Origin of the sequence: Streptomyces rugosispiralis (assembly GCF_024505145.1) — a bacterium.
Classification (GTDB): Bacteria; Actinomycetota; Actinomycetes; order Streptomycetales; family Streptomycetaceae; genus Streptomyces; species Streptomyces rugosispiralis.
Window position 1 is genome coordinate 57,672 of sequence record NZ_JANIAA010000016.1, and the last position, 57,671, is coordinate 115,342.

The 57,671-nt window shown below is 72.2% G+C and carries 35 protein-coding genes (2 of these 35 cut by a window edge); 17 read left to right on the forward strand and 18 right to left on the reverse strand.

What is annotated here, in order from left to right; genetic code table 11:
- The 9 genes from NP777_RS23480 to NP777_RS23520 form a co-directional block, all read left to right on the forward strand.
- Positions 1-3,813, forward strand: partial view of a type I polyketide synthase gene (locus NP777_RS23480; protein WP_256652157.1) — the end only. 5,805 nt of this gene lie to the left of the window's left edge; 3,813 of the gene's 9,618 nt are visible here — the last part of the coding sequence; its start codon lies off the left edge, out of view; its stop codon occupies positions 3,811-3,813.
- 51 nt (positions 3,814-3,864) lie between these two features.
- Entirely contained in the window at positions 3,865-14,193 is a 10,329-nt protein-coding gene (locus tag NP777_RS23485; protein ID WP_449343551.1) for a type I polyketide synthase, read from the forward strand.
- Between the two features lie 51 nt (positions 14,194-14,244).
- Positions 14,245-20,541, forward strand: coding sequence for a type I polyketide synthase (locus tag NP777_RS23490; RefSeq protein WP_256652158.1), 6,297 nt, complete (start codon positions 14,245-14,247; stop codon positions 20,539-20,541).
- A 112-nt stretch (positions 20,542-20,653) separates the two neighbouring features.
- Complete coding sequence (locus tag NP777_RS23495) at positions 20,654-27,550, forward strand: SDR family NAD(P)-dependent oxidoreductase (RefSeq protein ID WP_391858560.1); 6,897 nt, start codon at positions 20,654-20,656, stop codon at positions 27,548-27,550.
- 130 nt (positions 27,551-27,680) lie between these two features.
- Entirely contained in the window at positions 27,681-29,117 is a 1,437-nt protein-coding gene (locus NP777_RS23500; RefSeq protein ID WP_256652159.1) for a class I adenylate-forming enzyme family protein, read from the forward strand.
- On the forward strand, positions 29,114-30,154 hold the full coding sequence (locus NP777_RS23505; protein ID WP_256652160.1) for an ACP S-malonyltransferase: 1,041 nt from the start codon (positions 29,114-29,116) through the stop codon (positions 30,152-30,154). The genes NP777_RS23500 and NP777_RS23505 overlap by 4 nt, the downstream gene beginning before the upstream one ends.
- Before the next feature lie 71 nt (positions 30,155-30,225).
- On the forward strand, positions 30,226-30,834 hold the full coding sequence (locus NP777_RS23510) for a TetR/AcrR family transcriptional regulator (protein ID WP_256652161.1): 609 nt from the start codon (positions 30,226-30,228) through the stop codon (positions 30,832-30,834).
- Positions 30,835-30,952: 118 nt separating this feature from the next.
- On the forward strand, positions 30,953-31,837 hold the full coding sequence (locus tag NP777_RS23515) for an alpha/beta fold hydrolase (RefSeq protein ID WP_256652162.1): 885 nt from the start codon (positions 30,953-30,955) through the stop codon (positions 31,835-31,837).
- Between the two features lie 65 nt (positions 31,838-31,902).
- The gene (locus NP777_RS23520) at positions 31,903-32,283 is read left to right on the forward strand and encodes a winged helix-turn-helix transcriptional regulator (RefSeq protein WP_256652163.1); all 381 of its coding nucleotides are present in this window, start codon (positions 31,903-31,905) and stop codon (positions 32,281-32,283) included.
- A 66-nt stretch (positions 32,284-32,349) separates the two neighbouring features.
- Here NP777_RS23520 and NP777_RS23525 read toward each other — a convergent pair whose 3' ends face one another.
- Positions 32,350-32,757, reverse strand: coding sequence for a RidA family protein (locus NP777_RS23525; protein ID WP_256652164.1), 408 nt, complete (start codon positions 32,755-32,757; stop codon positions 32,350-32,352).
- 273 nt (positions 32,758-33,030) lie between these two features.
- On the opposite strand from NP777_RS23525, the gene NP777_RS23530 reads away from it, so the two are divergent.
- Positions 33,031-33,819: a hydrolase gene (locus tag NP777_RS23530; protein WP_308405201.1), complete on the forward strand. Its 789-nt coding sequence runs from the start codon at positions 33,031-33,033 to the stop codon at positions 33,817-33,819.
- Between the two features lie 37 nt (positions 33,820-33,856).
- Here NP777_RS23530 and NP777_RS23535 read toward each other — a convergent pair whose 3' ends face one another.
- The 3 genes from NP777_RS23535 to NP777_RS23545 form a co-directional block, all read right to left on the reverse strand.
- Positions 33,857-35,287, reverse strand: coding sequence for a DUF3616 domain-containing protein (locus NP777_RS23535; RefSeq protein WP_256652165.1), 1,431 nt, complete (start codon positions 35,285-35,287; stop codon positions 33,857-33,859).
- 195 nt (positions 35,288-35,482) lie between these two features.
- Complete coding sequence (locus tag NP777_RS23540; RefSeq protein WP_256652166.1) at positions 35,483-36,763, reverse strand: YeeE/YedE family protein; 1,281 nt, start codon at positions 36,761-36,763, stop codon at positions 35,483-35,485.
- Between the two features lie 288 nt (positions 36,764-37,051).
- Entirely contained in the window at positions 37,052-37,813 is a 762-nt protein-coding gene (locus NP777_RS23545; RefSeq protein WP_256652167.1) for a FadR/GntR family transcriptional regulator, read from the reverse strand.
- Positions 37,814-37,970: 157 nt separating this feature from the next.
- Here NP777_RS23545 and NP777_RS23550 point away from each other — a divergent pair, with 157 nt between their 5' ends.
- Together NP777_RS23550 and NP777_RS23555 are read left to right on the forward strand one after the other, a co-directional pair.
- Positions 37,971-38,774: a carbon-nitrogen hydrolase family protein gene (locus NP777_RS23550; protein WP_256652168.1), complete on the forward strand. Its 804-nt coding sequence runs from the start codon at positions 37,971-37,973 to the stop codon at positions 38,772-38,774.
- Positions 38,768-40,204, forward strand: a complete 1,437-nt coding sequence (locus tag NP777_RS23555; protein WP_256652169.1) for an APC family permease — start codon at positions 38,768-38,770, stop codon at positions 40,202-40,204. The genes NP777_RS23550 and NP777_RS23555 overlap by 7 nt, the downstream gene beginning before the upstream one ends.
- 64 nt (positions 40,205-40,268) lie before the next feature.
- Here NP777_RS23555 and NP777_RS23560 read toward each other — a convergent pair whose 3' ends face one another.
- A complete protein-coding gene (locus NP777_RS23560; protein WP_256652170.1) occupies positions 40,269-41,135 on the reverse strand; it encodes an AraC family transcriptional regulator in 867 nt (288 codons plus the stop codon).
- A gap of 255 nt (positions 41,136-41,390) precedes the next feature.
- On the opposite strand from NP777_RS23560, the gene NP777_RS23565 reads away from it, so the two are divergent.
- The gene (locus tag NP777_RS23565) at positions 41,391-41,735 is read left to right on the forward strand and encodes a hypothetical protein (RefSeq protein ID WP_256652171.1); all 345 of its coding nucleotides are present in this window, start codon (positions 41,391-41,393) and stop codon (positions 41,733-41,735) included.
- On the opposite strand, the gene NP777_RS23570 is transcribed toward NP777_RS23565, so the two are convergent.
- From NP777_RS23570 to NP777_RS23590, 5 genes are all read right to left on the reverse strand, one after another.
- Positions 41,693-42,400 (reverse strand): pentapeptide repeat-containing protein, encoded by a 708-nt coding sequence (locus NP777_RS23570; RefSeq protein WP_256652172.1) that lies wholly within the window; start codon positions 42,398-42,400, stop codon positions 41,693-41,695. The two genes, NP777_RS23565 and NP777_RS23570, sit on opposite strands and share 43 nt — an antisense overlap.
- A gap of 20 nt (positions 42,401-42,420) precedes the next feature.
- Positions 42,421-42,954 (reverse strand): ferritin-like domain-containing protein, encoded by a 534-nt coding sequence (locus NP777_RS23575; protein WP_256652173.1) that lies wholly within the window; start codon positions 42,952-42,954, stop codon positions 42,421-42,423.
- A gap of 349 nt (positions 42,955-43,303) precedes the next feature.
- Positions 43,304-45,454, reverse strand: coding sequence for a xanthine dehydrogenase family protein molybdopterin-binding subunit (locus NP777_RS23580; protein ID WP_256652174.1), 2,151 nt, complete (start codon positions 45,452-45,454; stop codon positions 43,304-43,306).
- On the reverse strand, positions 45,451-46,443 hold the full coding sequence (locus NP777_RS23585) for an FAD binding domain-containing protein (protein WP_256652175.1): 993 nt from the start codon (positions 46,441-46,443) through the stop codon (positions 45,451-45,453). The genes NP777_RS23580 and NP777_RS23585 overlap by 4 nt, the downstream gene beginning before the upstream one ends.
- Positions 46,440-46,997 carry a (2Fe-2S)-binding protein gene (locus NP777_RS23590; protein WP_256652176.1) on the reverse strand — a complete coding sequence of 186 codons (558 nt, stop codon included), beginning with the start codon at positions 46,995-46,997 and terminating at the stop codon, positions 46,440-46,442. Before NP777_RS23590 ends, NP777_RS23585 begins: the two co-directional genes overlap by 4 nt.
- 252 nt (positions 46,998-47,249) lie before the next feature.
- On the opposite strand from NP777_RS23590, the gene NP777_RS23595 reads away from it, so the two are divergent.
- Positions 47,250-47,861: a TetR/AcrR family transcriptional regulator gene (locus NP777_RS23595; RefSeq protein ID WP_256652177.1), complete on the forward strand. Its 612-nt coding sequence runs from the start codon at positions 47,250-47,252 to the stop codon at positions 47,859-47,861.
- A 100-nt stretch (positions 47,862-47,961) separates the two neighbouring features.
- Here the strand turns inward: NP777_RS23595 and NP777_RS23600 are convergent, their stop codons facing one another.
- The 3 genes from NP777_RS23600 to NP777_RS23610 form a co-directional block, all read right to left on the reverse strand.
- On the reverse strand, positions 47,962-48,810 hold the full coding sequence (locus NP777_RS23600) for a Gfo/Idh/MocA family oxidoreductase (RefSeq protein ID WP_256652178.1): 849 nt from the start codon (positions 48,808-48,810) through the stop codon (positions 47,962-47,964).
- 141 nt (positions 48,811-48,951) lie between these two features.
- Complete coding sequence (locus NP777_RS23605) at positions 48,952-49,770, reverse strand: SDR family oxidoreductase (RefSeq protein WP_256652179.1); 819 nt, start codon at positions 49,768-49,770, stop codon at positions 48,952-48,954.
- Between the two features lie 16 nt (positions 49,771-49,786).
- Positions 49,787-50,965, reverse strand: a complete 1,179-nt coding sequence (locus NP777_RS23610) for a phytanoyl-CoA dioxygenase family protein (protein ID WP_256652180.1) — start codon at positions 50,963-50,965, stop codon at positions 49,787-49,789.
- Between the two features lie 109 nt (positions 50,966-51,074).
- Here NP777_RS23610 and NP777_RS23615 point away from each other — a divergent pair, with 109 nt between their 5' ends.
- The 3 genes from NP777_RS23615 (at position 51,075) to NP777_RS23625 (ending at position 53,356) form a co-directional block, all read left to right on the forward strand.
- Positions 51,075-52,115: a LacI family DNA-binding transcriptional regulator gene (locus tag NP777_RS23615; RefSeq protein WP_256652181.1), complete on the forward strand. Its 1,041-nt coding sequence runs from the start codon at positions 51,075-51,077 to the stop codon at positions 52,113-52,115.
- 159 nt (positions 52,116-52,274) lie between these two features.
- The gene (locus NP777_RS23620; RefSeq protein WP_256652182.1) at positions 52,275-52,970 is read left to right on the forward strand and encodes a DJ-1/PfpI family protein; all 696 of its coding nucleotides are present in this window, start codon (positions 52,275-52,277) and stop codon (positions 52,968-52,970) included.
- Between the two features lie 53 nt (positions 52,971-53,023).
- Positions 53,024-53,356 (forward strand): hypothetical protein, encoded by a 333-nt coding sequence (locus NP777_RS23625; RefSeq protein WP_256652183.1) that lies wholly within the window; start codon positions 53,024-53,026, stop codon positions 53,354-53,356.
- Positions 53,357-53,514: 158 nt separating this feature from the next.
- On the opposite strand, the gene NP777_RS23630 is transcribed toward NP777_RS23625, so the two are convergent.
- The 5 genes in view from NP777_RS23630 to NP777_RS23650 are tightly spaced (at most 14 nt apart) and all read right to left on the reverse strand, a layout consistent with a single transcriptional unit that may run on beyond the window.
- Positions 53,515-54,231: a sulfite exporter TauE/SafE family protein gene (locus NP777_RS23630; protein WP_256652184.1), complete on the reverse strand. Its 717-nt coding sequence runs from the start codon at positions 54,229-54,231 to the stop codon at positions 53,515-53,517.
- Entirely contained in the window at positions 54,228-55,289 is a 1,062-nt protein-coding gene (locus NP777_RS23635; protein WP_256652185.1) for an ABC transporter ATP-binding protein, read from the reverse strand. The genes NP777_RS23630 and NP777_RS23635 overlap by 4 nt, the downstream gene beginning before the upstream one ends.
- Positions 55,282-56,295, reverse strand: coding sequence for an ABC transporter ATP-binding protein (locus tag NP777_RS23640; protein WP_256652186.1), 1,014 nt, complete (start codon positions 56,293-56,295; stop codon positions 55,282-55,284). The genes NP777_RS23635 and NP777_RS23640 overlap by 8 nt, the downstream gene beginning before the upstream one ends.
- Positions 56,292-57,251: an ABC transporter permease gene (locus tag NP777_RS23645; protein WP_256652187.1), complete on the reverse strand. Its 960-nt coding sequence runs from the start codon at positions 57,249-57,251 to the stop codon at positions 56,292-56,294. The genes NP777_RS23640 and NP777_RS23645 overlap by 4 nt, the downstream gene beginning before the upstream one ends.
- Positions 57,252-57,265: 14 nt before the next feature.
- Positions 57,266-57,671 carry the final stretch of an ABC transporter permease gene (locus NP777_RS23650; protein WP_256652188.1) on the reverse strand. Its footprint extends 524 nt past the window's final position, so the window shows 406 of its 930 coding nt (coding positions 525-930); its start codon lies off the right edge, out of view — the gene reads right to left on this strand; the stop codon is at positions 57,266-57,268.

Here is a 57,671-nt window from a genome sequence, read left to right on the forward strand (position 1 = left end):
CTCGCCGGTGTCATCAAAATGGTGATGGCGATGCGGCACGGTGTGCTGCCGAAGATGCTGCACGTGGACGAGCCCTCGCCGCAGGTGGACTGGTCGGCGGGCGAGGTGCGGCTGCTGACCGAGGCCACCGAGTGGCCGGAGACGGGTCAGCCGCGCCGGGCCGGTGTCTCCGCGTTCGGCGTCAGCGGCACCAACGCACACGCCATCATCGAGCAGGCACCGTCGGACGACCAGGACACGCGACCGGCCGAGGTGACCGCTCCCGACGACCGCGGCGCGGCTCCCTGGACGCTCTCCGCCCGGAGCGCGGACGGGCTGCGCGCCCAGGCGCGGCGGCTGCGGGCACATCTGACCGCGCAGCCCGGACTGAGCCTGAAGGACGTGGGCTACTCCCTGGTCGCCACCCGGTCGGTGTTCGAACACCGTGCCGTGCTGACGGGCGCGGACCGTGCGGAGCTGCTGCGCGGGCTCGAGGCCGTCGCCACCGGCGAGGAGACCCCCGGGGTCGTGCGCTCGGTCGCCACTCCGACGGGAATCACCGCCTTCCTGTTCTCGGGTCAGGGTGCGCAGCGCCTTGGTATGGGGCGGGAGTTGTACGAGGCGTTCCCGGTGTTCGCCCGTGCGCTGGACGAGGTGTGCGCGCATCTGGATGTGCTGCTGGACCGTCCGCTGAAGGACGTGATGTTCGCGGCGGAGGGCAGTGCGGATGCCGGGCTGCTGGATCAGACGGCGTTCACCCAGCCCGCGCTGTTCGCGGTCGAGGTGGCGCTGTTCCGGCTGCTGTCGGCGTGGGGCGTGTCCCCGGATGTGGTGATCGGTCACTCCATCGGTGAGATCGCCGCCGCGCATGTGGCGGGGGTGTTCTCGCTGGAGGACGCGTGCGCACTGGTGGCCGCTCGTGGCCGGCTGATGCAGGCGCTGCCCGAGGGCGGCGCCATGATCGCCATCGAGGCGTCTGAGGAGGAGATCGCGCCGTCGCTGGCCGGTCGTGCGGCCGAGGTGAGCATCGCCGCCGTCAACAGCCACACCTCCGTGGTCATCGCCGGTGACGAGGGAGCGGCGCTGGAGATCGCCGGGCAGTGGGCGGAGCAGGGGCGTAAGACCCGTCGCCTGCGGGTCAGCCACGCGTTCCACTCGCCCCGCATGGACGCCATGCTGGACGACTTCCGCAAGGTCGTCGAGGGGCTGTCCTTCGCACCGCCCTCGATCGCGCTGGTGTCCAATGTGACGGGCAAGTCGGCGGGCGCCGACGAGGTGTGCTCGCCGGAGTACTGGGTGCGCCACGTCCGCGAGGCGGTGCGCTTCGCGGACGGGATGCGCTCCCTGGAGAACGCGGGCGCGACCCGGTTCTTCGAGGTGGGCCCCGACGGTGTGCTCTCGGCGATGGCACGCGAGTGCCTGACGGTGGAGGAGACTTCGCCCCCCGTCGTGGTGCCCGCGCTGCGCAAGGACCGCCCGGAGGCCCAGGCGCTGACGACGGCTTTGGCCGAACTCCACGTCCACGGCGTCACCGTGGACTGGGCGGCTCTGTTCGCCGGTCAGGACGTCCGGCGGGTCGAGCTGCCGACGTACGCGTTCCAGCGGCAGCGCTACTGGCTGGACGTCCCCGAGGGCGATGCCACCGCCGACGCCGTATCCGTGGACTCGGCCGACGCCCGGTTCTGGGACGCCGTCGAGCGTGCGGACCTGGAGGCGCTGACCACCGCGCTGCACGTGGACGGAGACGCCTCGCTCACCGAGTTGCTGCCCGCCCTGTCGTCCTACCGCAAGGGCCACCGTGAGCGCTCGACGGTGGACGGCTGGCGCTACCAGATCGCGTGGACCCCGGTGTCCGAGCTGTCGGAGCGGGCGCTGACCGGAACGTGGCTGGTCGTGGTTCCCCAGTCGCACGCCGACGACGAGCTGGTCACCGCCGCGGTGACCATGCTGGAGCGGCAGGGCGTGGACGTGGCGCGGATCGTGCTCGACGGCGGACCGGACAGCGACCGCGCGGCGGTCGCCGAGCGGCTGCGCACGGCGGCCGAGGGCGCGCCGGACGGGGCCGTCGGCGGGGTCCTCTCCCTGCTGGCCCTGGACGAGAGCGCCAGCCCCGGGCACGCGGTCGTGCCGCAGGGGCTCGCGCTGAACCTCGTCGCGTTGCAGGCACTCGTGGACGCCGGTGTCGAGGCCCCGCTGTGGGTGGCGACGCGAGGCGCCGTGTCGGTGACCGGGTCCGACACCCTGCGCAGCGCCGCCCAGGCGCAGATGTGGGGCCTCGGCCGGGTCGCCGGTCTGGAGCATCCCCGGTTGTGGGGTGGTCTGGTCGACCTCCCGGAGACGTTGGACGAGCGGGCCGCGAACCGGCTGTCCGGTGTGCTGGGCGGTGGCGCGGGCGAGTTCGAGGACCAGGTGGCGGTGCGCACGTCCGGCGTGTTCACCCGGCGCCTGGTGCGAGCGAACGCGCCGCAGACCACGGCCCGGCCGTGGAGCGCGCGGGGCTCGGTGCTGGTGACCGGCGGCACCGGGGGAGTGGGCAGCCAGGTGGCCCGGTGGCTGGCGAACGCCGGCGCCGAGCACCTGGTGCTGACCAGCCGCCGTGGCCCGGAGGCCGACGGGGCCGCCGAACTGCGTGACGAACTCACCGCGTTGGGCACCGAGGTGACCATCGCGGCATGTGACGCCGCCGACCGCGACGCCCTGGCCGCCGTACTGGCCGCCATCCCGGAGCGGTATCCGCTGAGCGCCGTCGTGCACGCGGCGGGTGTTCTGGACGACGGTGTCCTGGACTCGATGTCGGTGGAGCGGGTCGCGGGTGTGCTGCGTCCCAAGGTGGACGGGGCCCGCAATCTGCACGAGCTGACCGAGGGCCTCGACCTGTCCGCGTTCGTGCTGTTCTCCTCGCTCGCCGGAGCCATCGGCGGTGCCGGGCAGGGCAGTTACGCGGCGGCCAACGCCTATCTCGACGCCCTGGCGCAGCAGCGCCGGGCCCAGGGCCTGGCGGCCACCTCGGTCGCCTGGGGCCCGTGGGCCGAGGGCGGCATGGCGGTCGACGGGGCGCTGGAGGAGCGGCTGCGGCGTGGTGGCATGGCCGCGATGACCCCGGAGCTGGCGGTCAAGGCCCTCCAGCAGGCCCTCGACCTGCAGGAGACCCATCTGGCCATCGCCGACCTCGACTGGGAGCGATTCGTACCCTCCTACGTCGCCGTCCGGGCCAGCCGGCTGCTGGACGAGGTGCCCGAGGCGCGCCGGATCCTGGAAGCCGCGATCGGCGGTGGCACCGCGGCACAGTTCGAGACCGGTGGCTCCGAACTGCGTGAGCGGCTCGCCGGAATGTCGGAGGCGGAGCAGGAACGAGCACTGCTCGACCTCGTCACCACGCAGGTGGCGATGGTGCTGGGCTTCCCGTCGGTGGAGTCGGTCGAGTCCCAGCGGGCGTTCCGGGAACTCGGCTTCGACTCGCTGACCGCCGTCGAACTGCGCAACCGGCTTGACGCGGCGACGGGCCTGCGGCTGCCCGCGACGATCGTCTTCGACCACCCGACGCCCGTGGCGCTCGCCCGCCGGCTGCGTACCGACGTCGTCCAGGACGGGGTCTCGGCGGCCGCACCGATCCTCGGTGAGCTGGACCGGATCGAAGCGGCGATGGCCGCGATCTCCGCCGACGACGTGGACCGGCCGAGGATCACGACGCGCTTGCAGACGCTCCTTCTGAAGTGGGGAGAGGCGGAACAGGATTCGCGCACCCCGGGCAAGAAGGCGGTTCCGGACAAGATTCAGTCGGCGACGTCGGACGAGATCTTCGACTTCATCGACAAGGAGCTCGGGATCTCCTGAGCTGGCGCGGTCGGTTCCCGAGGGTCGTTCCTTACTACTTCCATGGGTGACATAACAATGAACGAAGAGAAGCTTCTCGACTATCTCAAGCGGGTGACCGCGGATCTCCAGCAGACTCGCCAGCGCCTGCTCGAGGCCGAGTCAGCGGACCAGGAACCGATCGCGATCGTCGCCATGAGCTGCCGGTTCCCCGGAGGGGTGAACTCTCCCGAAGACCTGTGGCGCCTGGTGGCGGAGGGCACCGACGCGATCTCGGAATTCCCCATGGACCGAGGTTGGGACATCGACGCCCTCTACGACGAGGACCCGGACCGCCCCGGCACCAGCTATACGACCCAGGGCGGTTTCCTGGAGAACGCCGACCAGTTCGATCCGGGTTTCTTCAGGATCTCGCCGCGTGAGGCGCTGTCGATGGACCCGCAGCAGCGGCTGCTGCTGGAGACGTCGTGGGAGGCGGTCGAGCGGGCGGGCATCGATCCGATGTCCCTGCGGGGCAGCAGGACCGGTGTGTTCGTGGGAACCAACGGCCAGGACTACTCCATGCTCATGCTCGGGGTGGACGAGACCGCGGAGGATGTGGAGGGCCACTCGGGCACCGGCAACGCGGCGAGCATCGTCTCGGGCCGGATCTCCTACACCATGGGCCTCGAGGGCCCCGCGCTCTCCGTGGACACGGCGTGCTCGTCGTCCCTCGTGGCCCTGCACCTCGCCGTTCAGGCGCTGCGCCAGCGCGAGTGCACGCTCGCGCTGGCCGGTGGTATCACCGTGATGTCCACCCCGACGGCGTTCGTCCAGTTCAGCAGGCAGCGCGGGCTGGCGGCGGACGGCCGGTGCAAGCCGTTCGGCGCCGCGGCCGACGGCACCGGCTGGGGCGAGGGCGTCGGCATGCTGCTCGTGGAGCGGCTGTCCGACGCCCAGCGCAACGGCCACCAGGTGCTGGCCATCGTCAAGGGTTCGGCGATCAACCAGGACGGCGCCTCCAACGGTCTGACGGCGCCCAACGGCATATCGCAGCAGCGGGTCATCCGGCAGGCGCTGACCAGCGCCCGGCTCTCGGCCGCCGAGGTGGACGTGGTGGAGGCGCACGGTACGGGCACCACACTGGGTGACCCGATCGAGGCGCAGGCGCTGATGGCGACGTACGGGCAGGACCGGCCCGCGGACCAGCCGCTGTGGCTGGGCGGCATCAAGTCGAACATCGGGCACACCCAGGCCGCCGCCGGTGTCGCCGGGGTCATCAAGATGGTGATGGCCATGCGGGCGGGCGTGCTGCCGAAGACGCTCCACGCGGACGAGCCCTCGCCGCACATCGACTGGACCGGCGGCGCCGTCTCCCTGCTGCACGACTCGGCCCCGTGGCCGGACCGGGACCACCCGCGGCGCGCCGCCGTGTCGTCGTTCGGTATGAGCGGCACCAACGCGCACACCATCCTGGAGCAGGCTCCGGAGTCCGAGGAGCCCGAGGAGCGTGCGGAGGCCGGTGGCGGTGCGGCCGGTCCGGTGTCGTGGGTGGTGTCCGGCCGCAGCGCACGGGGGCTGCGGGCGCAGGCCGAGCGGCTGCGGGAGTTCGTCGCGGAGCGCCCGGAGTTGAGCGACGCGGACGTGGCGCTCTCGCTGGCGACGACCAGGTCCGCGTTCGAGCACCGGGCCGTGGTGACCGGCGCCGGCCGTGCGGAACTCCTCCAGCGCCTGGAGTCGGTCGCCGAGGACACCACCGGGGCGACCGGAGTGGTGCGGGGCCGGACGACCGACCCTGGCCGTTCGGTTTTCGTGTTCCCGGGGCAGGGGGCGCAGTGGGCGGGTATGGCGGTGGGGCTGTTGGAGTCCTCGCCGGTGTTCGCCGAGTCGGTGGCCGAGTGTGAGAAGGCTCTGTCGGCCCATGTGGACTGGTCGCTGACCGATGTGCTGCGCGGTGTCGAGGGCGCGCCCGGCTATGACCGGGTGGATGTGGTGCAGCCCGCGCTGTTCGCGGTGATGGTGTCGCTGGCGAAGCTGTGGCGTTCGGTGGGTGTCGAGCCGGGCGCGGTGATGGGCCACAGCCAGGGCGAGATCGCGGCCGCGTGTGTGGCGGGCGCGCTGTCGCTTGAGGACGCCGCGAAGGTGGTGGCCCTGCGGTCGCAGGCGATCGCGGCGGGTCTCGCCGGCCGTGGTGGCATGGTGTCGGTCGGGCTGCCGGTCGACCAGGTGCGGGAGCGCATCGCCCAGTGGGATGGCGCGATCTCGGTCGCCGCGGTCAACGGCCCGGGTTCCGTCGTGGTCTCCGGTGACCCGGGTGCGCTGGACGAGATGGTCGCCCAGCTGGAGGGCGAGGAGATCCGCGTTCGCCGGGTTCCGGTGGACTACGCCTCGCACTCCGCACACGTCGAGGAAATCCATCAGGAGCTGTTGCGGGTCCTGGCCGGCATCGAGCCGCGTTCGTCGCAGGTGCCGTTCTACTCCACGGTGTCCGGCGAACTGATCGACACGGCCGGTCTGGACGCCGAGTACTGGTACCGCAACCTGCGGCAGACCGTCGAGCTGGAGGCCACCACCCGCACCCTGCTCGCCGACGGGCACGGCGTGTTCATCGAGGCGAGCCCGCATCCCGTACTGGCACTTCCCGTTCAGCAGACGGTGGAGTCCACCGAGGCGCGGGCGGTGGTCGTCGGCACGCTGCGGCGTGACGAGGGCGGCCTGGAGCGCTTCCTGACCTCCGTCGCCGAGGTGTTCGTGCCCGGCGCCACGGTGGACTGGGCCGCCACGCTGGAGGGTCGTGGCGCCCGCCGCGTCGAGCTGCCGACCTACGCCTTCCAGCGCCGCCGCTACTGGCCCGACCTGACCGCCGTCCCGGAGGCGGGACCCGCGACGGGTGCCGCCGACGCCCCGTTCTGGCAGGCCGTCGAGAGCGGCGACGTCGACACGCTCACCTCCGCCCTGCACCTGGACGCCGACACCCTCGGCACACTGCTGCCCGCCCTGTCGGACTACCGCAGGCGCAACGTCGCCGGGGCCACCATCGACAACTGGCGCTACCGCGTCGTGTGGAAGCCGGTGACCGCCGGCACCACCGCGTCGCTCACCGGCACCTGGCCCATCCTCGTCGCCGAGGAGCACACCGGCAGCGAGCTGGTGACCGGGGTGCGCGACGCCCTCGCCCGCGCCGGGGCGCACACCGTGCTGGTGCCGGTCGACCCCGAAGCCGACCGCACTGTCTTCGCCGGGGCGATCGGCGACGCGCTCGCCGCCGCGGCCGAGGAGACCGGGCGCGAGGGTGCCCACCGGGTCTTGTCGCTGCTCGGTATCGATGAGGAGCCCCACTCCTCCCACCCGAGCCTGCCGCGCGGGTACGCGGGCACCATCACGCTCATCCAGGCCCTGGAGGATCTGGGCCTCACCATCCCGGTGTGGTTCGCCACCCGGGGCGCCGTATGGACCGAGCCCTCCCGCCGGACGCCGGTGGACGCGCCCAAGCAGTCCCTGGTGTGGGGCTTCGGACGTGTCGTGTCCGTGGAGCAGCCGGCGCGCTGGGGCGGCCTCGTCGACCTGCCGGGCGTGCTGGACACCGCCGCGGCCAGGCGGCTTGTCGCCGTGCTCGCCGGGATCGGCTACGAGGACCAGGTGGCGATCAGGCCGAACGGCATTGTCGGCCGCCGCTTCGTGCGCGCCGCCACCGGTGCCCTCGATCCCGGACGCCCCTGGAAGCCCTCGGGCACCGTCCTGGTCACCGGCGGAACGGGTGCCCTCGGCGGGCACGTCGGCCGCTGGCTCGCCAAGAGCGGCGCCGACCACCTGCTTCTCGTCAGCCGCAAGGGTAAGGACGCGTCCGGGGCGGCCGAGCTGGAGGCCGAACTGACCGGACTCGGCGCGCGGGTGGAGACCGCCGCCTGCGACATCGCCGACCGGGACGCGCTCGCCGCCCTCCTCGACTCCATCCCCGCGGAGCGCCCGCTCACCGCCGTCGTCCACACGGCGGCCGTCCTCGACGACGGCGTCATCACGTCGATGACCCCCGAACGCCTCGCCAGGGTGCTCGACGTCAAGGTGGAGGGCGCCCGCAACCTCGACGCGCTGACCGCCGGCCGCGACCTGTCCGCGTTCGTCCTCTTCTCCTCCACCTCCGGCACCCTCGGTGGCCCCGGCCACGCCAACTACGCCCCGGGCAACGCCTTCCTGGACGCCATCGCCCAGGACCGCAGGTCCCGCGGGCTGCCCGCCACCTCGGTCGCCTGGGGCGGCTGGGCCCACGGAGGCATGGCCGAGGGCACCGTGGGGGAGCGGCTGCACAGGCACGGTGTCCGCCTCATGGACCCCGAACTCGCCACCGCCGCCCTGCAGCAGGCGCTCGACCACGACGACGCCACCGTGGCCATCAGCGACATCGACTGGGAGGTGTTCGGCGCCGGTCTCGTCGCGGGACGCCCGCGCCCCGTCTTCGACGACCTGGCCGATGTGCAGACCCTCCTCGCGCGGGCGCGTGCCACCACCGAGACCGGTACGACGGCCGACAGCGCCGAGGCCGGCATCGCCGAGCAGATCGCCGCCCTCCCCGCGGACGAGCGGAGCAAGGCGTGCCTCGAATTGGTGCGTGCGCACATCGCCCATGTGCTCAACCACCCGAGCCCGGACGACGTCGAGCCGGGACAGGCGTTCCGCGAGCTGGGCTTCGACTCGCTCACCGCCGTCGAGCTGCGCAACCAGCTCAGTGCCACCACCGGCAAGCGTCTCCCGGCCACCCTGGTCTTCGACTACCCCACGCCGGCCGCCCTCGCCGACTACCTCGACACCGAATTCGCCCCGCGCGACGGCACGGTCACGGCACCGGCCGCTCCCGCACCGGGGCCGGCCGGCGACGACGACCCGGTGGCCATCGTGGCGATGAGCTGCCGGTTCCCCGCGGGCGTCGACACGCCCGAGGCGTTCTGGAAGCTGCTCTCCGAGGGCCGCGACGCCATCGTCCCCTGGCCGACCGACCGCGGCTGGGACACCGACGGCCTCTACGACCCCGAGCCCGGACTGTCCGGCAAGAGCTACACCCGCCACGGTGGATTCGTGGACCGCCTCGCCGACTTCGACCCGGCGTTCTTCGGCATCTCGCCCCGCGAGGCCCTGGCCATGGACCCGCAGCAGCGGATGCTCCTGGAGACCTCGTGGGAGGCGTTCGAACGCGCCGGGATCGCCCCGGAGACGCTGCGCGGCAGCCGCACCGGCGTCTTCGCCGGCACCAACCAGCAGGACTACGCCGGCCGCCCGCTCGCCGTCAGGGACGGTGCCGAGGCCCACCTCGGCACCGGCAACAACGCCAGCGTGATGTCCGGCCGTGTCTCGTACACCTTCGGACTCGAAGGACCCGCGGTGACGGTCGACACCGCGTGCTCGTCATCGCTCGTCGCCCTGCACCTGGCCGCCCAGGCGCTGCGCGCGGGGGAGTGCGACCTGGCGCTGGCCGGCGGCGTCACCCTGATGTCGACGCCGGGGCTCTTCCTCGACTTCAGCCGCCAGCGCGGCCTCGCCCCGGACGGCAGGTGCAAGGCGTTCGCCGACGGCACCGACGGCACCGGATTCGGCGAGGGCGCGGGCATGCTCCTGGTGGAGCGGCTGTCCGACGCCCGGCGCAACGGGCACCCGGTCCTCGCGGTCCTGCGCGGCTCCGCGATCAACCAGGACGGCGCGTCCAACGGGCTCACCGCCCCCAACGGCCCCTCGCAGCAGCGGGTCATCCGGCAGGCGCTGGCCAGCGGCGGGCTCACAGCGGCCGAGGTCGACGCGGTCGAGGCGCACGGCACCGGCACCACCCTCGGTGACCCCATCGAGGCGCAGGCCCTGCTCGCCACCTACGGACAGGACCGCCCGGAGGACCGGCCGCTGTGGCTGGGCGCCGTCAAGTCCAACATCGGGCACACCCAGGCCGCCGCCGGTGTCGCCGGGGTCATGAAGATGGTGCTCGCCCTTCAGCACGAGGCGCTGCCCAAGACGCTGCACGTCGACCAGCCCTCCACCCATGTGGACTGGACGGAGGGCAACGTCCGGCTGCTGACCGAGGCGCGCGAGTGGCCCGCCACCGGGAAGCGGGTCCGCCGCGCCGGTGTCTCCTCCTTCGGCATCAGCGGCACCAACGCGCACGCCATCCTCGAAGAGCCCCCGGCCGCCCCCGAGCAGGAGCGGCCCCGGGCGTCCGGGGAGATCCCGGTGGTGCCGTGGGTGCTCAGCGGCAAGACCGCCGACGCCGTACAGGGCCAGGCGCGGCGCCTGCTCGGCCACCTCGACGCCGGGACCGACCCCGACGTCCGCGATCTCGGCTACTCCCTCGCCACCACCCGGTCACTGTTCGAGCACCGCGCGGTCGTCCTCGGCGCGGACCTGGAGGAGCTGGCCGCCGGCCTCACCGCCGTCGCCGCGGGCGAGACCTCCCCGGCAGCCGTCACCGGCGCCACCCGCAGGGGAGGCGGGCTCGCCGCCCTGTTCACCGGGCAGGGCGCCCAGCGGCTCGGCATGGGGCGGGAGCTGTACGACGCGTTCGAGACGTACGCCGAGGCGTTCGACGAGGTGTGTGCGCACCTCGACCCGCTGCTGGAGCGTCCGCTGCGGGAGGTGGTGTTCGCGACGGAGGGGAGCGCGGACGCCGAGTTGCTGGATCAGACTGCGTTCACCCAGCCCGCGCTGTTCGCGGTCGAGGTGGCGCTGTTCCGGTTGCTGGAGCACTGGGGTGTCACTCCGGATGTGCTGATCGGGCATTCGATCGGTGAGGTCGCCGCCGCGCATGTGGCGGGGGTGTTCTCGCTGGAGGACGCGTGCTCGCTGGTGGCGGCCCGTGGCCGGCTGATGCAGGCGCTGCCCGAGGGCGGCGCCATGGTGGCCGTCCAGGCGACCGAGGAGGAGATCGCCACCTCACTCGCCGGGCGCGAGGCCGAGGTGAGCATCGCGGCGGTCAACGGCCCGGCCTCCGTGGTCATCGCCGGTGACGAGGGAGCGGCGCTGGAGATCGCCGCCCAGTGGGCGGAGCAGGGTCGTAAGACCCGTCGGCTGAAGGTCAGCCACGCGTTCCACTCGCCCCGCATGGACGCCATGCTGGACGACTTCCGCAAGGTCGTCGAAGGGGTGTCGTTCGCCCCGCCGGCCATCGCCCTGGTCTCCAACGTCACGGGCGAGGCCACGGGCGCGGAGGAAGTGTGCTCGCCGGAGTACTGGGTGCGGCACGTGCGAGAGGCGGTCCGGTTCGCGGACGGCGTACGGACGCTCGAGGCGCGGGGCGTGACCAGGTTCCTCGAGGTCGGCCCCGACGGCGTGCTCACCGCGATGGCGCGGGACTGTGTGGAGGACCGCCCCGAAGGCACCGCCACGCCGGTCATGGTGCCGGTGCTGCGCAAGGACCGCCCCGAGACGCGGACGCTGACGACGGCGCTGGCCGAACTCCACGTCAGCGGCGCGCGGGTGGACTGGGAGCGGGCCTTCGCCGGAGGCGGCGCCCGCAAGGTCGGACTGCCCACCTACGCCTTCCAGCGGGAGCGCTACTGGCTGGAGGCCCTCGCGTTCGCCAGCGATGTCACCGCCGTGGGGCTCACCCCGCCGGTGCACCCGCTGCTGGGCGCCGCCGTCGAACTGCCCGACGCGGACGGCTTCCTGTTCACCGGCCGCCTTTCGCCGCAGACGCATCCGTGGCTCGTCGACCACGCGGTCCAGGACACCATCATCCTGCCCGGCACCGGCTTCCTCGAGCTGGCGTTGCACGCCGCCGACCAGGTGGGATGTGACCGGGTCGAGGAACTGACCCTCATGGCGCCCATGGTGCTGCCCGAACGGGGCGCGGTACACCTCCAGCTCGCGGTGGGCAGGCCGGACGAGAACGGTACGCGTTCGCTGAACGTGTACTCCCGGCCGGAGGACGAGACCCTGGAACAGCCGTGGACACAGCACGCCTCCGGTCTGCTGTCCCCGAGCGGCGCATGGGACGACTCCGGACCGGCCGACCTCACCGTATGGCCCCCGGAGGGCGCGGAGCCGATCGGCACCGAGGACGTCTACGACCGGATGGCCGCGGGCGGCGTCGTCCACGGCCCGGTCTTCCAGGGGCTGCGCTCGGTGTGGATCCGTGGTGACGAGGTCTTCGCCGAGGTGCGTCTGCCCGAGGAGAACGCCTCGGACGCCGAGGAGTTCGGTCTGCACCCGGCCCTGCTGGACGCGGCGGTCCAGGCCGTCATGTTCGTGCCGCAGGAGGAGTCCGGTCTTGCCCGGCTTCCGTTCTCCTGGACCGGCGCCTCGCTGCGGGCCTCGGGCGCCTCGGAGCTGAGGGTGCGCCTCAGCTCGGTCGGGCCCGACTCCATCGGCCTGTGGATGGCCGACGGAAGCGGCCGTCCGGTGGCTTCGATCGACTCCCTGATGATGCGGGCCGTCGCGGAGGGGCAGATCCAGTCGGCCGGTTCCCAAGCGGCCGGACACGACTCGCTCTTCCGGCTGGACTGGACCCCCGTTCTCCACGACACACCGCGGCCGGCCTCCGAGGGGACCTGGGCCGTACTGGGCACGGACGGCCTGGGGGTGCGCTCCGGTCTGGAGGCGGCGGGTGCCGACGTCGCGTCGTACGCGGATCTGGCCGCGCTGTACGAAGCGCTCGGTTCGGGCGCCACGCCACCGGACGTCGTCATGGTGGCGGGCACCGCGGAGGCGGTCGGCCTCGACGACGGCGCGGACCTCGCCGGGCAGGTGCGCGGTGCCACCCACCGCGCACTGGACCTGGTGCGGTCCTGGGTCACCGACGAGCGGCTCGCCGACTCCTTCCTGGTGTTCGTGACGCGCGGCGCGATGGGTGCCCGGTCCTCCGACGAGGTGCGCACCCCGGCCGAAGCCGCCGTGTGGGGTCTGCTGCGCTCCGCGCAGTCCGAGCACCCCGGCAAGTTCCTCCTGGTGGACCTGGACCCGGGGCAGCACGGCGACACGGCCTCGGAACTCCGGGCGGCGCTGGCCGCCGAGGAGCCGCAGGTGGCCGTGCGGGACGGACAGGTGCTCGCGGCCCGGCTCGCCCGGGTGGCCCTGGTGGAGGACCGGCCCGAACCGGAGACCAAGCCGTTCGACGGCCGTGGCACGGTGCTGATCACGGGTGGTACGGGTGGTCTGGGCGCGTTGCTGGCCCGTCATCTGGTGGTGGAGCACAAGGTCGAGCGTCTGGTGCTGACGAGCCGTCGTGGCGTGGAGGCGCCGGGTGCGGCGGAGTTGGTGGCGGAGCTGGCCGGGCTGGGCGCCGAGGCGCGGGTGGCGGCGTGTGATGTCGCCGACCGGGCCGCGGTGGCGGAGCTGCTGGCGGGGATCGGGTCGGAGCATCCGCTGTCGGCCGTGGTGCATGCGGCGGGTGTGCTGGATGACGGTGTGGTGGAGTCGCTGACGCCGGAGCGGGTGGACAAGGTGCTGCGTCCGAAGGTGGACGCCGCGCTGCACCTGCACGAGCTGACCCGCGACCTCGACCTCTCCGCCTTCGTGGTGTTCTCCTCGGCCGCCGCGAACTTCGGTGGCGGCGGCCAGGCCAACTACGCGGCGGCCAATGCCTTCCTGGACGCCCTGGCCCACCAGCGCCGCGGGCTCGGCCTCCCCGCGGTCTCCCTGGCGTGGGGCATGTGGGAGCAGCGGAGCGCGATGACCGGGGATCTGGGCGAGGCCGATCTCCAGCGCATGGCACGGGCCGGGTTGACCGCGCTCAGCTCGGAGGAGGGCCTCGCGCTGTTCGACGAGGCGCTCGGCGCCGACCAGGCCGTGCTGGTGCCGACCCATCTGGACCTCGCCGCCCTGCGCGTCCAGGCCCGCACCGGCGAGGTGCCCGCTCTCCTGCGCGGCCTGGTGCGCGTCCCCCGGCGCCGGACCGTGGCGTCGGGCAGCGCGGGGTCGGGCGCCGGATCGCTGCGGGACCGCCTGGCCGGCCTCTCCGGGGCCGATCAGTACCGGGCCCTGCTGGACCTGGTGCGGGTGCAGGTGGCGACGGTCCTCGGCCATGGTTCGCCGGATGCGGTGGATCCCGACATGGCCTTCAAGGACATGGGCTTCGACTCCCTGACCACGGTGGAACTGCGGAACCGGCTCAACGCGGAGACCGGGCTGCGGCTGTCGGCCGTGCTGGTCTTCGACCACCCGACCCCCACGGCGCTGGTCGAGCACCTGCGGGAGGGACTGCTGCCGGACGGCGGTGCGGGGGAGCCCGTGGTCTTCGCCGAGCTGGCCAAGCTGGAGCCGCTGCTCTCCCACGTGATGGACGACGGCGAGGCCCGCACGAAGGTGGCCGGGCGGCTGAAGGAGCTCCTGGAGAAGCTGGGCGAGGGTTCCGATGACGCCGACTCCACCGTCGAGGTGGCCGAACGGATCGGATCGTCCTCCAACGACGAGCTGTTCGACTTCATCGACAACGAGCTCGGACTGTCCTGAACCGTCGATCGGCGCCCTCCGACCCTGACTGTAAAGAAAGAGACGACAACCGTGAGCGAGACGAAGCTCCGCGACTACCTCAACAAGGTGACGACCGATCTGCACCGCACCCGTCTGCGCCTTCGGGAGGTGGAGGAGAAGAACCGGGAGCCGATCGCGATCGTCGCGATGAGCTGTCGCTTTCCTGGCGGCGTCACCTCCCCGGAGGAGCTGTGGCGTATCGTCGCCGATGGCGTCGACGGGCTCTCACCGTTCCCGAAGGACCGGGGCTGGCACCAGGAGCTGTACAACCCCGACCCCGACAGCCACGGCACGAGCTCGGTGAACGAGGGCGGGTTCGTCCACGACGCCGCGATGTTCGACCCCGTGTTCTTCGGGATCTCCCCGCGCGAGGCCCTGGCGATGGACCCCCAGCAGCGGCTGCTGCTGGAGGCGTCCTGGGAGGTCCTGGAGCGGGCGGGCATCGACCCGCTGTCCGTCAAGGGCACCACCGGCGGCGTGTTCATGGGCGCTGCCTTCCAGGGATACGGCACGGTCGGCCCGATCGAGGCGGAAGAGGTCGAGGGCTATCTGGTGACGGGCGGGAACACCGCCGTCACCTCCGGCCGGGTCGCCTACGTCCTCGGCCTCGAGGGTCCCGCGGTGACGGTGGACACGGCGTGCTCGTCGTCCCTGGTGACGCTGCACCTGGCCGCGCAGGCGCTGCGCCAGGGCGAATGCGACTTCGCCCTGGCCGGCGGCATCACCGTGATGGCCAGCCCCGGAGCGTTCACCGAGTTCAGCCGTCAGGGCGGACTCGCGTCCGACGGCCGCTGCAAGCCCTTCGCGGCGGCCGCGGACGGCACCAACTGGTCCGAGGGCGTCGGTGTGCTGCTCGTGGAGCGGCTGTCCGACGCCCGCCGCAACGGCCACCAGGTGCTGGCGGTGGTGCGCGGTTCCGCGGTGAACCAGGACGGTGCCAGCAACGGCCTCACCGCCCCCAACGGCACCTCGCAGCGCAGGGTGATCCGTCAGGCGCTCGACAACGCGGGAGTCACCCCGGACGAGGTCGACGTGGTGGAGGCGTTCGGCACGGGCACCTCACTTGGCGACCCGATCGAGGCGGAGGCCCTGATCGCGACCTACGGCCAGGACCGGCCGGAGGGCCGGCCGCTGTGGCTGGGTTCCATCAAGTCCAACATCGGCCACTCGCAGGCGGCCGCCGGTGTCGCGGGCGTCATCAAGATGGTGATGGCCATGCGGTACGGCGTCCTGCCCAAGACGCTGCACGTGGACGAGCCGACCCCGCATGTGGACTGGTCGTCGGGGGCCGTGGAACTGCTGACCGAGGCCCGGCCCTGGCCGGAGACGGACCGGCCCCGCCGGGCGGGGATCTCCTCCTTCGGCATCAGCGGCACCAACGCGCACACCATCATCGAGCAGGCCACCGAAGCCGAGGAGGCGGAGCCGGCCGGTTCCGGGGCCGAGGCTCCCCGCCCCCTCGCCTCCTCCGCCGTGCCATGGCTGATCTCCGGCAAGGGCGAGGCCGCGCTGCGGGCGCAGGCCGAGCGGCTGTACGCCCATCTGACGGCCGGGGGCCCTGTCGAGGGTGACGATTCCACGGCGGCGTCCGTAGCCGACATCGGCTACTCCTTGGCGGTGTCCCGCTCGGCGTTCGACCACCGCGCCGCGGTGATCGGCGAGGACCGCGAGAGCCTGCTGCGCGGCCTGCGGGCCGTGGCCCGGGGCGAGGTGGCCCAGGGCGTGGTCGGCGGGCGGGCGGCCAAGGCGCACAGGACGGCCTTCGTGTTCCCGGACCAGGGGGCGCAGTGGGCGGGTATGGCGGTGGGGCTGCTGGAGTCCTCGCCGGTGTTCGCCGAGTCGGTGGCCGAGTGTGAGAAGGCTCTGTCGGCGCATGTGGACTGGTCGCTGGCGGATGTGCTGCGCGGTGTCGGGGGCGCGCCCGGTTTCGACCGGGTGGATGTGGTGCAGCCGGCGCTGTTCGCGGTGATGGTGTCGCTGGCGAAGCTGTGGCGTTCGGTGGGTGTCGGGCCGGATGCCGTGATGGGGCACGGCCAGGGTGAGATCGCCGCGGCCTGCGTGGCGGGCGCGCTGTCGCTGGAGGACGCCGCGAAGGTGGTGGCCCTGCGGTCGCAGGCGATCGCGAGGAATCTCGCGGGCCGTGGTGGCATGGTGTCGGTCGAGCTGCCGGCCGACCAGGTCAAGGACCGTATCGCCGCCTGGGACGGCGCGATCTCCATCGCCGCGGTCGACGGCCCCGGTTCCGTCGTGGTCTCCGGTGACCCGGGCGCGCTGGATGAGATGGCCGCGCGGCTGGAGGGCGAGGAGATCGTGGTCCACCGGGTCCCGGTGGACCACGCCTCGCACTCCGCCCACGTGGAGGAGATCCGCGAGGAGTTGCTGAAGGCCCTGGCCGACATCGAGCCGCGCTCCTCGACGGTGCCGTTCTACTCGACGGTCTCCGGTGCAGTGGTGGACACGGCCGGTCTGGACGCCGAGTACTGGTACCGCAACCTGCGGCAGACCGTGGAGCTGGAGGCCACCACTCGCCGTTTGCTCGATGCGGGGCACACCGTGTTCATCGAGGTGAGCCCGCATCCGGTGCTGGCCCGGCCGGTGCGGCGGACGGTGGAGGCCGCCGAGGCGCGGGCGGTGGTCGTGGAGACACTGCGGAAGGATGAGGGCGGGCCGGAGCGGTTCCTGACCTCCGCCGCCGAGCTGCACGTCGGCGGCGTCGGTGTCGACTGGCGGAAGGTGTTCGAAGGCCACGGTGCCCGCCGGGTCGATGTGCCGACCTACGCCTTCCAGCGCCAGCGCTACTGGCTGGACTCGGAGGCGGCCGTCGGCGATGTGGGCTCGGTGGGCCTCACGGCGGTGGCGCACCCCCTGCTGAACGCCGCGGTCTCGCTGGCCGGCGGCGGCGGAGTGCTGTTCAGCGGGCGGCTGTCGCTGGCCACGCACCCCTGGCTCGCCGACCACGCGGTGCAGGGCGTGGCGCTGGTACCCGGGACGGCCTTCCCGGAGATGGCCGCACAGGCGGGGAGCCAGGTCGGATGCGGCCGCGTCGAAGAGCTGGTGCTGGAGGCGCCCTTGGCGATACCCGAGCGCGAAGGGGTGCGGATCCAGGTCGAGGTGGGGGAGGCCGACGCCGCGGGCCATCGCGAGGTCAGCGTGTACTCACGGACGGAGTCGGCCGACGACGAGGCAGACCTCGAGCAGCCGTGGGTGCGGAACGCGCACGGTGTGCTCACGCCGCCCGTCCCGGCCGCCTCCTTCGACTTCGCGAAATGGCCGCCGTCCGGGTCCAAGCCCGTCGACGTCTCCGGCGGCTACGAGCACGCCGAGGAGTATGGGCTGCACTACGGTCCCGCGTACCGCGGGTTGCGGCGCGCCTGGAAGCGCGGTGACGCGGTGTTCGCCGATATCGAGCTGCCCGAGGATCAGCGCGGCATCGCGAAGTACTTCGGTCTGCACCCGGCCCTGTTCGACGCGGCCCTCCAGGCGATCGGCGCGAACAACGCGTTGCGCGGAGGTGACAACGCGCCGAGCGCGGGGAATCTGATGCCGTTCTCGTGGCGGGGATTCTCCCTGGAGACGGTCGGTGCCCACACGCTGCGCGCCCGGATCATCCCGGACGGCCGGCAGGCCGTGTCGCTGGCCATCGCCGACACGTCCGGCCGCCCGGTGGCCTCCGTCGACTCCCTCGTCCTCCGGCCCATGCAGGCCGCCGCGTTGCGGCACGCGGGCCGGACGGCCGGTGAGGCGTTGTTCCGCATGGAGTGGACGGCGCCCTCGGCGAAGCCCGCGGAGGGCGTGGCACCCGGCTGGTGGGCGGCGCTGGTCGACGACTGCCTCGGCGTGGGCGACGCCCTGGAGGCGGCGGGCTTCTTCCCCGCCGATGTGTACCCGGACTCCGAGGCGCTGAGCGACACCTTGGCGACGGGCACGAGCATGCCCGGAATGGTGGTCCTGCCGGTGGCTTCGGCCGACTCCGCCACGGTGGACGAGGTACACACCCGGGTCGCTGAGGTGCTGGCGACCGTTCAGCCGTGGCTGGCGGACGACCGGTTCGCGAACACCCCGCTGGTGGTGCTGACACGGGGCGCCGTCGACACCGGCGACGGTGTGACGGATCTGGCGGGCGCGGCCGCATGGGGTTTGGTGCGGTCGGCGCAGGCGGAGCACCCGGGACGGCTGGTGCTCGTCGACACGGATGATGTCGAGCGCGCGGTGGCACTGCTCGCGGGGGTGGTAGCCACTCGTGAGGAGCAGGTGGTGGTGCGTTCGGGCGAGGTCCGCCTGCCGCGTCTGGCCCGCTCAGCTCCCGCCGGTGACGCTCCCGGGTCGGAGGTGTTCGGTTCCGGCACCGTGCTGGTGACGGAGGGCACGGGGGCTCTGGGCGGTTTGGTGGCCCGGCATCTGGTGGCCCGGCACGGTGTCAAGAAGCTCCTGCTGCTGTCCCGCCGTGGTGCGGAGGCGGACGTTGCCGCCGAATTGCGGGCCGAACTGGAGGCCGCGGGCGCCGAGGTGATGGTCACGGCTTGTGACGCCGCGGACCGTGAGGCGCTTGCCGCGGTGTTGGCGGGACTGCCCGAGGAGTTCGCGTTGAGCGCCGTGGTACATGCGGACGAGGTGCTCGATGACGGGCCGTTCGCATCGCTGACACGCGAGCGGACGACCGCGGTGCTGCGGGCGAAGGCGGACGCGGCCTGGAATCTGCATGAGCTGACCGCGGGCATGGACCTGTCGGCGTTTGTGCTGTTCTCATCGACCGCGGGTCTGCTCGGCGCGGCCGGGCGGGGCAACTACGCCGCGGCGAATGTGTTCCTGGACGGCCTCGCGTCGTGGCGTCGCGCCCAAGGACTGCCGGGTGTCTCGCTGGCGTGGGGCCGGTGGGCCCAGGACGACGCCGTGACACCGCACGGTCTGGCACCACTCTCCTCCGAGGAGGGTCTGGAGCTCTTCGACGCGGGCGTCGTCTCCGACACGGCCGTGGTGATTCCCGCCCGGCTGGACGTGGCTGCGCTGCGCGCCCAGGGCGCCGCGATGCCCGCCGTGTTCCGTTCGGTCGTCCCGGACGCCCCCGCCCGCCGTGCGGCTCGGACGGCGGAGTCCGAGGTGGACCAGGCCGCCCAGTTGCGGCAGCGGCTGGCCGGGCTGTCGGAGGCCGAGACGGACGAGGTGCTTCTCGAACTGGTGCGTACCGTCGCCGCCGCGGTGCTCGGGTTCGCATCGCACGAGGACATCGACACCGGCCTCGAGTTCATGGAGATGGGCTTCAACTCCCTCACCGCGCTCGAATTCCGTAACCAGGTCGCCGCCATCACCGGCCTCCGGCTGAACAGCACTGTCGTCTTCGACTACCCGAGTCCGGGCGAGATGGCGGCCCATCTGCGACCCCGGCTGGCGGCCGAGGTCGCGTCCAGCCCCGCCGGCCGCCAGGTCCAGGAGCGGACCGGCCCGGCCGCTCCGGTCGCCGCGCCCGCGCCCGTGACCGAGCCCGTTTCCCCGGCGCCGCAGGCGGACGCGCCCGACACCCTCGGCTCCCTCTACCGGCTGGCGGCGCAGCAGGGCAAGCCCCAGATCGGCATGGAGCTGCTGGTGAGCGCGGCAAAGCTCCGTCCGACCTTCGAGGACCCGGCAGACTTCGAGGGGAACATCAGGCCCGCGCGGCTCTCCCGGGGCCCTGGGCGTCCCCGGCTGATGTGCTTCTCCACCCACGTCGCTCTGGGCGGCGTTCACCAGTACGCACGGTTTGCCGGGCTGTTCCGTGGCAATCGGGACGTGGCGGCCCTTCACACCGTCGGGTCTGTCGAGGGTGAGAGCCTTCCGGCCAACCTGGACACGCTGTTCCGCTTGCAGGCGCGGGCCGTTGCCGAGTACGCCGAGGGCGCCCCGGTCGTGCTGTGCGGCTCCTCGGCCGGAGGAATTCTCGCCCACTCGGTGGCCGCCGCTCTGGAGAACCAGGGCACACCGGCCGCCGGAGTCGTGCTGCTGGACACCTACCTTCCGGACACCACGAGGCTCGTCGATGTCGCGGACTCCTGGATGGACGAAATGTACGAGCGGGACGAGATCGTCGCCCTGGAGGGTGTCCGAATGTCCGCCATGGGCTGGTACGCGTATCTGATGGAGGGGTGGAAGCCGCCGGAGATCTCGGTCCCAAGTCTCCACGTCCGTGCGACCGAGAAGGTGGTGCAGACGGACCCGGACTCCTCGGAGCGGAGCTGGCAGGCGGACTGGCCCGCCGACTCCGTCGCCGACGTGCCCGGAAATCACTTCACCATGATGGAGAAGCACGCGGACTCCACCGCCCAGGCCGTCGAGGACTGGGTGGCCAACCTCTAACGGCCACGCGCCCGCCCGGCACCGACGAGTGCCGGGCGGGCGCCCACGCCGATGCCGCGTTCGGCGCGGCACACAGCTTTGCCACAAGGTTTTTCCACGAAGCAGGAGATAGGTGAGCAGCATGTTGCGCGGGTCCAGCGACTCAGGCGAGTCCGGAATCCAGGCTGGGCCGGATTGCGGCGAGAGCCAAGGCGAACTTCCTTCACTCACACCGGATTTCCGGGAACTGCCGGATCTCGAACAGCGCAGGGTCCTGTTCGACCTGGTACGCGCACACGTCGCCGCGGCGCTGCGGTCGGAGTCGCCGCGCACGCTCGACGCGGAGAGCTCGTTCCTCGACCTGGGTCTTGACTCGCTCGCGGCGGTCAATCTGCACCGCGGACTGGTGGCGGCCACCGGGCTCACGCTCGAGGTGTCGCTCGCCTACGACTACCCGACGCCCAGCGAGCTGGTGGACCACCTCCACCGGCAGATCTTCCCCGTCGCCGCGGACGACACCGCTCCCGCGCGTGCCGTCGTGGGCTCGGACGACCCCATCGCGATCGTCGGGATGAGCTGCCGCTTCCCCGGCGGCGTCAACAGCCCCGAGGACCTGTGGAAGGTCGTCTCCGAGGGCGTGGACGCCATCACCCCGTTCCCCACCGACCGGGGCTGGGACCTGGAGGCGCTCTACAGCCCGGACCCGGACCAGCCCGGCACCAGCTACGCGACCGAGGGCGGGTTCATCCACGACGCCCCCGAGTTCGACGCGGAGTTCTTCGGCATCTCGCCGCGCGAGGCGCTCGCCATGGACCCGCAGCAGCGGCTGCTGCTGGAGACCAGCTGGGAGGTCTTCGAGCGGGCCGGCATCGACGTGACCAAGCTGCGGGGGAGCAGGACCGCCGTCTTCACCGGCGCGGAGCACCACGACTACGGACCCCACCTGCAGAGCACCAAGAGCGGCCTCGAGGGCTACGCGCTGACCGGCATCGCGGGCAGCGTCGCCTCCGGGCGCATCGCCTACACCTTCGGCTTCGAGGGCCCGGCGTGGACCGTGGACACCGCGTGCTCCTCGTCGCTGGTCTCCCTGCACCAGGCGGCCCACTCGCTGCGCCAGGGGGAGTGCGATCTGGCGCTCGCCACCGGTGTCGCCACGATGCCCACCCCGGGTGACTTCATCCTCTTCAGCCGTCAGCGCGGACTCTCCTCCAACGGGCGCTGCAAGGCGTTCGGCGCCGAGGCCGACGGCACGTCATGGGCCGAGGGTGTCGGTGTCCTCCTGGTGGAGCGGCTCTCGGACGCCCGGCGCAACGGCCACGAGGTGCTGGCGATCGTGCGCGGCTCCGCCGTCAACCAGGACGGCGCGAGCAACGGTCTGACGGCCCCCAACGGCCGCTCCCAGCAGCGTGTCATCCGGCAGGCGCTGGCCAACGCCGAGCTGACCGCGGACCAGATCGACGTGATCGAGGCGCACGGCACCGGAACCTCGCTCGGCGACCCCATCGAGGCACAGGCGCTGATCGCCACCTACGGCGAGAGCCGCCCGGAGGGGGATCCGGTCTGGCTGGGGTCCCTCAAGTCGAACATCGGCCACACCCAGGCGGCGGCCGGTGCGGGTGCCGTCATCAAGATGGTGATGGCCATGCGCCACGGCATGCTGCCCAAGACGCTGCACGTGGAGGTGCCGACCCCGCACGTGGACTGGTCCTCGGGCGGCGTGGCACTGCTCGCCGAGCAGCGCGCCTGGCCGGAGACCGGGCGGCCGCGCCGGGCCGGTGTCTCCTCGTTCGGCATGAGCGGCACCAACGCCCACGCCATCATCGAGCAGGCCCCGCCGCTGGAGCCCGCCCCCGTGGCGGACGACGCCGACGAGGACACGGCGTCCCAGCCCGTGTCGTGGCTGGTGTCCGCCAGGAGCGAGGAGGCGCTGCGGGCGCAGGCCGCGCGGCTGCGCGAGCATGTGGTGCGCCACCCCGAGGCGCTGCCGGTCGACGTCGGATGGTCCTCCGCCGTGACGCGTGCCGCACTGGAGCACCGTGGCGTGGTGGTGGCGTCCGACCGTGAGGCGCTGCTGCGCGGACTCGCCGCGCTCGCCGAGGACACCGATTCGCCGGGTCTGGTGCTGGGCCGGTCCATGGCGCAGCGGGTGGCGTTCCTGTTCACCGGCCAGGGCGCCCAGCGGCTGGGCATGGGCCGGGAACTCTACGAGACCTACCCGCTGTTCGCCGACGTATTCGACGAGGCGTGTGACTATCTCGAGGTACGCCTCGGCACCTCCGTGCTCGACGTGGTCTTCGGCCCCGAGGACGACGACGCGGCCGCGACCGGTGACGAGCTCAGCCAGACGATGTTCACCCAGGCCGGGCTGTTCGCCTTCGAGGTGGCCATGTTCCGCCTGCTGGAGTCCTGGGGTGTGCGCCCCGACTTCCTGATGGGGCACTCGGTGGGCGAGATCGCGGCGGCACACGTCGCCGGGGTGCTGTCCCTGGAGGACGCCTGCGCCCTGGTGGCGGCCCGCGGGCGGCTGATGCAGGAACTGCCCGAGGGCGGCGCGATGGTGGCCGTCCAGGCGTCGGAGCAGGAGGTGGCCGAGAGCCTGGAGGGCCGCGAGGACCAGGTGTCGCTCGCGGCGCTCAACGGCCCCACCTCGGTGGTGCTCTCGGGCGACGAGGACGCGGTGCTCGAACTCGCCGGCCACTGGGAGGCCCAGGGCCGCAAGACCAAGCGGCTGCGGGTGAGCCACGCGTTCCACTCCCCCCGGATGGACGCCATGCTGGAGGAGTTCGGCCAGATCGCCGCCTGCCTGGAGTACTCGGCCCCGGCGATCCCGGTCATCTCCAACGTCAGCGGCCAGGTCGCGGGCGCCGAACTGGCCACCTCCGAGTACTGGGTCCGCCACGTCCGGGAGGCGGTCCGCTTCGACGACGGCATGCGGCAGCTCGCCGAGCAGGGCGTGACGACCTGTGTGGAGCTGGGCCCCGACGCCGTGCTGACCGCGATGGGCCAGGACTGCCTGGACGCCATCGACACCGACGCGGCCTTCGTGCCCCTGGCCCGCGCCGGGCGCGCCGAGGCCCAGACGCTGGCGGAGGCGGTCGCCACCCTGTACGCGAACGGCGTCGGCGTGGACTGGGACGCGGTGTACTCCGGGCGCGGCGCCCGCCGCGTCGCCCTGCCGACCTACGCCTTTCAGCACAAGCGGTACTGGCTCGAGTCGGGCGGCGCCGTGGCCGGCGACGCCCGGAGCGTGGGCCTCGGCAGGGTGGACCACCCGCTGCTCGGCGGCCTCAACGAACTGGCCGAGGGCGACCGCACGGTGCTGACCGGGCGCCTGTCGCTGCAGACCCACCCGTGGCTCGCCGACCACGCCGTGGCCGGCGGAGTGCTCTTCCCGGGCACCGGATTCGTGGAACTGGGCCTGCTCGCCGGCACCGAGACCGGGGCCGGACGGCTCGGCGAACTCACCCTCGAGACCCCGCTGCTCCTGCCGGAGCAGGGCGGTGTCCGCGTCCAGCTCGTGGTCGGCCCCACCGACGAGTCCGGCGTACGGCCGCTGGGCGTGTACTCGCGCTCCGACAGCGACGAGCCGGGGGAGGAGTGGGTGCGGCACGCCCAGGGTGTCCTCGAGTCCGACAGCGGCGCCGCGGCCACCGACAGCCTCCTGCAGTGGCCCGTCCCGGGCGCCGAGCCGGTGCCGATGGAGGGCTTCTACGAGGGCCTGGCCCAGGTCGGTTACGGATACGGGCCGGTCTTCCAGGGGCTGGAGTCGGTCTGGCGGCTGGACGGCGATGTCTACGCCGAGGTGGCGTTGCCGGACTCGGCGGCCCAGGAGGCCGGACGGTTCGGTCTGCACCCCGCGCTGCTCGACGCCGCTCTGCACGCGATGGAGATGGGCGACTTCGGCGGCGAGAGCGGGCGCGTGACGCTGCCGTTCTCCTTCACCGGGGTGACCCTCCACGCGGTGGGCGCCGGACGGGTGCGGGTACGGCTGCGCCCGCAGGGCAAGGACACCGTCGCGCTGCTGGTGACCGACGCCACGGGCGCTCCCGTCGCCTCGGTGGAGTCGCTGGTGGTGCGCGAGGTGGCGGCCGAGCGGTTCGCCTCGGGGCCGCGCGGCAACGGTGGCGACGGAACGCTGTTCCGGGCCAACTGGGACGTGTTCGCCGCGCGCGGCGGCAACCACACCGTGGACGGCGCCGCCACGGCCGTGATCGGCGCCGACCGGGCGCGGGTGGCCGAACTGCTCACCGCCTCCGGCGTCGAGCACACCGAGTACACCGGAATGGACGCGCTCATAGCCGCCGTCGACGAGGGCGCCGCGGTGCCGGACGTGGTCTGGGCGTGGTGCGGCGCCGAACGGGACGCCGGCAACCTCGCCGACGCCGCCCGGAAGGCGACCCACCGGGCGCTGGCCCTGGTGCAGTCCTGGCTCGCGGAGGACCGGTTCGACGGGGCCCGGCTGGTCGTGGTCACCAGCGACGCGGTCGCGACGGGCCCGGGCGAGACCGTCGCCGGACTGTCCGACGCCGCCGTCTGGGGACTGCTGCGCTCGGCGGCCACGGAGAACCCGGGCCGGATCCAGTTGGTGGACATCGACCGCCACGCCGAGTCGGCCACCGCGGCCGTCGGCGTGGTGACGGCCGCGATCGCGGCGGGCGAGCGCGAGGTGGCGCTGCGCGTGGGCCAGGGGCTGATTCCCCGGCTCGCCAGGAACGCCGCCGGGCGGGTGCTCGAGGCCCCCGCCGGTACCGCGGCGTGGAAGCTCGGCACCTCGGGCGGGGGCACCCTCGACAACCTCTCGCTGCTGCCCGATCCGTCGGCGGAGGCGCCACTGGCCCCCGGATACGTGCGGATCGCGGTGCGCGCCGCCGGTCTGAACTTCCGTGACGCGCTGATCGCCATCGGCATGTACCCCGACGACCACGCCACCATGGGCGGCGAGGGCGCCGGTGTGGTTCTGGAGGTCGGACCGGGCGTGACCGATCTGGCCCCCGGTGACCGGGTCATGGGCATGATCAACGCCTCGTTCGGGCCCATCGCGATCGCCGACCGGCGGCAGATCGTCCGCATGCCGCGCGGCTGGACGTTCGCACAGGGTGCCTCGGTGCCGGTGGTCTTCCTGACCGCCTACATCGGGCTGGTGGAACTCGGCAAGCTGCAGCCGGGCGAGTCCATCCTGGTGCACACCGCCACCGGCGGCGTGGGCATGGCGGCCGTGCAGCTCGCACGCCACCTCGGCGCCGAGGTGTACGCCACGGCCAGCCCCGGCAAGTGGGACACCCTGCGGGCGATGGGATTCGACGAGAAGCACATCGCCTCCTCCCGTGACCTGGAGTTCGAGCCGCGCTTCCTGGAGGCGACCGGCGGCCGGGGCATGGACATGGTGCTGGACTCGCTGGCCCGCGAGTTCGTCGACGCCTCCCTGCGGCTGATGCCCAGGGGCGGGCGGTTCCTGGAGATGGGCAAGATCGACGTGCGCGACCCCGAGGTCGTCGCCCAGGACCACCCCGGAGTGAAGTACACGGCGTACGACCTGGTCGTGGCCGACTACGACTGGGTCCAGCGGATGCTGGTCGAACTCGTCGAGCTCTTCGACAGCGGTGCGCTGAACCCCCTCCCGGTGACGGCGTGGGACGTGCGCCGGGGCCCGGACGCGGTGCGGTACATCAGCCAGGCCCGGCACATCGGCAAGAACGTGTTCACCATGCCCCACGCCCTGAACCCCGAGGGTTCGGTGCTGGTGACCGGTGGCACCGGCGGCCTGGGCCGCGAGGTGGCGCGCCACCTGGTGGCCGAGCGCGGAGTGCGCAACCTGGTGCTGGTCTCCCGGCGCGGGCCGGACGCGGAGGGCGCCGCCGACCTGAAGGCCGAACTGACCGAGGCGGGCGCGTCGGTGACGCTGGCGGCCTGCGATGTGGCCGACCGTGCCTCGCTGGAGCGGGTGCTGTCCGGCATACCCGCCGACCACCCGCTGACCGCGGTCGTGCACGCGGCGGGCGTACTCGACGACGGTGTCATCGACACCCTGTCGCCGAAGCGGATCGACGCGGTCTTCGAGCCGAAGGTCGACGCGGCGTGGAACCTGCACGAGCTGACGCGGGAGTTGGACCTAGCGGAGTTCGTGATGTTCTCGTCCGTCGCCGGTGTGTTCGGCAGTCCGGGCCAGGGCAACTACGCCGCCGCCAACTCGTTCCTGGACGCGCTCGCCGCACACCGGCGCGGCCTCGGCCTCCCGGCGGTCTCGCTGGCCTGGGGCCCGTGGGAGCAGGCCGGTGGCATGACCGGCACCCTCAGCCAGGCGGACATGGTGCGCATGGCACGCGAGGGCATGGCGGCCCTGTCCATGGCGGGCGGTCTGCGTCTGCTGGACGCCGGCGCCAGCAGCGAGGACGCCCTGCTCGTCCCGATGCGGCTGGAGACCTCGGCGCTCAGCGGCCAGACCGACATCCCCACCCTGCTGCGCGGTGTGGTCCGGGTGCGGAGCAAGGCGGCGGCCGACGGGAAGGCGGCCGCTCCGGAATCGGCCAAGGTGCAACTGGCCGGTCTGTCCGGCGCCGAGCTCGACCGGGCGCTGCTCGACCTGGTGCGCGGCAGCGCGGCGATGGTGCTCGGGCACAGCGGCGCCCAGTCCATCGAGCCCGACCGCTCCTTCCAGAACCTCGGCTTCGACTCACTGGCGGGCGTGGAGTTCCGTAACCGGCTGAACTCGGCCACCGGGCTCCGCCTCCCCTCCACGCTGATCTTCGACAACCCCACGCCCGCGGCGCTCGCCGAGTATCTGCGCGGCCGGGTGGCGACGGACAGCCCGGCCGGGCCGGACGTCGATCCGGAAGAGGCCAGGATCCGTGCCCTTCTGACGTCGATCCCGCTGGAGCGGCTGCGCCGCGCCGGTCTGCTCGACACGCTCACCGAGCTGGCGAGCGGCAAGGACCAGGGCGAGAAGGACACCGAGGAGAAGGAGACGGACTCCATCGACGCGATGGACGACGACGACCTGATCGACATGATGCTCGAGGATCTCGACAACTGACGAAGGCCGAGTCCCCCCGGAGAACTCCGGGGGGACTCGCACTCCCGGGCCACGTCTCGAAGGGCCCCGGCGGCGCGGGTGTTTCTCACCCCAAGAGGCTTCAAGAAGAAGAAAGGCACAGTGAAACCCGATGACCGCAAAGGTCTTTGCGACGGAGGCGGTGTATTCGCTTCCCGAGTTCGAGCAGAGGGCCCTGGCCATGGCCGAGGCGCTCCGCGAGCGCGGCGTCAGCGACGGCACCCGGGTCATGCTGAAGGCGGGCAACTCCGCCGGCTACGTCGGGGCCCTCCTCGCCCTGATGCACACCGGCGCGTCGATCGTCATGGTCGACCACCAGGAGCGGGCGGAGGCGACCCAGCGCATCTGTGACCGGGCCGGTGTCAAGATCTGCGTGGTCGACGACGACACCCCGATGCCCGAGAGCGGCCCGGCCCGCGTCACCATCTACGAACTGCTCGTGGCGGCCATGGAGCAGACCCCCGCCGAGCGGCGGCTGTCCCTCGACACCTGGCGCGAGCTGCCCGACGGCCTGATCATGTGGTCCTCCGGGTCCACCGGGGAGCCCAAGGGCGTCGTCAAGACCGGGGCGAAGTTCCTGAAGAACCTGGAGCGCAACGCCCAGCAGGTGGGCCACCGCCCCGATGACGTCCTGCTGCCGCTGCTGCCCTTCTCCCACCAGTACGGGCTGTCCATGGTGCTGATCGCCTGGCTGGTCAAGTGCTCGCTGGTCATAGCGCCCTACCGGCGGCTGGACCGGGCGATGACGATGGCGGGCACCTGCGGGGCCACGGTGGTGGACGCCACCCCGGCCAGCTACCGCAGCATGCTCAACATGATCGGCCGCAAGCCCGGCCTGGCGGACGAGCTCTCCGGTGTCCGGATGTTCTGCAGCGGGGCGGCCCCGCTGGACCCCGGCCTGGTCGCCGACTACGTCAAGCGGTTCGGACTGCCCCTGCTGGACAGCTACGGCAGCACCGAGGCCGGAAACGTGGCCTTCGCGACCGAGGACAACGTGGTCGCCTGCGGGCGGGCCGTCGAGGGCCTGAAGCTGCGGATCGTCGACGACGAGGGCGCCGTGCTCACCTCCGGCGAGGTCGGGGAGATCCAGGTCCACTCGCCCGACCTGATGGAGGGCTACCTGGCGGAGGACGGCACGGTCGCCCCCGTCGACCCCACCAGGACCGACTGGTACCCCACCGGCGACTTCGGCTATCTGGACGGCGGGGACAACCTCTTCGTGCTCGGCAGGAAGGCCGCGGTGCACCGCAACGGCCATACGCTCTACCCCGAGATCATCGAGCACAAGCTGGCCGCGGGCGGCTGCCTCGTCAAGGTCGTCCCCGTCCCCGACGAACAGCGCGGCTGCCAGCTCCTCTTCTTCGTCGAGGACGAGCAGCAGCGCGAGCCGCGGCACTGGCGGGAGCCGATCACCTCCCTGCTGCCCGACTTCGAGCACCCCAACCGCATCCACGTCCTGGAGCGATTCCCCCTGAACCGCAACGGCAAGCCCGACAAACGACAGCTCGAGCAGCTGGCTCTCGACCTGGTGCCGGGAGCGAAGGCATGACAGAGCAGCGGACCACCGAGCCACAGACCGCCGGGCCACAGGCCGAGACCGCCGAGCCGCAGACGGCAGGGGAGCAGACCGGCCGCACGGCGATGGTCTTCCCCGGGATGGGGCCCTTCCGCTTCACCGACGTGGGCGAGTTCCTGCTGACCAACCCGCACGCCCGGCGCCGGCTGGCGATCGCCGACGAGGTCGTGGGGTACTCGGTGTTCGACCGGTACCGCCAGTCGGACGCCGACGAGGAGGCGCAGTACGCCGAGCACACCCAGATCGCCTTCCTGGCCATCTGTCTCTCCCTCGCCGACTGGGCCGAGGAGACACTGGGCGAGCGGCCCGAGCTGTGCGCCGGACCGAGCTTCGGCCAGCGGGCCGCGGTGACCTACGCGGGGGCCCTGCCGTTCGAGGAGACCGTGCGGCTCACCGCCGAGCTGGCGCGCTGCGAGGAGGAGTACTTCCGGCAGGAGCACCGTGAGGCGGTCACCCACTGCGTGATCCACACCCCCGAGGAGCGGCTCCAGGAGGCGCTGGCCGAACTGGACGCCGAGGGGGAGTGGCACGACGTCTCCGGCTACATCGACCAGGGCTTCTACCTCGTGTCCCTGCGCGAGCCCGTGCTCGACCGGTTCAAGAAGCGGATCGGTGAGCTCGGCGGATACAACATGTACACGATGTGGCCGCCGGTGCACGCCCCGGCGTTCGGCGCGCTGCGCCGCAAGGCGGAGGAGGAGGTCCTCGGCGGCTTCGAGGTGGCCGACCCCAAGCTCCCGGTCGTCGCCGACCAGAACGGCGCGCTGCTGACCGACGCGGACGGTGTGCGCACCATGCTGCTCGACACCTTCAACCGCCCGATCCGCTGGCCGGACATGGTGGACACGATGCGGGAGCAGGGCATCACCAAGATCTGCATAGCGGGTCCGGACAACCTCTTCGGCAGGGTGAACCGCACCGTGGACAACTTCGAGGTCGTGGCCATCGACGCCCGCAAGGCGATGCGCCCGCGGGTCCGGCAGAGGAGTGCCCGCCGGGCGAGGCGGTGAGGGAGGCGCTGCCCGCGGGCAGCGCCTCCACGTAATTGACTGATCGATCTCAAAATGATTAGTGTGCCGGTATGGCACGGAGGAAGGAATTCGATCCGGAGGTCGCCCTGGACGCCGCGATGCGGCTGTTCTGGCGCAATGGCTACGAGGGGACGTCCACCAGCGATCTGGTGGACGAGCTGGGCATCGCACGGGCAAGTCTGTACGGGACCTTCGGATCCAAGCGCGGACTGTATCTGGCCGCGCTCGACCGCTTCCTCTCCGGAGGCGCGGGCCCGAGCCCGGCCGACATCCTGGCGTCGCGCACATCGGCCCTGGACGCCGTCCGGGACCTCCTGGAGACCAGCGCGGCGGCCCCGGAACCGGACACACCCCAGGGCTGCTTCGCGGTCAACGCCACGGTGGAGCACGGGGATTCCGACCCCGAGATCGCGCGGCGCCTCGAGGGCAACCGAAGCCGCCTCGAGACCGCGCTCTACGGCGCGCTGCTGAGGGCCCACGCGGAGGGCGAGCTGGCCCCCGGCGTCGATCCGCGATCGGCGGCGACGATGCTGGCCTCGCTCAACAGCGGCCTGAAGGTGCTGTCGTGCGCGGGCGCGGAGCAGCGCGACCGCATCACCACCTCCGTCGACGCCGTCATGGCGATGCTGACCCCGCCGGCGGCCGCCGTCACCGACTGACGGCGGCGACCCGCGGCCGCGGGGGCGCGCAGAACATCTGTGGCCGCCAGTGGGTCATGCCTGCCCTTATTCGAGACTACTCAGTCCCGAACCCGTTGAGATCGAACATGGAGAAGCAATGATCACCGACCATCGTGGAGCACCTGTCCGCACCGGCCGTGCCGCCGTCAACGGGACCAAGCTGCATTACCGAACGGCCGGCTCAGGCCCGGTGGTGGTACTCCTGCACGGCGTGCCCAAGACCGGCTATCACTGGCGGCACCTGGTCCCGAAGCTGTCGGCACGGCACACCGTCGTCGTGCCGGACCTCCGCGGTCTGGGCGACTCCGCCCGCCCCGCGGACGGGTTCGACTGCGCCACGATGAGCGACGACATCGCCGCGCTGATGGCCCACCTCGGCCACGAGTCCTACACCGTGATGGGGGAGGACTGGGGAGCGGTGGTCGGCTACCAGCTCGCCGCCCGGCACCGCGATCGCGTCGAGGCGCTGGTGTTCGCCGAGGCATTGCTGCCCGGCTTCGGCTTCGAGGACCACACCGCCCTGACCCACGAGAACGTCTCGGGCGGGATGTTCCTGTGGCATCTGGGCTTCTACTTCCAGCCGGACGTGCCCGAGATGCTGATCGCCGGGCATGAGCGTGAGCTCATCACGTACATGCTGAAGGAGGAGCGCGGCTACCCCGATACCGCCACCGCGGACGCGATCGAGGAATACGTGCGCTGCTACTCGATGCCCGGCGGTATCCGCTCGATGCTGGCGATCTATCGGGCGATGCTCGTCGACGCCGGGCAGAACCGGGAGGCGGCGCGGACGAAACTGGACATCCCGGTGCTGGCGCTCGGCGGCGACGCGTTCATCGGCGACCGGAACGAGGCCCAGATGCGGCTCCTCGCCCATGATGTCACCGGCCATGTCTTCGAGGCCGGACACGACCTCGCCGAGGAGGTGCCCGACGAGATGGCCGATGTGCTGCTGAGGTTCCTGAACGACCGGCTCGCGTGATCCGAGGCCCTTCCCCGACCCCGTGCTCTCTTGTGGTGACTCGGGAGCTGTAGGAGAGTGGCCCCATGGGGACCAAGCAGTACACGGGCTCGCCCGAGGACGCCGATCTGATGCGCGCGGACTCGTTGGCGCGGGAGATCTTCGCGGATGTCGCCAACAAGTGGGCGTTCCTGATCATCGAGTTCCTCGGTGAACGCACCCTGCGCTTCAGCGAGTTGCGGAACGAGGTCGAGGGCATCAGCCACAAGATGCTCACCCAGAACCTGCGCATGCTGGAGCGCAACGGCCTGGTGGAGCGGAAGGTGCACCCCACCGTGCCGCCACGGGTCGAGTACACCCTCACCGAAGCGGGCCGGGGCCTGCGGGCGACGGTCGACGGAATGTGCGGCTGGACGCACACCTACCTCGGTCATATCGAGGAATCCCGCCGCCGCTTCGACGCCTGAACGAGCGGAGCACTCGCCGAACCGCGCGGTGGCCGCACCGGGGGTCGGGCCACCGCGCGGCCACGCTCAGTCGAGGACCGCGGTGGCCTCGATCTCGACCAGATGCTCGGGCACGTCCAGGGCCGCGACGCCCAGCAGCGTGCCCGGCGGGACCGGGGTGACCCCCAGCTTCGCGGCCGCCCGCGCGGCCCCCTCCAGGAACTGGGGCATCTTGTCGGGGGTCCAGTCGACGACGTAGACGGTCAGCTTCGCCACATCGTCGAAGGAGCCGCCGACCCCGGCCAGAGCGGTGGCGATGTTGAGGTAGCACCGCTCGACCTGAGCGGCGAGATCGCCTTCGCCGACCGTGACCCCAGCGGCGTCCCAGGCCACCTGCCCGGCGATGTGGATCAGCCTCGACCCGGTCGCGATCGACACCTGCCGGTATGCGTCGATCTCCGGCAATCCGCTGGGGTTTACCAGGGTGATGGCCATACTGCCTGCCTTCTCGTCATGGGAGCGCATGGGCTCGCGCTCTCTTGTGGTTACTCGGAAACCGTAGGAGAGCGAACTCTGACATGGAAGAACGCACTTTTCGGTGACCGAGGAACCTTTTGGTGACCGACGGGGTGAAGTGGCTCGCGTAGCTGTTGCGCGGACGTCCGGCCTTCCGGGCTTGTCATGTACGGGCTACAGTGCGGGAAATGCGTGGGAGCGCTCCCAAGCTCCAGGCGCTCCCGATCCTCCCGACCAGCCGAAGGATCTCCCATGACCCCCACACCACACCGCGCCCTGGCCGTCGCCGCGGTGGCCGTGGCGGTGGCGCTGACCGCCCCGGTCGCGCCACGGGCCTCGGCACGACCGGCGGCCTGCGCCGCCAACGGCTTCTGCGAGGACTTCGAGTCCCAGACCGGGACCACCCCCGCGGGCCGCTGGACCACGGCCGTCGCCAACTGCTCGGGCACCGGCACCGCCACCGTGGACACCACGACGGCGCACGGCGGCACCAAGTCGGTACGGATCACCGGCAAGGCGGGGTACTGCAACCACGCCTTCGCCGGCACCTCGCTGTCCGGCCTGCCGTCCGGCGGCGACCTCTACACCCGTTTCTGGGTCCGCCACACCACCGCGCTGCCCGCCCAGCACGTCACGTTCGCCGCCCTGCGCGACACCAACGACAGCGGCAAGGACCTGCGCATGGGCGGCCAGAACAAGGCGCTCCAGTGGAACCGCGAGTCGGACGACGCGACCCTCCCCGCCCAGAGCCCGGCGGGCGTCGCGCTCAGCACCCCGCTGCCCGTCAACACCTGGACCTGTCTGGAGTTCCGCCTCGACCGCACCGCGGGCCGCCTGGACACCTGGGTGAACGGCGGGCTCGTCACCGGCCTGGTGGTCGACGGCACCCCGACCCAGGACGTCGACCAGCAGTGGCTGAACCGGGGCGGGTGGCGGCCCGCCCCGGCCGATCTGCGGCTGGGCTGGGAGAGCTACGGCGAGGGCGACGACACCCTCTGGTACGACGACGTGGCCGTGGGCACCACGCGTATCGGCTGCTGAAGACCCGTCAGGAGGGGGGCCGGGGCTCCCGGCCGGATCAGGGGTTCAGGGGGAAGCCGACCGACCGGGACTTCTTCCACTCGTCGTGCTCCAGGTCCTTGGCCTCGGTGCCGTCGCCGTACAGGTCGGCCGAGCCCGCGTCGGTGATGAGCTGGGCGCGGGCGCCGGGCGCCGCGAGGTCGGGCACGTCCACCACGATCTCCCAGCCGCCCGGGTCGGCCGTCGGCAGGTCGAGCCGCTTGACCGGCTGGTGTCCGGCGACGCCGTCCCAGGAGTAGAGCGCGTACGGGGCGCTGTTGTCCTCGGCCGCCCAGGAACCGGCCACGATCAGGTACTGGCCCTTGTCGTTGCGGCGGATGTCGCGGACGCTCAGGCCCCCGAGGTCGAGGGTGATCGGGTCGCCGAAGGTGGCGTGGGTGTCCTTGTCGCCCACGGACCGGGCCAGCTCGTCGGCGTTGGTGACCGGGACCAGCAGCGCCTTGCCGCCGTCGGCGGGCGGCACCAGCGGCGCCCGGAAGCCGATGTACGCGGTGGATCCCGAGCCGGGCGCGAACTCCAGGCCCTCCACGTTGAATCCGTCGATCTGCTTGGGCGCCTGGCCGTCCGCGGTGCCCTTGGCGAAGCCGAGCCGGTCGCCGTTGGCCTTGTCCCAGTCCACCAGGTCGTCGCGCAGGCCCTGGTACGAACCGTCGACCTCGAGGTCGGTGTCGGCGCCCGAACCGGAGACGGTGGTGGTGAAGAGGGTGAAGCGATCCTCCTTCGGCTCACCGTCCTTGTTGTTGCCCAGCGAGCCGGTCCAGTAGATGGTGTCGCCGACGCGGGCCGCGCCCTCGATGTCGATCTCCTTGCCGGCGTCCAGGTCGGAGCCGACGTCCCAGGTGCGCACCGGCGCGCCGGACGCGTCGCGCCGGTACAGGCGCAGCACGTTGGACTCGTCGTCGGCGACGACCATGTAGCCGCCGCCGACGTCCACGGCGGCGGAGGAGTCGCTGGAGCCGGTCAGGTAGCGGGTGTCCGCGGCGTTCTGGACTGAGCCGGAGGCCGCGTAGTGCAGGGTGGTGGTGGCGCTCTTGCCGCCGAGGCCGGTCACCTTGAGGGTGAGGTCGGTGTAGCCCTTGCCGCGCGCCTGTACGGCCACCTCGCGGGTGGCGCCGGTGCCGCTCACCGTGACGTCCCCGGTCCGGGCGACCGAGCCGTGGGTGGTGGCGGTGGTGGACACGGTCAGCGCGCCCGCGTCGGCGCCGCTCTGGCCGACCTTCACGGTCACCGTCGGGTCGCCGGTGGCGCCGACGGCGCCGGACAGGTACGAGGTGGTGAGCTTGATGGTCGGCGTGCCGTAGCCCGCGCTCCCGGCCATCGCGGAGCCCGGGAGCGCGGACAGCGTCACGGCGCCGGCCACGAGCGCCAGCGCGGCGGCGGGGAGGACCCGGCGGGTACGGCGCGGGGGAGCGGCATGGGACGGGACCATGGTGAGTACCCTTCGTCGGCTGCGGGGCCGGTCGGCGGACCGGCACACCGCCCTGACGATGGATCATCTACATGGCCTGAGCATGAACGATCATCGAACATGAACCGCTCACGGCCCGTGGACTCCCGCGACTCCCGGCCCACGGGCCCGTCGCCGTCAGCAGACCCCGTCGCCCGGCCCACGGGTCCACCGCCGTCAGCAGACCCCGTCGCCCGGCTTGGGGTTCCCGAGCCCGAAGAACGGCCGCACCTTCAGCCCGGCCCAGGTGCCGAGGAGGGCGAAGGCACCCCAGACCCAGCCGTGCAGGCTGCCGGAGGCGATGCCCGCGAGGTAGGCGCCGATGTTGCAGCCGCCCGCCAGCCGGGCACCGATGCCCATCAGCACCCCGCCGAGCACCGCCGCGGTCGCGGTACGCCACGGCACGCCGCGGTGCAGGGTCCAGGTGCCGCCGAGCGCCGCGGCGACCGCCGCGCCGATCATGATGCCGATGTCGGTGAGGCTGGTCTTGTCGGCGAGCACGGGCCCCGCGAGCATCTCCTTGTTCCCGGGCTGCTGCCACCAGCTCCAGCTCTCCGGGTGGCCGCCGAGCGCGCGTACCAGCTCCGAACCCCACAGGCTGAAGGCACTGGTGACGCCCCACGCGCCACCGGAGACGAGCAGCACACCCGCGCCCAGCACGGCCAGCGCCAGCGCGCCGACCGCCAGCGGCCAGGAGCCGCGCAGCACCCGGGCGGCGGCACCGCGCGCGGAGGGCACCGGACCGATCGGCGGCGGGTTGCGGCGGGCCTGGACGCGCCGGCTGACCAGGACGATGGCGGCGAGCACGAGGATGGTCACCGCCCAGGAGCCGAACCAGCCGATGTGGTCCGCCATGACGACCGGCTCCAGCGAGGGCAGGTCCTTCCACAGGTCGAACTGCCAGGCGGCCAGGGTGGCGCCGCCGATGAAGCCGCCGAGCGTGAGCACGATCGACGTCTGTCCCGCGCCGACCGCGAAGAGGGTGCCGGAGGCGCAGGCGCCACCGAGCTGCATGCCGACGGCGAAGAGGAACGAGCCGATCAGCAACCCGAGCCCCAGCGGCCCGGCCGAGGGCGCCGGTACGGACCCGAACAGCCCGGTCTTGGTGCCGATGAGCAGGGCGAACAGCGTGGCCGTGGTGGAGAGCAGCAGGGTGTGGGCGCGCAGCCCGGTGCCGTTGCCGACTGCCACGAGCTGCCGCCAGGCGGAGGTGAAGCCGAACCGGGAGTGGAAGAGGGCGACGCCCAAGGCGAGGCCGAGCAGCAGCAGGACGCCGGGCTTGGCCCCGTGGGCGGACCATACGTACGCGGTCAGCGCCGCGGCGAGCAGCCCGGACACGGCGAGCGGCACCGGCCGCACCGGCGGCGCGGCGGGCGCCTCCGGCCGCGGCACGGAGGTGGGGGAGGGGGACAGCAATGAGGCGGTCTTCGGCGCCTCGGCGGGCGGGGCGGTGGTCACGTGCGGACTCCGGAGAGGTGGGAGAGGGGATGACGCTGAGCGGGAGGGCCCGGCCGGGCGGCGCGGCGCCAAGGCGGCGGCGCGCGGTGGGGGAAACCGGCTGGTCCCGGCTCAGCGGCGACAGAGGCCGTCGTCGACGCACCACGCCGAGCTCGCGAACAGCGCGAGACAGAGCAGACGGGCGGGTGCGGACATGCGTTCCAGGATATGGTCCGGGTTTCAAGAAGTGGACCCCGGTCTCACCATGCGGGCTGTGGAGTCGGCCACAGACGCGGAGGGCGCCTCGGGTCAGCCGTCCTCGCCCCGCTCGGCGGTGTCCGCGAGGCCGACGTACATCGAGTGGTGCAGCTCCGCCACATGGTCCCGGAGGAGGGTGGCCGCCGATGTGGCGTCCCGCGCGGCGAGCGCGGCCCTGATGGCCTTGTGCTGCTCGTTGCTGCCGCGGAGGTAGTCCAGCGGATACGGCAGGAAGTACGCGTACAGCTCCCCGGTGACCCGCTCGTACATCCCCAGCGCCGAGGGCAGCCCGGCGCCCTCGGCGAGGGCCAGGTGGAACCGCTTGTCGCCGGCGTGGAACTCGGCCCAGCTCCCGGCCGCGTCCATCTCCCGGACGCACTCGTCCAGCCGGTCGAGTCCCGGCTGGTCCAGCCGCTCGGCGGCCAGCTGCGCGAACCCGGCCTCCAGTACGATGCGCTCGTCGATCAGCCGGTGCACCCGTTCGCTGTCCTCCCGGTACGCGGCCACCTGCGCCACGGTGCGGCGGCGCGGCCGCTCCGCGATGAAGGTGCCGCCCGTACGCCCAGGGCGGCGCTGGACGACGCCCTCGCGCTCCAGGGTGCCGAGGGCCCGGCGGACGGTGATCTCGCCGACCCCGAGCGCCGCCGCCGTGGCCTGGACGTTGGGCAGCCGCTCGCCGGGCGCCAGCAGGCCCAGGTCCACCGCCAGCGAGATCCGGGCCCGTACGGTGTCGACGGCGCTGGTGCGGCGGATCGCGGCGAGGGCGCTGCTGGTCAGGGCGCTCGGTGCGCCGGACGGTTCCTGGGTCGCCATTCCCTCAGCCTAGGCACCCCGCCCCGCGGCCTCCCCGCGGTCCTCGTACGGGGGCCGCCGCTTTGCGGAACCGTGACCTCCGGGGGTTTACCTGATCAAAGTGAGCATGTTTTCATGGCTCGCATTCGCCCCTGGACGCCCACTGTCGAAGGCACTGATGAAGATCTCCGGACTGCAGACGGCGGGAACGCCCGGCGACGTCGACGCCAACCTCCGCGAACTGGACGCGGCGTGCCGCCGGGCCCGTGCCGAAGGCGCCGAACTCCTGATCACCACCGAGCTGTTCGTCACCGGCTACGACATCGGCGACACCGTCCGGGACCTGGCCCGCACCGATCTGCTCCCCCCGGCCCAGGAGATCGCCGCCGCCCACGGCATCGCGCTCGTCCTCGGAGCCCCCGAGTACGACGACGGCGCCTACTACAACAGCGCCTTCTTCATCGACCCGGCCGGAGCGATCCTCGGCCGCCACCGCAAGACCCATCTCTTCGGCGATCTCGACCGCAGGTACTTCACACCGGGCGACCGGACCCCTTCCGTCATCGACTACGCGGGCCTCCGGATCGCCATGCTGATCTGCTACGACGTGGAGTTCCCCGAGAACGTACGGGCCGCCGCCCTCGCCGGGGCGGACCTCGTCGCGGTCCCGACCGCCCAGATGCAACCGTACGAGTTCATCGCCGAGCACCTGCTGAGGGTGCGTGCCTGGGAAAACCAGATCTACATCGCCTACGTCAACCATGACGGCGACGAGGGTTCACTGCGCTACGTCGGCCGCAGCTCCATCGTGAGCCCGTCGGCGACCGTGCTGGACAGCGTCGAACACGGCAACCGGCTGCTCCTCGCCACCGTGCAACCGCACACGGTCCGGGAAGCGCGCAAGGCCAATCCGTATCTGGCCGACCTCCGGCCAGACCTCTTCACCCCGTCCGCCCGCGCCACCAAGGACCCGTCATGCTGACCGACCCCGAAGTGCACGCAACCACCCCGCAACAGGGCAAGACGAATCTCTCGGGGCGGCTCGGCACCGGTGCCATCGTCTTCATGGTGATCGCCGCCGCCGCGCCCCTCACGGTGGTCGGCGGCAACGTCCCGCTCGCCATCGCCGGCGGCCCAGGCGCCGGAGCCCCCGTCGGCTTCGCCCTCGCCTCGCTGGTCCTGCTGGTGTTCGCGGTCGGCTTCGTCACCATGACACCCCACGTTCCACAGGCCGGGGCCTTCTACGCGTACGCCACCCGTGGCCTGGGGGACCGGGTCGGCGTGGGCACGGCCGCCGTCGCGCTCGTCGCGTACACGGCGGTCCAGGTCGGCGTCTACGGCTATCTGGGATGGGCCGTGAACGACGTCCTCCACACCTTCGGCGGGCCGTCCCTGCCCTGGTGGGTGTGGGCGCTCGCGGCGCTCGGCGTCGTGGCCCTCCTCGGCTACCGCCATATCGACCTCAGCTCCAAGGTCCTCGGTGTGGCACTGGTCCTGGAGATCGCGGTGGTGCTCGTCCTGGACGCCGGGATCTTCGCCCGGGGCGGCGCCCACGGTGTCGACGTCGAGTCGTTCACCCCGCATGCGGCGTTCTCCGGACCGCTGGGCGTGGCCGTGCTCTTCGCCGTCACCGGGTTCATCGGTTTCGAGGCCACCGCCGTCTTCCGGGACGAGGCCCGCGACCCGGAGCGGACCATCCCCCGGGCCACCTATCTCGCCGTCCTGATCATCGGCGGGTTCTACACGCTGTCCTGCTGGGCGCTGGTCCTGGCGGCGGGCACCGAGGACGCCCCGGCCGTGGCCCAGAAGACCCTGGACGGCCAGGGCAACATGCTGATGGACACCGCCCAGGCCTACGTCGGCACCGCGCTGCGGGACGTCATGCAGGTGCTGCTGCTCAGCAGCCTCTTCGCCTGTGTGCTCTCCTTTCACAACGTCATCGCCCGCTACACCTTCACCCTCGCCCGTAAGGACCTCCTCCCGGCGCGGCTGGGCGTCGTCCATCCGCGCCACCACTCGCCGTCGGTCTCCTCGGTCGTCCAGACCGTCACCGCGCTGGTCCTGGTCGTGTGCTGCGCCGTCGCCGGACTGGATCCACTGGTGAGCGTCTTCGGCTCCATGGCGGGGGTGGCGACCGTCGGCATGATCCTGCTCATGCTCATCACGTCCATCGCCGTGGTCGCCTTCTTCGCGCGCAACGCCCGGCTCGCCTCGGGCAAGGTCTGGCAGACCCGGATCGCGCCGGTGCTCGCCGTGGCCGGACTGCTGACCGCGCTGTGGCTGGTGTTCTCCAACTTCACCCTCGTCACCGGCGTCGGTGTGGGCGCGAGCGCCGTCCTCGGCGTCATCCCCTTCCTCGCCTTCGTCGCGGGCCTGGTCCGAGGGGATCGCGGCGCGCGGGGGCGGGGGTGAGAAGCGCCCGGTCCGGCCGCCCGGCGAGGCGCGGGCGGCCGGACCGGGCCACGGCCACGGAGCGTCAGACCGCCGTCCGCTCCACGGGGATCCACAGCTCCGCGTCCGCCCGCGCGCCGTCCTCCGACAGCCGGGTGCGCAGGATCTCCGGACCCGGCCTGCTCTGGTACGGGTTGGACGGGAACCACTGGGTGAAGACGTCCCGCCACAGGTACTGGAGCGCCTGCGGGAACGGCCCGGAGTTCTCGAAGACGGCCCATGTCCCCGCGGGGACGGTGAGCGTGTCCAGGTCCTCCGGCGCGGCGGCCCCGGTCACCACCCCGTGGTAGTAGTCGAGTTCGGTTCCCTCCGCCCGGCTCGGGTCGAGGTTGTCGCTCACTCCCAGGATCCCCTCCGGCTCCTGGTCGGACAGGGCGGCGATCCGCCGTATCGTCTCCTGGCCGATCCCCCGGATGAACTCCGCGATCGCCGGATTCACCCCCTCGTGCACGAGCGGTACCCGGACCTTCTTGCCGACCACCTGGAACCGTTCCTTCTCCACGACGCGGTATCGCATGGTGCTGCTCCCTTCGACGATGAGGCGGAAGGACATCCGCGGCTGGGAGCTCAGCGGGGCACCCGCCCGCCGGGCCTCACCCGGGCCCACACCGTGCATGGCCCGGAACGCCCGCGCGAACGCCTCCCCCGAGCCGTAGCCGTAGCGCACCGCGATCTCCAGCAGTGTCCGCTCCCCGGCGAGCACCTCGGCCCCCGCGAGAGTGAGCCGTCTGCGCCGGACGTACTCCGACAGCGAGATCCCCGCCAGCGCGGAGAACAGCCGCCGGAAGTGGTACTCCGACGTCATCGCGATCCGCGCCAGTTCGGCCACCTCGATCCGCTGATCCAGCCGCGACTCGATGTGGTCCAGGGCCTCGTTCAGCCGCTCCAGCACCTAGGTCTCCTTCCTTGACGCTGATCACGTTAGGAAGCCGGCACTCTGCCGGACCCGACATCCTGTGCCCGGTCCGGTCGGGTATGCCGGCGCGCCACCGGACCGCCACGGCCGTCGCCTTGCCCGATTTCCGGCGTGGGTGTTCAGCTGTACGCCCGTTCGGTCACCGTTTCATCACAACGCATACACGGCTCTCCCACTTCGCCGTGCCCGCGCCGGATGATGCACCCCACCATCCACGCACCTGGGAGACATATGGGCACCCGCACCGTCCAGGCCGCGGCGGTCATCGCCGTCACCCTGCTCCTGACCGGCTGCTCCAACGGCGGTGACGTGCGCGACAAGAGCACACCGAGCGGCACCCCGGCCGCCGCCGAGAAGGCCGAGACCACCCGGGCCTGCGTCGATGCCATCGCCGACCGGGCCGCCGCCCACAAGGGCGGAGCGGTCCGCTCCCACCCCGTCCCCGCGCCCTGCGCCCGGCTGTCGGACGCCGACTACCTGGACGCCTATATGAAGGGTCTCGAGCAGGCGCATCGGGCCGCCCGGAAGACCTCTCAGGGGGAGACCGACAAGGGGGCCGACGGCGGGGGGAGCTGATCCGAGGCCCGGTTCGCCGCCCGGTCCAGATGGTCGGCGCAGGAGACCCGTGCGCTCGACCGGGAGCCGTCCGGGCAGAGGACGTTCTCCCAGCTCGTCGTCGAAATATCGGCATCCCGCAGCCGCGCGCCGCGGAGATCGGAGTCGGACACCGCGGCTCCGCCCAGATCGGCGCCGCTCAGATCCGCTCCGTTGAGGCCGACATGGGTGAGGGACGCCGCCCGCAGATATACGCCGGCCAGCCGCGCGCCCTCGAAACTGACGTCGGTGAGCAGACCCCTGCCGAGCCTGGCGCCGCTGAGATCGGCGCCGCGCAGATCGACCTGGGAGAGGGTGGCGGAGGTGAGGTCCGCCCGCCGGAGGTCGGCGCCCCGCAGATCGACGTTCTCCAGCGACACCGCCGCCAGCCGCGCTTGATAGAGATTGCCGCGCCGCAGATTGGCCTCGGACACCAGCCCGGTCAGGGTGGACCGTTCGAGATTCACGCACCGCAGCTTCTTCTGCCACAGATCGCCACCGGCCACGGTGCGGCTGGAGAGATCCTTGCCCGTGCGGCCGGAACAGCTCCGGCCATGGTTGCCGCCCTCCCCGCACCCGGCGAGCAGGGCCGCGGACAGGGCGGTCACGATGAGGCAGGTGAGCGAGCGGGGCCACCGCGTGGTCATGGGCCGACGCACCATGGATGTCAGACGCCGATCAGATCCACCAGATCGTCGGCGTGCTCCTCCTCTTCCTCCAGGATCGACTCCATCAGCCGGCGGGTGGTCGGGTCGTGTTCGCCCAGCCAGCGGATGATCTCCTGATAGCTGGCGATCACGATGCGCTCGGCGAGCAGATTGTGCTCCAGCATGGCCTTGAGGTCGTTGCCGGCCGGGGTGGTGTAGTCGGTGTGGGAGCGCTGGGTCAGCGAGGCGGGATCGAAGTCGGGGTCGCCGCCGAGCTGCGAGACGCGTTCGGCGGCGCGCAGCGCGTGCTGCATCTCCTCCTTGGCGTGCTCGGTGAACTCCGAGGACACCTGGGCGCGGTCGATCCCGCTGGCCGAGATGGCGTGGCGGGTGTAGCGCAGCCAGCACACCACCTCGGTCGCGATGACGTCGTTGAGGATGCCGATGACCCGGTTCTTGTCCAGACCGTAGGTGTCCGTCACCGGGCCCGCCGCCATCTTCCGGCGGGCGTCGTCGCGGATCCTGGTCACGTCCAGCACGAAGTCGTCGCTCATCGGTGCCCTCTCTGCTCTCCTCGGCTTGGGCGAGTGTTCCCGACGGGGCCCGGAGGGGAGCGGGCGGAGCGGGAAGATGACTGGATCGCCGCACAGCGCCAGCCGATCGGCGGTATCCGGCGCCGGTGCGGCGTCCCGGGGCCGTGCGGCGTCCCGGGGCCGTGCGGGGGATCGGGGCGAGTGGCCATGCCGTTGTCGGTGGCGTGCCACCCGATCACCTGGGCGGGCCGGACCCTTCATCCCGCCCGCATGGTCGAGCGGACTCGCCCCACCAGGCCACACCACGTACGACTTCGGCGCCGGCCAGGCGGGAAACTTGGCCGGCGCCGAACATTCGACGGTGGAGGTGTCAGCCCGCGTGCCCTGGCTCCGGCACGTTCGTCCCCGCCGACAGGACCCGGTCCGGGCGGATCGGCAGGTTGCGGTGGCGGACGCCGGTGGCGTGCCACACCGCGTTGGAGATCGCCGCCGCGGCCCCCACGATGCCGATCTCACCGACGCCCTTGATGCCGACCGGGTCGTCCGGATCCGGGTCGTCCACCCAGTCGGCCTCGACGATCGGCACATCGGCGTTGGCGGCGAAGTGGTAGCCCGCGAGGTCGGGGCTGACGAGGCCGCCCGAGGCCCGGTCCCTGACCGCCTCCTCGTGCAGGGCCATGGAGATGCCCCAGATCATCCCGCCGACGAGCTGGTTGCGCGCGGTCAGCGGGTTGACGATCCGGCCCGCCGCGAAGATGCCGAGCATCCGGCGCACCCGGACCTCTCCGCTGGTGACGTCCACGGCCACCTCGGCGAACTGCGCGCCGAAGGAGTGCCGTTCCTTACTGGCCAGGGCGCCGATGGCCTCGGTGGTGTCGGAGCGTGCGGTGATTCCCTCGGGCGGGATGTCGCCGCCCAGGGCCAGCCGCTCGCGCAGTTCGCTCACCGCGATCCCCACCGCCCACGCCCAGGAGCGCGTGCCCATCGACCCACCGGCGAGCATCGCCGGGCCGAGGTCGCTGTCCGCCATGACCACCCGGACCCGCTCCGGATCCACCGCCAGCGCGTCCGCGGCGACCAGGTTGATGGCGGTCCGGGCGCCGGTGCCGATGTCCGCCGCGTTGATGCGCACGGTGAAGGTGCCGTCCGCCTCCGCCGTCACCCCCGCCGTGGACGGTCCGGCGCCGGAGTGGAAGCTGGCCGCCGCCATACCGGTCCCGAGCAGCCAGCGCCCCTCGCGGCGCAGCCCCGGACGGGGATCCCGGTCGGCCCAGCCGAACCTGCGGGAGCCCTCCTCGTAGCAGGCGACCAGATTGCGGCTGCTGAACGGCAGGCCCGAGACCGGGCCCCGGTCGGGCTCGTTGCGGACACGCAGCTCGATCGGGTCGATGCCGGACTTCTCGGCGAGCTCGTCCATGGCGCACTCCAGCGCGAACGAGCCCGGTGCCTCGCCCGGGGCGCGCATGAAGGTCGGGCTCGGCACATCGAGCCGTACGACCCGGTCGCTGGTGTAGTGCGCGTCGGCGTCGTACATCACGCGGCTCACCGTGGCGCTCCGCTCGATGAACTCGTGGACGGTCGACGTGACGCACTCGGACCGGTGGTCGAGCACCCGCAGCCGCCCCGACTCGTCGGTGCCGAGCCTGACCCGCTGCGCGGTGGGGCTGCGGTAGCCGATCGTCGAGAACATCTGGCGGCGGGTCATGACGACGCGCACCGGGCGCTGGAGGAGGGTGGCGGCCATGACGGCGGCCACCTGGTGCGGGCGGGTGGTCTTGGAGCCGAAGCCGCCGCCGACGTGCTCGGAGCGCACCCGCACCGACTCCGCGTCGAGGGAGAAGATCTGCGCGAGCTCGGCGGCCACCATCGTGCTGCCCTGGTTGGAGTCGAAGACCTCGAGCCGGCCGCCGTCCCAGTGGGCCGTCGCCGCGTGCGGCTCCATGGGGTTGTGGTGCTCTTCCGGGGTGGTGTACTCGGAGTCCACGACGAAGGTGGACGCGGCGAGTTCGGCCTCGACGTCCCCCTTCGTCGCCACCGCCGGACCGAAGGGCGAGTCCGCGGGGGTGTACATGTCGGGGTGTCCGGCGGTGAAGCCGATGTCGTGCGGCTCCTGGTCGTACCGGACGACCAGCGCTTCCGCGGCCTCCCTGGCCTGCTCGGGCCGCTCGGCGATGACCAGCGCCACCGGCCAGCCCATGAAGGGGACGCGGTCGTTCTGGAAGACCCCGAGGATCGGGTCGGGCTTCCCGATCATGCCCATGTAGTCCAGGTTGACCCGCGGGGCGTTCTCGTGGTGGACGACCGCGAGGACACCGGGCATGGCGAGGACCGGCTCGGACTCGACCGCGCTGACGCGGCCGCGGGCCACGGTGGACAGCACCATCCAGCCATGGGCGAGGTCGGGCAGGGGGATGTCGCCCGCGTAGCGGGCCGCTCCGGTGACCTTCTCCCGGCCCTCCAGGCGGGTGCGCGCGGTGCCGAAGGCGCCCGTCGTCGTGGTGGTTCCGGTCGTCGTGGTCATCGGGCGGCCTCCTCGGTGAGTTCGGTCAGCAGGGCCACGACGAGGTTGCGCATCAGCGGCACCTTGTATCCGTTGTGGGGCAGCGCCTCGGCGGCGGCCAGCTCCGCGTCCGCGGCGGCGGCGAACGCCTCGGCGGTCGCGGGGCCCCCGGTCAGCGCCCGCTCGGCCGCCAGGGCCCGCCACGGCCGGGAGGCGACCGCCCCGAAGGCGAGACGGACCTCCTGGACGACCCCGTCCCGGACGTCGAGGGCGGCGGCGATCGAGCCGATCGCGAAGGCGTAGGACGCGCGCTCGCGGACCTTGCGGTAGCGGGAGTGGGCGGCCACCGGGGCCGGGGGCAGGGTGATACCGGTGATCAGCGCGCCGGACGGCAGCGCGGTCTCCAGGTGCGGGGTGTCGCCCACGGGCAGATAGAAGTCCGCGAGCGGCAACTCGCCCGGCCCGTCGGCGGTTTCGTACCGTACGACGGCGTCGAAGGCGGCGAGCGCGACCCCCATGTCCGAGGGGTGGGTGGCCACGCAGTGCTCGGAGGCGCCGAAGATCGCGTGGTTGTGGTGCTCACCCTCGATGGCCGGGCAACCGCTGCCGGGGAGGCGCTTGTTGCAGGGCCCGGCCACATCGGTGAAGTAGCCGCAGCGGGTGCGCTGCAGGAGGTTGCCGCCGACGGTGGCCATGTTGCGCAACTGCCCGGACGCACCGGCCAGGACGGCCTGGGCGAGGGCCGGGTAGCGCCGCCGCACCTCGGGGTGGGCGGCGAGATCGCTGTTGGTGACGGTGGCGCCGATGCGCAGGCCACCGTCCGACGTCAACTCGACGTGGCCCAGGGGCAGTTCGCGTACGTCGACAAGGCGTCCGGGCCGCTCGACGCCGGTCTTCATCAGATCGACCAGATTGGTGCCGCCGCCGAGGAAACGCGCGTCGGGGTCCGCGCCGAGCACGGAGATCGCCTCGGAGACCTCGAGCACTCGCTGGTAGCCGAACTCCTTCATGCGAGGGCCTCCTCGGTCCCGGCCGTGCGCGCCTCGGCGGCCCGCGCGACCGCCTGCACGATCGACACATAGGCGCCGCAGCGGCACAGGTTGCCGCTCATCCGCTCCCGGATCTCGTCCGGGCTGAGGGGCGGGGGTCCCGCTTCGGGGCGGACGTCGGCGGTGGCGGCGCTCGGCCAGCCCGCCGCGTGCTCCTCGATCACGGCGAGGGCGGAACAGATCTGCCCCGGGGTGCAGTAACCGCACTGGTAGCCGTCGAGGTCGAGGAACGCCTGCTGCACCGGGTGCAGCTCGTCGCCCTCGGCCACGCCCTCGATCGTGGTGACCTCACGGCCCTCGGCCGCCACCGCGAGCTGGAGGCAGGAGACGGCCCGGCGTCCGTCGACCAGCACCGTGCAGGCACCGCACTGACCCTGGTCGCAGCCCTTCTTGGTGCCGGTGAGGTCGAGCTGCTCCCGCAGGGCGTCGAGCAGGGTGGTGCGGTGGTCGACGGGCAGCGTGTGTTTCTCGCCGTTGATGGTCAGCGTGATGACGCTGGACGTCGATGGGGCCATGATCAGCCTTCTTTCGCGGGTGTGGTGCGCGGTGAAGTCGTCCGATGGAGGGCGCCCGGGGCCCAGGGAGGGAGTCCCGGGGATACGGGATGCGGGACCATACCGGTCGGCGCTCGGTTTCGGCCATCCACACTGGCCGTTTCAGCCGGTAAGGTGGGCCTGAGCGGACAGCTGTCCGCTATGCAGAAAACCTAGCGGACAGCTGTCCGGTGAGCAAGGTCGGCGCTTCGGCGAGGTCCGGAAGGAGGACGCGTGCGGGCAGAGAGGGACGCACGTCTGCGCTCGGACGCGGCTGCGAACCGCGAGCGCATCCTGGAAGTGGCGCTGGCGGAGCTGACGCGCTCGGCGGACGTCCCGCTGAGCGCCATCGCGAAGAAGGCGGGCGTCGGGCAGGGCACCCTGTACCGCAACTTCCCCAGCCGCGAGGCCCTCGTTCTGGAGATCTACCGCCATGAGATGCGGCAGGTGGCGGACATCGCGGCCGAGCTGCTGCGCACCCGCGCGCCGGATCAGGCGCTGCGGGAGTGGATGGGGCACCTCGCCCGGTTCGCCATGACCAAGGCCGGTCTCGCCGACGCGCTGCACAAGGCCATCAGCGCCTCCTGCGGCCAGGAGAAACCGGGGCACGGCCAGATGACCGAGGCCGTGGCGCTCCTGCTGCGGGCCAACGAGGAGGTCGGCACCATCCGCCCGGACGTCACCACCGACGACTTCCTGCTCGCCATCGCCGGTCTGTGGCAGATCGGCCCCGGCCAGAACGGGCAGGCGCGTGCCCGGCGGCTTCTGGACCTGGTCATGGACGGGCTGCGCACGGGCGCGCCCGGGACGGCCGGGCCGGGGACGGCGGCCGACGGGGCGAGCTGAGCCCGGCCGGGGACGGTGGCCGAGCCGACGGGCCGGGCCCGGCCGGAGGCCCCCGCCCGTCGGCGGGCGGGGGCCTCCGTGGCGCGGGTTGTCTCGCGGATCAGCCCGAGACCGGCAGCGCGGTACGCGGCCGGGGCGGGAACCCGGCGGCGCGGTAGCACGCGTCGATCAGGGACATGGCGGTCAGCGCGTCCTCCGCGTCCAGCGGAAGCGGTGTGCCGTGCCGCAGGTGCGCGGCGTACGCGTCCAGTTGGTACGTGTACGAGGAGCGCCTGCCCAGCTCCTCGGTCCGCTCGCCCGCGGGCGTACGCACCACGATCCGGTCGTCCAGATGGGGCTGGACGAAGTTCATGGCCGTCGCCTCGCCCCGTGAGCCGGTCGCGTAGACCTCGGTGACCTCGCGGCCGGTGATCCAGCGGACGGTGTCGAAGTCGTGCACGGCGCAGTCGCGGAAGATGCCACCGGAGACGGCCACATAGGCGGCCGGGGGCGGCTCGGGGTCCAGGGTGGTGGACCGGACGGTGTGCAACGGCCCGAGTTCACCGCCGACCACCGCCGCCCGCGCGGCCAGGTAACCGGGGTCGAAGCGCCGGTTGTAGCCGATCTGGACCGCCACCCCACTGCCCTCCACGGCGCGGAGGACATCGAGGCTCTCCCCGATCGTGCGCGCCACGGGCTTCTCGCAGAAGACCGGCACGCCCGCCCGCACGGCGGCGAGGATGAGCTCGGGGTGGGCGTCGGTGGCCGCGGCGATCACGACACCGTCCACCCCGGTGGCGAGTACGGCCTCCGGCGAGTCGACCGCTTGGGCGCCGAAGCGCTCGGCGGCGGCGGTGGCGGCCGCGGCGACCGGGTCGGTGACCACGAGGGAGTCCACCGCGTCGAGCGTGGACAGGGTCTCGGCGTGGAAGCCGCCGATCCGGCCCAGGCCCATGATGCCGATACGCATGGGGAGTCGTTCCCTTTCTGATGGTGCGGGTGCTGACGGTGTGGCTCGAGGGCGGTGTGGCTTGAGGGGCGTGGCTTGAGGGCGGAGTTTCTTCAGGGCGGTGTGGCTTCAGGGCGGTGTTCCTTCTGGCGATGCGGTGGGTCAGCCGAGCCCGCCGAGCACGATCTGGTCCCAGTCGATGACCGAGCCGGTGACGACCCCGCTGCGATCGGACAGGAGGAGGACGACGAAATCGGCGATCTCGTCCACCTGCCCCAGCTTGCCCATCGGCTGGGCGCGGGCCGCCTCCTCGCGCCAGTCGTCGCCCGCGCCGTGGAAGGCGCGCTGGATGGCGTCCTCGCCCTCGGTGTCGGTCCAGCCCAGGTTCAGGCCGTTGACGCGGACGCGGTCCCAGCGGTGGGCGTGGGCGGCGTTGCGGGTCAGGCCCGCGAGCCCGGCCTTCGCGGCGGAGTACGGCGCCAGGAACGGATATCCGCCGTGTGCGCAGTTGGAGATGATGTTGACGATGGTGCCCGGGGCCTTCCTGGCGACCATGTCGGCGACGGCGGCCTGCATGGCGAAGAACGGGGCGCGCAGATTGATCGCGACATGCGCGTCGAAGAGTTCGGGCGTGGTGTCAAGCAGCGTCCCGCGCGAGGTGAGCCCGGCGGAGTTGACCAGGCAGTCGATCCTGCCATGGGCCGCCACCACCTGTTCCACGCTGCCGCGCGCCTGCGCGGGATCGGCCAGGTCGGCGCGGAGGAAGGCGGCGCTGGCTCCCTGGGCGGCGAGCTCCCCGGCCAGCGACTCACCGGCGTCGGGGCGGCGTCCGGTGAAGGCCACCGTGGCCCCTTCGCGGGCGGCGGCGCGGACGATGCCCGCGCCGATTCCCTGGCTGCCCCCGTTGACCAGGACGATCTTGTCCTGCAACAGTCCCGTCTTGTCCTGCGACAGTCCCAACTTGTCCTGCGACAGTCCCATCAGCGGTCCGTCTCCTTCAGCTCTGGCGGCGCTCGGCGCCGGCCCGCAGTTCCGTACGCAGGGTCTCCGGCGTCCAGTCCCGCTCCAGGGCGCGCCAGAGGGTGTCGGCCTGGGAGTCCGGGGCGAGGCCGCCGACCGGCGGGTCGAGGTCGAGGTTGGTGGGGAAGGGGTAGCCCTCGGCGCAGGCCGCGACGACGTTGTGCAGCCAGTGCTCGGTGGCGCCTTCGGCCTTGCGCCGCCGCAGTACGGGGAAGACGGCGTTGGCCACCGCCTCGCGGTCGACGGTCTCCATGGCGCGGCCGAAGGCGGAGGAGATCTGCAGCAGGTTCGCCATCCGCCGGATGTCCGTGGACCGGTTGTGTCCGGCGGCGTGGAAGAGCGCGGGGTTGAAGAAGACCGCGTCGCCCGCCTCCAGCGGCAACTGGACGTGGTGCTCGGCGAAGTAGGCCATGAACTCCGGGCGGCGCCAGGCCAGATAGCCGGGCTCGTACGCTTGCGAGTACGGCAGATAGAGCGTCGGGCCTGACTCGACCGGCATGGCGCAGTGGGCGACCGCGCCCTGGAGGGTCAGCGCGGGGGAGAGCCGGTGGACATGGGCGGGATAGGCCGCGGCCCGCGCCTCGGAGAGGAAGCCGAGGTGGTAGTCGCGGTGCACGCTCTGGGCCGCGCCACCCGGGTTGACCTGGTTGATCTGTGAGGTGACCTGGTAGCCGGGGCCGAGCCAGGCGGTGGCCACGAGGGCGATGAGGTCGTTGGCGTAGTAGTCGGCGAAGACCTCCGGTGCGCTCAGGGCCAGCTTCTCCAGCGCGTTCCACACCCGGTCGTTGGCGCCGGGCTTGGCGAAGTGGTCACCGCGGGCGGCGCCCGCCGCCCGTTCCCGCTCGATCAGCGCCGTGAACGCCTCGGTGGCCCGGTCCAGGACCGACACGTCGGGGAAGGCGCCCTTGAACACCACGATGCCGGGGCCGTCCAGCAGGGCGTGGACCAGTTCCGCCTGCGCCTCCCGGCGGCCGGACACCGTGGCGGCCCGGGCCCGCAGGCGGTCCCCGTCGTAGACGGGGACATGTTGCTCCACGGCGTCGGCACCGGGGTGGTCGGCGGGGTCGGTGGTCCGCTCGACCAGGGCGCGGAAGGCGTCGAGGGAGCAGTCGGCCTCACTGAGCCAGGCATGAGACCTCGGAGCGATGAGCGGCATTGCCATCCGATCCTTCCCGTGGGCTGCGGCTTTCTGTCAGTGTTGTGATCGGCCGAGCATCGGGCAATCCTCAGCAGCCCATCAAAAACCCCTCAAGGGAGGCGCGCCGATGGCCCATCCGTATCCCATCCGGGAGATCGCCAGACAGGCCGGTCTGAGCGAGGCCACCGTCGACCGGGTGCTGAACGACCGGGGCGGGGTGCGCGAAAGCACCGCCCGGGAGGTCCACCAGGCCGTCAAGGACCTGGACCGGCAGCGCACCCAGGTCCGCATCGGCGGCCGCACCTTCATGATCGACATCGTGATGCGGGCCCCCGAGCGCTTCTCCTCGGCGGTCCGCGCCGCCCTGGAGGCGGAGCTGCCCTCGCTGCGCCCGGCGGTGATGCGGTCGCGCTTCCACTTCCGCGAGACCGGTCCGGTGGAGGAGCTGATCGCCGCGCTGGACCGCATCGCCCAGCGCGGCGGCTGCCAGGGGATCGTCCTGAAGGCGCCCGACGTACCCGAGGTCACGGCGGCCGTCGGCCGCCTGGCGGCCGTTGGCATACCGGTCGTGACCCTGGTGACCGACCTGCCCAGCAGCGCCCGCCGGTCCTACGTCGGCATCGACAACCGCGCCGCCGGAGCCACCGCCGCGTACCTCATGGGCCAGTGGCTCGGCGACCGCCCCGGCAATGTGCTCACCACCATCAGCCGGGGGTTCTTCCGGGGTGAGGAGGAGCGCGAGATGGGCTTCCGCGGCGCCCTGCGCAACGCACACCCCGGGCGCACGCTCGTCGAGGTCACCGACAGCGACGGTCTGGACGCCACCCAGCGCGACCTGGTCCTGCGGGCGCTGCGACGCGATCCGGACATCCGGGCGGTCTACTCGATGGGCGGCGGCAACACCGCGACGATCCAGGCCTTCGAGGAACTCGGCCGAGGCTACGAGGTGTTCATCGCCCACGACCTCGACCACGACAACACCCGGCTGCTGCGCGAGCGGCGGCTGTCCGCGGTGCTCCACCACGACCTGCGCCAGGACATGCGCCGCGCCTGCCAGATCATCATGCGGGCGCACGGAGCCCTCCCCGACGACGGCCCCTCCCTGCCCTCGCCCATCCAGGTCGTCACGCCGTACAACATGCCGCCCGACGCCGTCCGAGACGCCTGATCGCGGCACCTTCCCGGCACCCGTCGGCACTCTCCGGCCTCCTTGGCGAGATCCCGTTGAACCATGTCACTCGTGCCACTGGGAGCCGTTTCCGCCCTCGCATAGCGTCGGAGAAGGGCCAGACGGACTGGCCATCACCGCATATGAGGGAACATTCTCATGCTCGCCCAGATCGTTCTGTTCGACGGCTTCGACCTCCTCGACGTGCTCGCCCCCTTCGAAGTGCTGCACGCCGGTGGCATGGCTTCCGGAGGAGCGCTGCGCGCGGAGCTGGTGTCCGCCGAGGGGCCACGTGAGGTGGTGAGCGGGGTCGGCGGCGTACCGCTGCGCGCCACGGCCGCCCTGGATCCGACGAGGGCGGACCTGGTGGTGGTCCCCGGTGCCGCCGGCCGTGTCGGCGAGCCCGGCGAGGTCCCCGACCGCGACGCGGACGCGGACGCGGGCGAGTGGCGGGAGGACGAACTCATCCCCGTCCTGCTGGGCCGCACCCTGAACACCGGCCTGCCGGGGCTGCTGAAGGCCGCCATGGACCGCCCGGAGGTGACCGTCGCCACGGTGTGCGGCGGCTCGCTCGTGTTGGCCATGGCCGGTCTGCTGGAGGGCCGCTACGCCACCACCCACCACATGGGCCTGGACATGCTGGACGCCACCGGCGTCAACGTGATCAGGGCCCGGGTCGTCGACGACGGCGACCTCGTCACCGGCGCCGGTGTCACCTCCGGACTCGATCTGGGCCTGTACCTGCTGGAGCGCGAACTGGGGCCGCGGATCGCCCACGCCGTCGAGGAACTGTTCGCCTACGAGCGCCGTGGCACCCCCTGGCGCCACCACGGCCCGTCGCCCGTCGCCCTGTGACCACACCGCCCCACCGCCATCCGCCCCAACCCACCGTGAGGAAGCACACCACCATGTCCGTTGCGGACTCCGTCGAAGGCACCTGGGACCTGACCATCTCCACACCCATCGGCCGGATCAAGGCCGTGGTCGAACTCCGCGACGAGGGCGGCGCCCTGACCGGTACGGCCCACGGTGCGGGAGAGGAGGTCCCACTGGCCGATGTGGCGCTCGACGGCGACCGGCTCACCTGGCGGCAGGCCATCACCAAGCCGATGCGGCTGAACCTCGCGTTCACGATGACCGTCGAGGGCGAGACGATGACCGGCACCTCCAAGGCCGGGCGACTGCCCTCCTCCAAGGTCACCGGACAGCGCCGCACCGTCCCCGTGGCAGCGGAGAGCTGACCGAACGCGCCTGTGAGGGAACCGGGCCGATGACCCGGTTCCCTCACGCGTTCCCCGGCCGGCGGCGCACCGCGAGGTGTTCGCGCGGCGCGTTCGCTCGTTCGGGCGGCAATCGCGAGACCGTCTGGGTCGGCATATCGCCCATCGATCACTTCATGTCAGACGAACTGCTGGACCACCAGCACGGTCGCGCCCGCCACCGCGAGCACCATGGCGACGGCCCTGGTGCGCCGCATGTCCAGCCGGCTCGACAGCGGGCGGGCCAGCAGCACCCCGATCGCCGCGGCCGGGGCCAGCAGGGCGGTGTGCCACAGGCTGTACGTGTGCACCGCCCCCGTCGCCGCCAGGGTGGCCAGGCTCATCACCGAACCGGCCAGGAAGAACCCGCTCATCGTGGCGCGCAGCCGCGGTCCGCTCAGCCGCTGCCAGACCATGGCCATCGGCGGCCCCCCGATGGCGGTCGCCGTGCCCATCAGCCCCGACATCAGACCGGCCAGCAGCACCGACCGCCGCCTCGGCGCGGGCACGAAGCCGCGCAGGCTCACCGCCACGCCCGTGAGGACGACCGCCGCCACGAGGAGGGCGAGATACCGGGCGGGCAACACGGCCACCAGCGCCGCGCCGCCCAGCACCCCCGGTACCCGGCCGACCAGCGCCCACCCCGCGCCCCGCAGGTCCAGATGGCCGCCCTCCAGCACCAGCACCGCGGCCGTGACCCCGGTGGCGAGCAGCAGGACCACCACCGGGGTGAGCGACGGGTCGAAGATCGCGATCACCGGGGCGGCCAGCAGGCCGAGCCCGAAGCCGATGGCGACCTGGAGCAGCGCCCCGACCGCCACCGTGATGAAGAGCAGGGTGAACTCCGGCGAGCTCATGCTTCCGCCGGCCCGGCGGCCAGCGGGAAGTGGCACAGGCCCGCATGCGGCTCCGGCCCGGTGTCCGCCGTGCCGTCGCGGATCACGACAGGCGGAGCGAGTTCGGCACACCGGGCCTCGCTCTTCCAGCAGCGGGTGCGGAACCGGCAGCCCGACGGGATGTCGTACGGGGACGGGATCTCCCCGCGCAGCTGGATCTCGTCGTCCTGGGCCTGCCCGGAGACGTCGAGGGTGGGCGCGGCGGACATCAGGGCGGCGGTGTAGGGATGCACGGGCCGGTCGAAGACGTCCTCGGTGGGGCCCTGCTCGATGACCTTGCCCAGGTACATCACCGTCACCCGGTCGGAGACATGCCTGACCACGGAGAGGTCATGGGAGATGAAGACGTAGGAGACACCCAGCCGCTCCCGCAACTCGGAGAGCACATTGAGCACTTGGGCCTGCACCGACAGATCGAGCGCGGACACCGGCTCGTCGCACACGATGAGGTCGGGGTCGAGCGCCAGCGCGCGGGCGATGCCGATGCGCTGCCGCTGCCCGCCGGAGAACTCGTTCGGATACCGGTGGGCGTCGCTCTCCCGCAGTCCGACGAGGGACAGCAGCTCACGCACCCGCCGCTCCCGCGCCTGTGCCGTGGGCACGATGTCGCGGTGGGTGCGCCACGGCTCGCCGATGAGGTCGGCCGCGGACATCCGGGCGTTGAGCGAGGCGAAGGGGTCCTGGAACACCATCTGCACCCGGCGCCGCCAGGCCAGCAGCTCCTTGCCCCTGAGAGTGAACGGATCAATGCCGTCGAAGCGCACGGTGCCCGAGTCCGGCCGCTCCAGCCCGAGCACCACCCTGGCCAGGGTCGACTTGCCACATCCGGACTCGCCCACCAGCCCGAGCGTCTGCCCGCGCTCGACCCGCACATCGACGCCGTCGAGCGCGGTCAGGCGCCGGCGGCCCTGGCCGAACGACTTGGTCACGCCGCGTACCTCGAGCAGCGGCGGGGGAGTGGCCGGGCCATCGGCCCGCGGCCCGGTGGCGGTGGCGTCGGTGAGGGGCGTCTCAGGCACGGTCGAGCTCCTCGGAGAAGTGGCAGGCGGCCGAACGCGAGGCCCCGACGGATGTGAGGCGGGGGCGCTCCTGGGCGCAGCGCTCCTGGGCCAGCGGACATCTGGCCTGGAAGACACAGCCGGCCGGCACCGCGCTGAGCTCGGGCGGGCTCCCCGGTACGGCGGGCAACGGGCGGCCCCTGACGGCGTGTTCGGGCACCGAGTCGAGCAACCCCTTGGTGTAGGGGTGGCGGGGGCGGGAGAACACCTCCGCCACCGGGCCGGTCTCCACCACATTGCCCGCGTACATCACCACGACATCGTCCGCGCGCTGCGCCACCACCGCCAGATCGTGGGTGATCAGCACCAGCGCCATGTCCCGCTCGGTCTGCAGATCCCGCAGCAGCCGCATGATCTGCGCCTGCACGGTGACATCCAGCGCGGTCGTGGGTTCGTCGGCGATGAGCACATCGGGGTCCAGCGCGACGGCCATCGCGATCAGCAGCCGCTGGCGCATACCGCCGGAGAACTGATGCGGATACGCGCGGGCCCGCAGCCGGGGCTCGGGGATGCCGACGCGGGTCATCAGCTCGACCGCCTTCTCCCGGGCAGCGCGGCGCGACATCCCGCGATGGATGCGGAACGGCTCGGCGAGCTGTCTGCCGACCGGCTGTACGGGGTTGAGCGCGGTCAGCGCGTCCTGGAAGACGATGGACAACACGGGACCGGCGAGCTTTCTGCGCCCCGACCGGCCCAGCCGCAGCACATCGGTGCCGGACACCTTCACGGAGCCGCCCGTCACCTCGGCCGTCGGGTCGAGCAGCCCGGCGATGGACAGCGCGGTCATCGACTTCCCGCAGCCGGACTCGCCCAGCAGCGCCAGTGTGCGCCCCTTGCGCACCTGGAAGCCGACGCCGTTCACCGCCCGGACGGTGCCGGAGGGGGTGCGCAAGTCGACGCAGAGCCCCTCGACTTCGAGCGCGGGGTGGCCGGTCCCGGCGGGCGCGGGCAGGGTGGAGGGGGTCACGCGATCATCTCCGAGGGAACAGCGGCCCGGTTGCCGCGCCGCTTCCTGGGCAACGTCAGACGCCAGCGCTGGGCGGGGTCGGTGGCCAGGCGGACCCAGGCGGCGAGCACCGTGGCCGACACCGTGGTGAGCACGATCGCGACACCCGGCAGCACGGCGATCCACCAGGCCGTCTGGAGGTACTGGCGCCCCTGCGCCACCATCAGCCCCCAGCTCACATCGGGGGGCTGGATGCCGATGCCGAGGAAGCTCAGGCTGGACTCGGTCAGCATCACGAAACAGAAGTCGAGCGTGGCCACGGTCAGCAGCGTGGGCAGCGCGATCGGCAGAATGTGCCGGTGGATGATGTTCCGGCTCGGTGTGCCGAAGGTCCGGGCCGCGTCCACGAACAGACGGCTCCTCAGCTCGGCCGACTCCGCGCGGGCGGTGCGCAGATAGACCGGGACCCGCGCGATGGCGAGGATCAGCACGATGTTCATCGCGCTGGGCGCGAAGACATACAGCACGACCACCGCGATCAGCAGCGATGGGAAGCTGAGGATGACATCGGCGACCCGCATCGCGACGTTCTCCCGCATGCCTCCGTGGTACCCGGCCCACAGCCCCAGCGCCGAGCCGATCAGCAGCGAGCACAGCACCGCGGGCACCGCGACGGACAGCGTCGTCCCGGCGGCGTCCACCAGCCGGGCCAGCACGCTGCGCCCCAGCACATCGGTGCCGAGCAGCCCGTAGAAGCCGTGGTCGAGGGAGGGCGGGCGCAGCGAGGCGCGCAGATCCTGCCGTACGGCTCGGTCCCCGATGAACAGCCGGCCGAACAGCGCGACGAGGAACACCCCGGCCAGGATGACGGCCGCGACGGCCGCGGCCCGGTCCCGGCCGAGCAGCAGCCACCAGCGGGGCGGGCGTTGGCGCGACGGGGCGGTCACCCCAGCGGGGCGGTCGGCGGGGTCGGTCATGGTGGCTCCTTCGCTCACGCCGGCACCGCCTGGCGCACTCGGGGGTCGATCAGGGCGTGGCAGACGTCGACGAGGATGTTCAGCGCGAAGATCGTCACCGCCGTGAGCAGGACGGCGGCCTGCAACACCGCGAAGTCGCGCTGCAGAATCGAGTCGATCATGAGCTTGCCGATCCCGGGCCAGCCGAAGATCGTCTCCACCACCACCGCGCCGTTGACCAGGCCGACGGTGAGGTCCCCGGCCACGGTCAGCACGGGCGTGATGGAGTTGCGCAGCGCGTGTCCGAACACCACGCGCTTGGGGTCGGCCCCCTTGCTGCGCGCGACCTTCACATACGGCGCGGACAGCGCGCCGACCATGCTGCCGCGGACCACCTGCACCAGCACCCCGAACGGGCGGATCAGCAGAGTGGCGATGGGC

Coding starts and splice junctions, on each gene's coding strand:
- NP777_RS23555 (WP_256652169.1), top strand. CDS start 38,768: ATGCTGACCGACCCCGAAGTGCACGCAACCACCCCGCAACAGGGCAAG.
- NP777_RS23530 (WP_308405201.1), top strand. CDS start 33,031: ATGACCCCCACACCACACCGCGCCCTGGCCGTCGCCGCGGTGGCCGTG.
- NP777_RS23515 (WP_256652162.1), top strand. CDS start 30,953: ATGATCACCGACCATCGTGGAGCACCTGTCCGCACCGGCCGTGCCGCC.
- NP777_RS23615 (WP_256652181.1), top strand. CDS start 51,075: ATGGCCCATCCGTATCCCATCCGGGAGATCGCCAGACAGGCCGGTCTG.
- NP777_RS23585 (WP_256652175.1), bottom strand. CDS start 46,443: ATGAAGGAGTTCGGCTACCAGCGAGTGCTCGAGGTCTCCGAGGCGATC.
- NP777_RS23605 (WP_256652179.1), bottom strand. CDS start 49,770: ATGGGACTGTCGCAGGACAAGTTGGGACTGTCGCAGGACAAGACGGGA.
- NP777_RS23510 (WP_256652161.1), top strand. CDS start 30,226: ATGGCACGGAGGAAGGAATTCGATCCGGAGGTCGCCCTGGACGCCGCG.
- NP777_RS23505 (WP_256652160.1), top strand. CDS start 29,114: ATGACAGAGCAGCGGACCACCGAGCCACAGACCGCCGGGCCACAGGCC.
- NP777_RS23535 (WP_256652165.1), bottom strand. CDS start 35,287: ATGGTCCCGTCCCATGCCGCTCCCCCGCGCCGTACCCGCCGGGTCCTC.
- NP777_RS23620 (WP_256652182.1), top strand. CDS start 52,275: ATGCTCGCCCAGATCGTTCTGTTCGACGGCTTCGACCTCCTCGACGTG.
- NP777_RS23550 (WP_256652168.1), top strand. CDS start 37,971: ATGAAGATCTCCGGACTGCAGACGGCGGGAACGCCCGGCGACGTCGAC.
- NP777_RS23520 (WP_256652163.1), top strand. CDS start 31,903: ATGGGGACCAAGCAGTACACGGGCTCGCCCGAGGACGCCGATCTGATG.
- NP777_RS23630 (WP_256652184.1), bottom strand. CDS start 54,231: ATGAGCTCGCCGGAGTTCACCCTGCTCTTCATCACGGTGGCGGTCGGG.
- NP777_RS23625 (WP_256652183.1), top strand. CDS start 53,024: ATGTCCGTTGCGGACTCCGTCGAAGGCACCTGGGACCTGACCATCTCC.
- NP777_RS23500 (WP_256652159.1), top strand. CDS start 27,681: ATGACCGCAAAGGTCTTTGCGACGGAGGCGGTGTATTCGCTTCCCGAG.
- NP777_RS23600 (WP_256652178.1), bottom strand. CDS start 48,810: ATGCGTATCGGCATCATGGGCCTGGGCCGGATCGGCGGCTTCCACGCC.
- NP777_RS23575 (WP_256652173.1), bottom strand. CDS start 42,954: ATGAGCGACGACTTCGTGCTGGACGTGACCAGGATCCGCGACGACGCC.
- NP777_RS23570 (WP_256652172.1), bottom strand. CDS start 42,400: ATGACCACGCGGTGGCCCCGCTCGCTCACCTGCCTCATCGTGACCGCC.
- NP777_RS23525 (WP_256652164.1), bottom strand. CDS start 32,757: ATGGCCATCACCCTGGTAAACCCCAGCGGATTGCCGGAGATCGACGCA.
- NP777_RS23545 (WP_256652167.1), bottom strand. CDS start 37,813: ATGGCGACCCAGGAACCGTCCGGCGCACCGAGCGCCCTGACCAGCAGC.
- NP777_RS23580 (WP_256652174.1), bottom strand. CDS start 45,454: ATGACCACGACGACCGGAACCACCACGACGACGGGCGCCTTCGGCACC.
- NP777_RS23565 (WP_256652171.1), top strand. CDS start 41,391: ATGGGCACCCGCACCGTCCAGGCCGCGGCGGTCATCGCCGTCACCCTG.
- NP777_RS23610 (WP_256652180.1), bottom strand. CDS start 50,965: ATGCCGCTCATCGCTCCGAGGTCTCATGCCTGGCTCAGTGAGGCCGAC.
- NP777_RS23590 (WP_256652176.1), bottom strand. CDS start 46,997: ATGGCCCCATCGACGTCCAGCGTCATCACGCTGACCATCAACGGCGAG.
- NP777_RS23645 (WP_256652187.1), bottom strand. CDS start 57,251: ATGACCGACCCCGCCGACCGCCCCGCTGGGGTGACCGCCCCGTCGCGC.